Here is a 57671-nt window from a genome sequence, read left to right on the forward strand (position 1 = left end):
AGCTGCCAGTACTGTGGGGGACAGTATATCTACTGCGTGGATCTCCACCGGAACCTAATGTAGTACAAGCCCCGCCTGTGTACTAAGCTTTCTCTTCTGAATTTCGGCTAACAGGAGTGCGATGAATTCCCTGTCTAGTTGGAGCTCTTTGGCCAAATGGTAAGAATCCAGCAGCATTTCATCTGTTAATGTCGCCATAACTATCACTCCTTCCTAAAATTTTCCTGTAATTATCATATCAACAATAAAGTGACAGAACAAGCGTTCTTGTTATCCACATATTGTTGTGGAAATCCTGTGAATAAGTTGTTAGTAATCCCCCAATATCTTGGTAGACGGGTTAGGATAGTGTGGATAAAAGTTATTCACAGGACTATACATGGCTGTAAATCTTCAAAAATATTTTTTTACAGTCTTTTGCAGGCTTTATACAGCTTTCCAATACATTAACCTGACCTAGAGCTTAATAAACCTGTTTTATCCTAATTTGTATAAAGTTATTACTGGGGACGGGTATTAACTTCAAATATCCAGATACGTCCCTGTGTGTCTATTCCATAATCAAATCCGAGGATACCGATGCCTGGAAACCTTTGTTCCAGAATATCTGTGCATCTGCTTGTCAATTCACGCATCCTCCGCCGCTCCCGTCTTCCAGAGGAAGATGAACCGGATCTTGCCAAAGCCTCCCTCGCCGGAAGCTGGGTTCCCCCTTTGCACAAATTAGTCACGAACAGGCCGGGTCTGGCAAGCCTCCCAACCATGGCACGGTATTCCCAGCCTTTTGCGCCCTTGGCCACTTTCACTCTATAATCTATAGGTCTTCCCGCAATGGTTGCCAGTTGAATTCCCTGCTGTATGATATACGGACGTCTGACTTTGATCCGGCTCAGCGACCTCTCCATGGCTTCAAAGCTTCTGAACGACCGCGTATCCGCCATATGTGTAATAGAATAACCGCCGCCGCTGGATACGACCTTAATTACCCCATAACCCCCACCGCCCCGTATGGGCTTGATTACCACCATCCTGTGCTTTTGGAGCATCCGCTTCATATTAGACGCACTATACATGCTTGTCTGTGGAATATGTCTCTGAATTCGCTTGTCTGTAAGAAGCGCCTCTGTCTTAAGCCACTTATTGGCCAGCTGTCTTCCCGCCATCGACCTCTCTCCTTTCTCTGTCCGAAGGTTCGTACTTATGGTTATAACTACTCAAAACAGGACTTTTGTTCTTGTATCTATGTCCACCTGACCGCCTAATTTCAAGAAATCCGGCTGTTGTCCGCTTTCTAAGGGATTATTGCATCGTTTATACTCTTTTCAAACAAATCGTTCTGGTATATAGTAGACCCGTACCTACAGTTAATAGGGGGATTCTTCTGTTGGAGCAGTTGTTCGGAATTCTTTATTGGGTTGCTATGATTGCGATGTCTACTGTGCTCGTTGCAGTTACGATCGCGGTATTTGCCATAGGCGTGCGGTTCTTCAGGGATTCCCGAAGAGGCCTTGGCGCATCTTGTATGGCTTTCTCCATCATCACCGCCGGAATGATCTATCTAATGCTGAACAAACAATTCTTCTAATTGCAAGTCCTGTAAAACTTATAGTAAAGGAGTCAGGGAATGAACCATACATTAACCGCAGATATCGATTTCTTCGCTGCGGCGCTGTCCCAGAAGGTCATCTCCGCCTGGCAGGAAGATGAAGCTGGTGTATATTGTGAAATTGGTCGTGGTATAGTTGAGAAATATTGCTCGGATTATGTTCGTATCCGTAATATAGAAACGGGTAAGCAGTCGCATTACGCCCGCGATATAACGATGTTCAGCACTGCTGAATAGTTAATTATGAAGTCCCTCCGGCATCTCGGAGGGACTTCGTAATTAACGCTTACTCAAACTATACATCGAGATGTGATCATGCTCGTTAACACGCAAAACAGACTCCGCGCGGTGCGCGAAGCCTTGTTATTTCAGGGGCCTTATTATCAACAATAAATAAACGAGCGTTTCATTTGAAGAATCTAGCGTATGTATTGTTTACAAATTATTATCCTTTGGCAAATCAAAACTCTCAAGGCTGTCGTATAATTCTTTTTGTATAGAATATTTCCTAGCAAGTTGATACGGAACTGTGTAATCACCGATGACGTTATCCAAAACCTTTTCCAGGTCTACGTCCTTAACCTGCTCACGGCGCCACGAAATATACACTCCATCATTTTCTCCGCCGCTAACATTGTCGATATTCACGGATACTGATACTTCGTATACCTTAGGGTTATTAAATAGGATTTTAGAGTACGCAATCAGAGAGCCGCCATCTATCTTTACGAAGTCCTTAGAGTCCCAAAATGCTCCGGGATTAACTGTGATCTCTATGTACTCCCCTGTTGTGTCCGAACTTGCTGCAAACCTCCTGAAAGTTGTCTCATTTAGAGGGATAGACACAGCAGTTACCTCATTCGCAAGCGCCTTACGTACATTTTCCTCAGTCACGTCCGCTTTGGACCAATCGAATGCCGGTTCTTCTACTCCTGGTTTTGTCACTTCTTTTGCAGTAACAGAAGTTGTGGATGTAGTATCACCAGATACTGGCGCTTCCTCGCTGTCACCCTCAAAAAATTTAAATAACCCAAATATAATTAGGATGAGTATTAAAAGGAAAACACCCTTATTTTTGGATCTATTGTACCATTCCACAAATCCTCCCCCTCACCCCCTAAATATTACGATGTACCTGGTCCGCTGTCACTACAAACAAAGAAAGCGCCCTCCAACGTAATCCCTACGTAACTATATTCAAGAACCCGCTAGAGTGCTAGCGAATTCAAACGTTTCTAAAGAGTGGGCAGTTGTTGAAGTGGAACTCCAGGGACCGTCCTCAGTTGATCCGCCGAATAATCCAGATTTTCCAATATCAGGAGACAGGGCTATGTTAACTATCACCCTAGTTAACGGCATGGAAAAAGAATACGATCTCTCTTCCCAAGAAGTTTCTGATTTTATTAAGTGGTACGATGCGAAAGACTCTGGAAACGGCCCAGCAAAGTATGCTTTCATCAAAACGTGGAATAAAGGCCCGTTCGGTAAGCGCACAGAGTGCGTAATCTTCAATAAAATTCTTACGTTTGAAGTCAGCGAGTATACGTCAAGTAAATAGGACAAAAAGAAAGAGCCCGTTAGTAGGGCTCTTTTTAAGTTGCGTTTATTTCCTTAACGCTAAACAGCTTTAATAGTCATGTCGGGTTCCGTTGCGATCGCGAAAAAATAGGCAGCAGCGCATGGCAGAAGGTCATTAACTAGTCGTAAGCGACGTATGGGTGACCGGCTATAAGAAAGCGGAGTTCGGATTGCTGGCGGCTGTCCCGGCAGATAGTAATGTCAAGATACGTCACGTCGGCATTAAGGTTTATAAAGCCGCTCGAAACGTAAAGGCGCGGCATGCTGCTTGTTTTTACTTTGTAGTTACTTCGAAAAAAACAGCATAGACGCTTAAAAAAAATATTCACAAAGATTCTGTAGGTCTGCCCATATTTAAGATGAGTCTATGATTTTCTCCTGATCGCTACGAAATTTTTCAGTATTAAGCAAAAAACTGATTAGGCAAAATACTCGATCAAAATAGATCACAGTCTACACTTAGTTAAAGTGCGAAATAGTTTACACCTTACTTTCAAATGAAAACACACTAATATATTATTTTCTCTTAAACTTCAAAATAAGGTTTGTGATAGAAATAACAGCTATAACTCCCAGTAGTATATTAGTGAATTGTAAAGTACTTGTAAGGTGTTGGATACTGTCAGTTGTGTCAGGCAAGTTTAAGTTAATGCTATCTGCTATTCTACTGATATTTTGAGACATACCAGTTATATATTGAACCCACTCTTCATCTTGCATTCCCATGACACCTCCTTTAATTATAAAATTTTACCATATAAATAGTAAAATATCAATATATTTACAAAAAAAGATACATTATATACTATATTTGGAATTTAAACCAAATTACAAAAGGAGAGTGTTGTAATGAGAATCAGTAAAGTAATCCCATCTGTAATTCTTGCTTGTACTGTTCTAGCCACACCAGTAAGTAGTATTTTATCCCCAGTCGTAGCATCAGCAGCTGCGTCTGAATCGTCTTCTTCTGAAGTATCTAAGTTAAAGCTTTATGATCTATATGTAAACGTGCCATATACAGAAGATGAATATTCTTTTGTAAGAACTGAAAATTCTAAAGAAGTAAGAATTGATATTATTGATAAAGCAACTGGTAAGAAAGTTGATGCTTATGGAGAATTGATCCCTACTACTAGTAAAAACAAGTCACAATCCCAAACACAAGCTAGTGGATATTATGAAAACAGAACTGTTTATAAAGATAAGGTTCTTGATGATTTTGCTACAGTACGTATAAATCTCAATCTCAATTTATATTTCACAACAGGTAGTTCTTTTGGGCAAATAAACAAAGTCAATGGAGTGAATCTTGTTGCTGCGTCTAGCGGGCTTTATACTATAGCAGACCCTGCTATTTATGCCGATTCTGCGACTGGTAGTTATCCAACAGGCAGCATATCAGTTTCCGGATCAGGGGTGGTTGATACTACAACTTCTAGCTCTGGTGGTGTTAGTTTAGGGGTACTGGGCTATACGGTGGGTACAGATCAGCATTTTAGAAAACCTTTCGATGTAGAATGGACTTATTCACTTTATTAATTGCAATTCCCAAATTTTGTTTGGGAGTTTCGTATAAACGGATCCTATAGAAAAGAGTCCTAGTGTTTGAATGAAATGCATCCCTTAAAGTAGAACATTGGAACCCTCCTGGGTAAAACCGATGAATTTTAAGAGGTGCTTTTTTATGTCCATCAAAGGAATGAAATTTAAAACTTACACATTGGAGACAGAGTTGGAGGCTATTCGAATGAATGTGGAGATGGGGAGCATTTGCCACCTATACCCTTCCAAGGAGGAAAAGTGGACCTATCGTCAGATTACCGATAAGCTTGGGATCCAAGAAAAAGACCGTGTCAAGAAATGGATGAGAAAATACAGGCAGCAAGGAAATTACGGATTACTCGACCAACTTTGAAGAATTATGAAAGATTCCTGAGTACAGTGAATAGTCTGTGTCGGAATGGCCTTTAAACCAAACATAAGACTTTTCGTCCTTATACTCCTTAACTGGATTTATAATATTGATCCAGTTTTGAGAAAAGTCCATGTTTGGCCCCCCTTGAGTATTAGATTTTTTTGTTAACGGATTGAACTCGATAAGCTCGTCCCCTTCCAATTGGTTAAAGATCGCCTTAAGCGTACGAATCCGTATATTGATGGTAGTATCGGAAAGCCCGACGCGTTGGTTCTCTGCTGATACGTACTTATGTCCTTCATAGCGTACCTTATCTTATTTCATATACGAAATGTGATCGCGAATTATTTGCGTAGTTATCGCGGCTACTTCCTCGATATCCGGATAAAACTCGCGCAGCAAGATAATAAAATAACCGTAATGCTTCGTATAATCCTGCAGCGTCCTCTCACGAAGTCCTTCCGTCCTCTTAGCGCTAATTACAAAGTCAATCGCCTGTTCAAGTCCTATCGCCGGATATTCGCGTTCTACTCTTGTCGCTCCATTAGGTACGCGTCGTTCCCGCTTCTTCAGTGCCATACAAAAAGACCTCCATTAACGTATAGTTCGCGACTAATACGTGTGGAGGTCGTAATTAACAATCCATAAGCGGCCGTTTTGGGGTTGTTATTTTGCATCAATCGGGATTGCGGACGCTCAAATTACCGTTGTTATCCGCAACCCCGAACATCTGTTTGCGCATAAGCTTACGTGTCGGCTTACGTCAGACAAACGAACCTTAAAACGTTAATGTAAGAGCCCTTAACACTGCTCCGGTGCAGGCTGTCCCGCATCTTCACGGGTACGGAAGCTGGAGCCGCAGCCGCAGGTAGCAATCGCGTTCGGGTTGTGGATGGAGAAGCCGCCCGACATGCCGGAAGCCTCGTAATCAATTTCCAGTCCGTTCAAATACTTCAGACTGTCCTTCTCCACAACGACCTTGATGCCTCCTACTTCCATGAACACGTCAGCATCGGTTTCTTCATCGTCAAAGCCCATCCCGTAGGAGAATCCGCTGCATCCTCCCGGCTGTACCCCAAGACGAAGGAACATATTAGGCGTCTCCTGCTGTGAGAGCATTTCTTTTATTTGAGCAGCTGCTGCATCAGTGATATTAATCATTGTATGATACCTCCTTATCCTTACCTTATCTCATTATACTCCACAATATACCTCCCCTCAAGGGACGTTCTCCGGCAGTAATTACCGACTATACTTATTGCCCGAATAGAAAGTGAGGTTTATAATGGTATGGATGCACTCGTTTGTCACAATTTTGACAACAACACTTGGGCTTTATTATCAAGTAACCTGTTCTAATTTTCACAATGCTAGTTCTCCGCTGTAACTCAGCAAAGCGTCTGAACATTAGACGTTATTTTATAGCCATTAGGCATAAGGTATAACACGAGCATCACCGACCCTAGATTGGAGGATATCCCTATGTTAGTAACTGCAACCCCTCATACAGACCAGAGAATGGCTGAAATTATTGAAAAGGTGCGCCGCGGGGAGCGGTTAACCCTTGAGGATGGGGTATATTTATATGAAAGCGACGATCTGCTTACGATCGGTCAGCTTGCGAATGAGGTTAACCTCAAGAAGAACGGCAAGAAAGTATATTTTATCGAGAATATGAGCCTGTACTTCACCAATGTGTGTGAGTCCTATTGCGCCTTCTGCAACTTCCGCAAAGACCAGGGGGAAGAAGGCTCCTACACCCTGTCCGGTCCTGAAATGGTTGAGTATGTGGAACAGCATATCCACCCTGGTATCCGTGAGTTTCATATTGTAGGCGGACACAACAACCATGTTCCTTTTCAATATTATGTGGATTCACTAAAAGCTTTGAACGAGCGCTTCCCGGAGGTTGCCCTTAAAGCCTATACCGCGGCAGAAATCGACTTCTTCACCCGGATCAGCGGCCTGAGTATAACTGAAGTTCTTCAGCAGCTCCAGCAAGCCGGATTACAGTCCCTAACAGGCGGAGGCGCTGAGATTCTATCCGATCAGTACCGGGAGAAAATGAAAGTCGACAAAGCCAATGTAGACCGCTATCTGGAAGTCCACCGCACCGCTCACAAGCTGGGGATCAGAACGGGAACCACTATGCTGTACGGCTCCATTGAAAGCCATGAGGACCGTATTCGCCATATGATACAGATCCGCGATCTTCAGGATGAGACGAACGGCTTCATGGTGTTCATCCCCCTCTCCATGCAGCCGAAGAGCAAGAACGCCAGCATTATGCGCCGCAATTCAGCTTATGAAGACCTGAAGACCATTGCCATCAGCCGCTTGATGCTCGACAATATTCAGCACATCAAGGCTTACTTTATTAATATTGGCACCCAGCTGACTCAGGTGTCACTGAGCTTCGGGGCCTCTGACGTGCATGGCACCATTCTCAAGGAGAAGATCAGCCATGCTGCCGGAGCGAATACGCCTGAAGGCTTGACCCGCAAGGAGCTGATCTGGCTTGTGAAGGGTGCCGGGCGGATTCCTGTCGAGAGAGATACATTCTACAATGAAATTGAAGTTTTTGAATAACAACATAACCACAGAACCTAACGAGCTGCATAAGAAAGGATCCGATAAACATGAAACATTTTGTTATCCTGGGTGGAGGTTACGGCGGTGTCACAGTTGCCAATACGCTATTGAAGGGGAACATGCCTAGCGATATTCGCCTGACTATGATCGACCGGATGCCTTATCAGACGATGAAGACGGAATATTACGCCCTGGCGGCCGGTACAGCCTCGGATGTGGAGCTGCGCGTTCCCTTCCCCGTTCATCAGAATTTGAATATGAAGTATGGGGAAGTCGTCTCGGTTGACCTTGAGAACAAAAAAGTAATCATGGAGAACGATGATCCGGTCTATTATGACCAGCTCGTTATTGCTCTAGGATGTACAGACCGCTTCCATGGAATCCCCGGTGCCGAGGAATACGCATGCACCATTCAGTCCATGAGCGCTGTTCGTCAGACGTACCGTACACTAAATGACATTAAGCCCTATGGCCGTGTAAATATCGTTGGCGGAGGCCTGAGCGGTGTTGAGGTGGCCGCAGAACTTAGAGAGAGCCGGCCCGACCTGAACATCGCTCTGATTGACCGGGGCTCGCGTGTACTCTCGGCCTTCCCGCCGAAGATGTCAGCCTATGTTGAGAAGTGGTTCCATGGACATGATGTGGAGACCCTGTCCCATATCTCGATCTCTTCCCTTGAACCGGGAGTGATTCACACTACCGGAGATGACATTCTGTCGGATGCCACGGTCTGGACGGCGGGGATTCAGCCTGTTGAAATCGTGCAAAAGCTGAACGTTCCCAAGGATCATCAGGGGAGGGTTCTGCTTAACGAGTATTATCAGATTCCTGAGCATCCTGAAGTATATGTATGCGGGGACTGCGCGAGCCTTCCCTTTGCCCCTAGCGGACAAGCCGCTGAAGGACAAGGTGAGCAGATTGCCCACATCGCTCTTGCCCTATGGCGAGGAGAGGTTCCGCGTCTGTCGCCGATCAAGCTGAAGGGGACCCTGGGTTCTCTTGGTAAAAAGGCAGGCTTTGGCCTAATGGGCAAACGTCAGGTTATGGGGCGGGTGCCTCGGATCCTGAAGAGCGGCGTGCTTTGGATGTCCAAGCACCACCTCGGCTAATCACATATATACAAAAGGGCGACCGGACAGCCATTGCTATGGCTGCACGGTCGCCCCTTTTTGTTACACAGTTAGTCAAGATCAAGCTCAGACCAGGCATCTATTTCTTTGATTTTGACCATAATACGTTCGTACAGCTTCTCAGCACTCTCGGCTTCAACGAATTCCCCGTTCACCAGGGCAAATGGAGCCAGAAAGCATTCACCGCAGTGGGTCAGGCATCCGTATTCCAGAACATCATAATCCGGATTCTGTTCGAGTCTCTCCATGACTTCGTCTGTGCCAAAATGCATATTGTTAACACAAAATTCTATAATCGGTCTCATTCGGATCTGCCTCGCTTTACTAATGCCATTTAAATTTCAAGTCGTTTGTAATATAATATATAAGAAAGGAGTTGAGAAATATGAGCCAAAATGCACAAGATACTTTGTATGATGAAGTTCTGGAAGTGCTTGATAAGCTTCGCCCTTTCCTGCAGCGCGACGGCGGTGACGTCGAACTCGTTGACGTGGAGGATGGCATCGTCAAACTTAAGTTGGTGGGTGCTTGCGGCAGCTGCCCAAGTTCTACAATCACACTTAAAGCAGGGATCGAACGCGCTTTGTTTGAAGAAGTCGAAGGCGTTCAAGAAGTTGTACAAGTATTTTAATTTATACACGAGTTATATCCTTAAGGTGGTCAGCCCCCAGGCTGGCACTTCAGCAAGAGTCTTGGCCATCCGGCACGCCGGTGTGCCAGGACTCTTTTCTTATCTGCTGCGGATTGCCGCGCCGTATGCCGTACAGATTTAGGTCGATGGTTTGATCCAGGGGCGGATCGGATCAAGCCCTCCTGATATATCCATGATGTTACCTGTAATGAAATCCGACTCAGGCTGACACAGGAATGAGATCACACGGGAAATGTCTTCCCCGCTTCCGGGTCTTCCTCTTGGTGTCTCCCCATCCGCCTCTCCGCATACCTCGGCAATGGACTTCTCCTTATTCACGCCCCGGATATCTCCAGGACAGATCATATTGACCGTAATTCCATATGGGGCTTCCTCCACCGCAAGGGTCTTGGTGAACGATACAAGTCCTGTCTTCGCGGCAGCATAAGCTGCCCTGTGCGGCCAAGCGCGGGATTCAGCGGCATGACCGAAGCCAAAGTGGATAATTCGTCCCCAATTCTTGCCCCGCATTCCCGCGAGCACCATATGATCCAGCAGCATCGGACCAACCAGATTCCCCTCAATTAGGGATAAGATTTCTTCCCTGGTGTATTCCGCAAATAATCGGCGTTCCCGGATAAATGGACCAGCATTATTAACCAGAATATCTATTGTACCCAGCTGGCTCTCTACCTCCGTTACCAGTCTGGCTATGTCCTGTGAACTCGCTACATCCGCTTGAACTGCAATACAGCGGACACCTTTCCCTCTGATCACGCCTTGAAGCTCGTGCGCTTCAGCTTCACTGTGTACGTAATTCAGAGCGATGTGACAGCCTTGATCCGCCAAGGCAAGCGCCGTCTTTTTGCCTAATCCTTTGGCACTTCCTGTTATCAGAGCAATTTTACCTTTCACAGCGGATTCTCCTCCCAACAAGGCGTCTACCTTATCTCATTCTGACCTTCACCTCAAGTATAAAATATTTGCTCCTTCCCCACAACTTGAGGGTTCTGAATACATTTAGAGCGTACGCAGCTATATAAGATATAAGGAACTATTGAATACACGTTCAGACATCCGTGTGGATAACTCTTTAGAATACTTATATATCAGCACAAAAAAGAGCGGTTCCTAAAAAGGAGGAACCGCTCTTGGTAACGAACAACTTCACAGCTTAATATGCTGGGACAATTGCTCCTTGGTTCAATTTCACAGCTTAGAACGCTGGGACAATTGCTCCTTGGTTCAATTTTCCTGCTTAGAACGCTGGGACAATTGCCCCTTGGTTCAATTTTCCTGCTTAGAACGCAGGAACAATTGAACCTTGATACTTATCTTCAATAAACTTCTTCACTTCAGGTGTAGTGAGAGCTTTCGCCAGCTTCTGGATTGCCTCAGAATCCTTGTTGTCAGGACGGCTAACGAGAATGTTGGTGTACGGTGATTCTTTATCTTCGATAAAGAGGGCATCCTTAGTTGGAACCAGCTTAGCTTCAAGCGCATAGTTCGTGTTGATCAGAGCCAGGTCCACTTCGTCAAGAACACGCGGCAGCATAGCAGCCTCAAGCTCCTTGATCTCAATGTTCTTCGGATTGGTAACAATATCTTTCACTGTTGCATTGATTCCAACGCCATCCTTCAAGGTAATCAGGCCATTCTTCGCAAGAAGAAGAAGTGCGCGTCCACCATTAGTAGCATCGTTAGGAATCGCTACTTTTGCGCCGCTTGGAATTTCTTCAGCAGTCTTGAACTTTTTGGAGTAAGCGCCAAATGGTTCAACGTGTACGCCAATCACACTTACAAGATCAAATTTATTCTTTGTGTTCTGATCGTCAAGGTAAGGCTGGTGCTGGAAGAAGTTGGCATCCAGTTGTTTCTCGAACAGTTGAGTATTAGGAAGAACGTAATCCGTGAACTCTTTAACTTCAAGCTCCACGCCTTCTTCTTTCAATTTAGGCTTGATGTGGTTAAGAATCTCAGCATGAGGAACGGCAGTCGCTCCTACAACCAGCTTAACCGGCTCAGCAGCTGTCTTCGTCTCTGTTGGGGTAGAACCTTTGCTGCCTGTATCCGTGGATCCTTGGCTAGTCTCTTGTGGCTTGCTGCCGCAGGCTGCAAGTACCAATACAAGTGTAAGTAGCAGAAAAGCTGTTGACCATTTTTTCATTTCCAGACCTCCAATATGTTTTTTTGAATAAGGATTTATAATTCTTGTATTTATCTATATAGACTTTCCTTATTTCCTTGTAAAATGAGCCACCAGACGATCGCCAATCATCTGCAGCAGCTGAACAAGAATGATCATCAGCACGACAGCGACGATCATAACTTCCTTCTCATACCGCTGATATCCATAGCGGATTGCCAGGTCACCCAGACCGCCGCCACCAACCATTCCCGCCATCGCGGTATAAGAGACCAGCGTAACAACCGTGATGGTCATGCCGGCAATCAGGCCCGGCATAGATTCAGGCAGCAGCACCTTGCGGATAATCTGAAACGTGGATGCTCCCATGGAGGTCGCCGCTTCGATTACACCGCGGTCTACTTCACGCAGCGCCGTCTCAACAAGTCTTGCGAAGAAGGGAGCTGCCCCGATCACCAGCGGCGGAATGGTTCCCTCTACCCCGATGGATACGCCGAAAATGGCACGGGTCACCGGGATCAACGCCACGATAAGAATGACAAAAGGTACTGAACGCAGAATATTAACGACGAACGAGAGAATTCTATATATGAATCTAAGCAGCGCGGAATTGGATCGCGCCGTGATGAACAGAAGCACACCAAGCGGCAGGCCTATAATGAAAGTTAGCAAGGCAGACGCGCCCAGCATCTTGAGCGTATCTATGGTAGCTTGACCCATCTCTTCCCAGTCAAGCAATGAGAAATCAAGTCCCCACATCAGTTCATCACCTCCACATCTAGATTCCGTTCCTTCAGCAAGGTGATTGTCCGGTGAATACTTGAAGCATCGCCTTCAAAGGAGACCAGCAGCTGTCCATAAGGCATATCCTTGATGGTCGATATCGTTCCCTGAAGAATCGCGAAATTCACACCGGTCTCGCGCACAATTTGCGAGAGCAGAGAGTCATAGGTCTGGGCTCCCAGGAACGTAATCTTCACCTGTCTGGAAGAGCCGGAGTTGGTAGTGGACAGCGCCAGCTTAAGCGCATCCGCTCCCGTTGTCTCCCGGTTGATGAACTCCCGGGTTACCTGATGCTTCGGCTTCAGGAACACCTCGGTTACAGGTCCCTCTTCCACAATTCCGCCTGCATGTATAACCGCGACTTTGTCACACACACTTTGAATCACGTGCATTTCGTGTGTAATCAACATAATCGTTAGATTAAATTTGCGGTTAATATCCAGCAGCAATCTAAGAATGGAATCCGTAGTCTGCGGGTCCAGTGCGGAAGTAGCCTCATCACAGAGCAGTACATCCGGGTCACTGGCTAGCGCTCTCGCGATGCCTACCCGCTGCTTCTGTCCGCCTGACAGCTGAGCCGGGTATTTGTTCTTATGATCTTCAAGCCCGACGAGGGCAAGAAGCTCTCCTACCTTCTTCGCAATGACAGCTTTAGGCGTGTTCGTCAGCGTCAACGGAAAAGCGATATTATCATATACAGTCGCAGAGGACAAAAGATTGAAGTGCTGAAAGATCATGCCGATTTTGCGGCGATGCTTCTGAAGCTCCCCTTTACCGAGTGCCGTCAGATTAACCCCGTTCACCCACACCTCGCCTGAGGTGGGACGTTCCAGCAGGTTAATACAGCGGATCAGCGTACTCTTCCCTGCGCCCGAATGACCAATAACGCCGAAGATTTCACCCTTTTGAACCTTAAGATTCAGCTCTGAAAGTGCCGTTGTGGATCTCTTCTTCGTTCCGTATGTCTTAGTCAATTGTTTTAGTTCAATCAAAGGTTCGATCCTCCTCTATATCACACAACGAAAAGAGCCCTCAGCAGAATTGTAGGGCTCTCGTAATTGAGACTTTACCTTCTCATCTGCCAGAATCGCAAATAGAATTACGCTTCTGAAGGATTTAGCACCATGCCATTCTAGCTCAGATCATCAGGGGTTCTACCAGAACTTGATTGAACTGTGCGCAAATCGGTTGCCGGGCTTCATCGGGCCTGTCCCTCCGCCACTCTTGATAAGAAATATGAAATTTTTCAATCTTATATTGAAATTCTTTCTGAAACTGATACTCAGTATAGTGGCTTTTATAACGTTTGTCAAAGACAATTTATTCATTTTTGCATATTATTCCGATTTGATTGCTTGCTAATATAAAAGTTGGTATATTCAAAGGCCGAATGAAGCGATTCAAGCACCATTTGATAGCTCCGTGTAAGGTCTGCAAGGTACTCATCCAGGTTCTCGACTTCAAGCTTGCCCTGCATCGCCAGATGCTTATGCCACAGATCATCCTGCATCTCCGCATTCATATAATGGATCTCCATATTCCGTCTGCGCCGCAGGCGGGAGACATAATCCTTGTGTCCTTCATGGATAGACATCAGCTTATTCCCAAGGTCGCTATGCACTTTGAGACTATGGAGCTGCCGCAGCACAGTAAAATACGAATAATGCGGCTTGACCTTACCGGTATTCAACTCATACAGCTCATTAAGGAGGGTTCCGAGCTTATCCAGCAGGGAGAAGACCCGAATGAATCCGTCTTTGTAAAAATACACATAGCGGGCATAGTCCCCTTTCTCCTGGGGGCCCATGTCATTCATCAACCTCGTGTGCACCGCTCGGCGGAAGAAGGCTGCGGCATACGTGCACTGCTCCAATTCATCAATAGAGGAGATCAATCCGTAAGTCCACACCTGAAGCTTGAAATAGTCCTGCTTATGATCCTGATTCCTATCCATTGCCTTCTGGAACAGCTGGGCAGTACGTTCCATGGCTTCCAGCGTGTCCGCGAACAGTCCTTCATTCTTCCGAGGCGGTTCCCCTAGCAGGCTGCGCAGCATAGGCCCTCCCCCTTTCTACTCCAGTATTATGCAAAATAACTCTTCCAGCGCTGATCCACCAGCTTCACAATATCCTCGCGAGGGAACAGCTCATCCGGATAGCCTGGCTTCATCCGGGCATCAATTACGATAGGCAGACTGTAGGCTAGGTGATGCTGACGGATCTCCGCATGCGCATAGATATCCGAAGCGGGATTGAACCGGGTGAAGACCGTCCAGGTGAACGCATTGGAGCTCTTCGCCACTTCCTCCGCATGATCGACCAGGACAACTAACGGCCAAGCCGTTCCCTTCTCTCTGAGACGGGCCAGGAGTCTCTCCGGAAGCTCCGGCTCCTGTTCATATGCAGCACCGGATACGACAAGACATCCATCGTGGAATACGGCGATTTCATCGATTTCGGCGATTTCGCCTTCTGTGTATTCCCGGGGCAGCTCGCGAACAGGATCACCCACACCGATCAGAATCGCTTTGCTTCCGTGATTCAGCTTAAGCCCTGTATAATCCAGCGTATCATTGGAGGTTTTGTTAAATATAAATAAGTCCGTCTGCGGATTAAAGCGTTCCAGGATCGTCTTAAGGGTGATCTTGATGTCTGCCAGATCCACAGGCACATTCGTAAGCATTAAGAATTTGGTCAGGGACAGCTGACCTTCACCGAGAATCCGGAAGCCGGCAACCAGGGCTTCCCGTGAATAGCTCTCCCGGACGACTGCGGAGGCCAAGGCATGGAAGCCGCTCTCGGAATAAGTCCATAGGGACCGGACACTTGGCATAACTACCGGAAATGCCGGAGAGAGCAGCTTTTGCAGAAAATCACCAATATAGTAATCTTCCTGACGCGGCTTGCCCACGATCGTTGCCGGATAGATCGCATCCTTACGGTGCCACATATGGCTGACCTTAAGCACCGGGAATTCATGCTGAAGAGAGTAGTAACCGAAATGGTCACCGAACGGGCCTTCAAGACGCCGCTCATGCGGAGGGACGAAGCCTTGAATCGCGAATTCGGCTTCTGCTGGAATCCGGTGGCCGCCCATAGGATTCACGGCCATAGGCAGCTTCTCCCCAAGAATGAAGGAGGTCACCAGCAGCTCCGAGATATGCTCTGGCACGGGCGCAATAGCACCGGCGATCAGGGCCGGAGGACCACCGAGGAACACAGATACCGGAAGTGCCTCTCCGCGTTTCTCAGCCTCATGATAATGGAATCCTCCTCCTTTCTGAATCTGCCAGTGGACCCCGGTTGTCTGGTCATCATACAGCTGAATCCGGTACATGCCTAAGTTATTCTCCTTGGTCTGAGCAGGATTCTCGGTATACACCAGCGGCAGGGTCACGAACGGACCTCCGTCCTCCTGCCAGCTTGTCACTTTAGGCAGATCCGCAAGCGGCCGATCCGTCCGGCATACCTGCAGAATCGGTGCCTCTCCCTTGGGCACCGACTTCATTCCCACCTTTAACACTTCCCGAATCAGTCCGCGCTCATTCCACAGCGCTTTGGGAGTTGGTGGCAGCAAAGTGTTCATCGCCCCCACCAGACGGTTCGCCAGCTCCTCCGGTCTTGGACCGAAGGCCATCTCCACACGGCGCGGCGTACCGAACAGATTGGTTACGACCGGGAAGGGGGTACCTTTGACATTGGTGAACAGCAGGGCCGGACCTCCCTCTTCGATAACCCGGCGGTGAATCTCGGCAAGCTCCAGATAAGGATCAACCGGCGCATCGATAACAGCGAGCTGCTTGTCCTTGCGAAGAGCCTCAATCCACTGTCTTAAGTTCCTGTAACCCATAGACCATTCCTCCTCTAATATTTAAAGCGATTCCCCTGCTCCTAAACTTAGTTCAAGCTCCGCAGCAGGTGCGGAGCTTGAGTTGTCATGCATATTGCTATTCGGCTATCCTCTATGCCTTCGTTCTGCTGAGCAGCCAGGTCTTGATGCTCATATAACTAAGCACGCCGAACAAGCAGGCCAGAACGAAGATGTGTGCTAAGGAAGCGAAGACATACGTACGCGGGTTATTAAGATTCAGTACGAGAAAAGCACCTGTGAAAATCTGAATAATGACAAGCACCGTTGCGGCAACTCCCAAGGATCTGATCTCCTTGTTGCCCGGATGCTTCCGATAGGCAAAGTGACCAAGAATCCCGATGACAATGAACAGGGTCATCGCTCCCAGACGGTGAATGAAAGCAATAGCGACACCCCCGGTAAGCTCGGGAATCACTTCCCCGTTACATAGTGGCCAGCCGCTGCAGCCTCCAGCTGAATCCGTATGACTGACATAGGCCCCTAGATACACAACGATATACGTGTAACATGTGGCGAACCACACCAGGTTGCGAAAGGTCTTGCTTACCGGGCGGGATGGAAGCTTCGGCAGGTTGGCTTCTTCCCGTTCCTGTTCCCGCATGCCAAGGGCAAGCATCAATGAGCTGGCAAAGGCGATCAGCGAGAAGCCGAAATGAAGAGCCATAACGGCAGAAGATTGAGAGAACACGACGGCAAATGCCCCCATGATGGCTTGGACCACCACAAAGATCAAGGCAAACAAGGCGTAGAGCTTGAGGTCACGCCGTTCCTTACGGTAGAGCATGAAGGCAACGAAGGCCGCGAGGGCAAGAAGCCCCGCCGCCCCGCTAACTGCCCGGTGCGACCATTCGATAATCGAAGATAAGGTATGCGCGGGTACGAACTTCCCGTGACACAGCGGCCATTCACGGCCGCATCCAAGGCCCGCGTCCAGCTTGGTTACTGCGGTTCCGCCCAGCGTAGCCATCAGCATCACAAAGCTGGAGGCGTAACTGAGCCATTTTAGACGTTTGGTATTCAAAATTTCCTCACCTGCTATATTAATTTTGATGTAGACATTTCGGAACTGCTCTTTCATTATAACCGATGAGTATGTACATATCATAAGTCACTTGTGACAAAATGTTCAAATCATAAGGACGGCGCCACCCTAATAAGGATGACGCCTGTGACATTGATTACTGCGATTAGTTCTCTTTGCGTTCCGCTGTGTCGTGAAGTGTGCGATAGACATCCAGGGCTTTGTTCAGGAAATCCTCAATTTCTTCGCGGGATTTACGCGCTTTGTTGACGAATCTGACCAGCTCGCGTCCATCGGTATAGGCAACGAAGCTCGGAATGCCCAGAATGTTCTGCTCCTGACTCACGTCTCCAACCTTGTCCACATCCACCTGAAGGAATGTGATCCGATCCCCGTACTTCTCCTCAACCTCAGGCATGAACGGATCGATGAATCTGCAATCTCCGCACCAATCGGCTTTGAAGACGGCTACAACCAGATTACTGGACTGCGTCTCAACGGTGAACGCACCAGGTGATGTCACTTCTTTCATGAGCTTCATTCCTTTCTATAGTTATCTCTCTTAGTCAATCAAACTGAAGAGTGGAAGTCAAACTTTTAGGACATAATTGGACTAAAATCTTCTTTTTGATGAAAGAGAGGAATCACGATGAGCGAGCCCCTTAATCAGGATGGCGCGAAGTCACCAGGCCTGGGTGCCGTACTCAAAGAAATGCTGTCCACTTTCCCTTCGATGGTAAGTGAGGTGGTGAAGAGCAAGACAGCGGGTATTGCCGCCTCATCACGTCTTCGCGAAGAACGGGTGAGCCTGGATTGGAATGAGGCTTCCGCACGGACCGTCTATAGCGAAATTGAGGACCTGCTCCGCCGAAGCAGTCAAGGCAGAAATATGGACGAGCACCTTGCCGCATCCCATTTCCCCGATGGACTGACCTCAGCCGATCAAGACATCATCCAGGAGATAGAGAATGCGGTCAGCCGCGGCAATATCAGCAATTTGACCCGGACTGAGGCCTATCTGAAATGTTATGAGGCTTATCCCGAGCTGCACTGGTCCTTCCTGGCTCATATGGTATCCCGTAATGCGGGGTGGAATATGAGTGATCTGCGGGGCGGGCAAATGTATCCTCTGCTCAGCGAGGCAAGCAAGGAGATCACGTACCGCTTCCTCGAAAGGTGCAACGCGCTTATTTTCCAGGACGCCTATCCGCAGCTTCTTCTGTATATGAAGAGCCGGGAGATCGGCTCAAGCCTCTTTTATCTGCTGCCCCATTTCCACGTATCCCGGTTCATGCAGCCTTTCTGGGAACGCTTCTGGCTCGAGAGGGGCAGCGCGCTGCTTGCCGTGGGGCTGATTATTAATGAACAGAATTATATTGAGAAAAGGGTTGTCCAGAATCCGTACTTTCAGAATCGGGTAACGGATAAAGTCAATTTCCACCTCCACAGCTGGGCCGGTCTCAACCAGATTGTCTTCCCTCTGCTTGATGAGGACCCGCTGACTGCATTCGGGGAGGCAATATCCGCCCCCGATCCGCTATGCCCGGATGAATCTATCCCGCGGCTTGCCGGCCGGATTCTTGGTGATTTCTCCAGCCTGAATGCACGCATCACATTTGGCAAAAGCCTGTACGCCCTGCTGTTCGGCCTCACCTCCCTGCGCAAGGGTGCCGAGACGTTCGCCTCGCGGATTCCCCATACCGGTTCAAGGTCGGATTATTGGCCGGGACTCTTCACGACGCACAAAGAAGAAGCCCTGACCACCGGGTTAGAGGGATCAGAGCTTCTGGAGCAGGGGAATCTTCCACCCGGCAAGCGCCTGTATGCGCCGCAGTTGCTTGATGCCTGGGGAGATACCAGTTATGAGCCGATCTCCCGTGAAGACTGGATGCAGGATCACAGCGCGCTGGATGGGCTTAGCAAGCCGCAGCAGCCTTTTTTATGTGATATCAGCTTTGAGCATCGGCTTGGGATTATCAAGACGGCCTTCGCCCATGATGCCGCGGGTACCTTGCATTAGTTAGCCGATGTACCCGTACTCCGCTGAAGCCGCATCAGCGGCCGAAGTACCTTTTGCAATACTCGCGGGTAGCTGTCCAGCTCATCTCTGCGAACAACACGCAGGAGTACCAGCATAACAGGGTACAGAGCCAGAACGGCTGCACCGACCAGACAGCAGGCCAGGAAGAACCCGATTCTTGGTGGCATGAATGAAGTGGTCAGATCACCCACATAATTCAGTCCGTAGCCGACTCCGAACAGAATAACCACGGTTAGCAGAAAGCCTGTCCAGCGCCCCCGCATAATATTGAATGAGACCATTTGTTTCATAGAGCGAAGATTAAGCAGGGTAATAATCAGGAAGCAGATCCCGGTAGCACCGATAATCCCGTAGATCCCGAATACCGCAGCCAGCGCGAAGCTCGCGATCAGCTTAACCAGAATCCCGACAAAGACATGCCCCATCGACAAATTGACTTTGCCCATGCCAATAAGAATCGAGCTTGTGATGGACATGGTAATCTGGAAGATAGTTCCCAAGGTCAGCAGACCAATAATCCCGCTGCCATCCAGGCTGCTGAAGAGCATGCCATTCAAGGAATAAGCCGCCGAGCACAGAATGATCACAATCGGCATGCCGGTTAGGATAGAGACGCGCATAGCCAGGGTGATCTGGCGCTCAAGGTGCGGACGGTCCCCCCGGGCAAAAGCCGCTGCAATTACCGGCAGAAGCGAAGCGCTGAGCGCTATGGACAGGATCGGCGGGATTCCGGCGATACTCTGGGCCCGGCTTCCAAGGATACCTAATGTATGCGTGGCAGCCAGGTTGCCCATCTGATCAATCAAAAGCGGCTTGACCAGAGTGGAGTCAATGAAGTTAATGGCGGGCACAGCCAGCGATGAGAGAACGATAGGGATGGAGAGCTTGAAGATATCCCGGTAGATCCGCATCAGCGGGATCTGCTCATCTCCTGCAGACAGATCCTCCAGCTGCAGCTTCCGGTCCTCTCTTCGCAGCTTGATGGAATACCAGAGCATAATTCCGAACGCGGAAATGCTTCCGAGCACCCCGCCGAAGGACGCTCCCGCGGCTACCCACTCATCAGAGTAGCTGGCATGGAGAAGGAAGAAGGCAAGTCCAATCCCGGTAATTACCCGAAGCACCTGCTCCATGATCTGGGATATCCCGTTTGCGGTCATTTTGCCCCTACCCTGGAAATAACCCCGCATCATCGCAATGGTCGGGAACAGCAGAAGCGCCGGAGCTATTGCCCGAATCGCAGGTGTTGCTTCAGGCTGCTCCGTCCAGTTCGCATAGACGGGTGCAAGCACGTACAGTAATATCGTTATGACGATTCCGATAAATACCGAGAAGATCAGGGCTGCCTTATAGACCCTGTTCGCCTCGCCCGGGCGCTTCAGCGCATAGCGTTCCGAGACCATTTTGCTAAGTGTGCTTGGTATACCTGCTGTCGCGACGGTCAGAAGCATCAGATATACGTTGTTCGCCACGGTATAAGACGCGTTGCCGACCGCTCCGAAGATGTGCTCAAGCGGTACCCGCTGCACCAGGCCGAGAAGCCTTGCCACCAAGGCGGCGGCAGCCAGGATCAGCGTACCTTTGATAAAAGATTCTTTCTTAGACAAACCCTTTTCCCTTCTTTCTCATAATCCAAGTTGATGCATTTCCCTAGAAAATCCAGATGAAGAACAGGATAATCATCACAATCTCAAGAATAATCTTGACGACCATGCTGCTGAACAGCCCCACGACAGAGCCAACTCCGACCTTAAGTGATTTCTGGAAAGAGGAGCCCGAGAGCATCTCTCCCGCCACCGCTCCCACAAACGGTCCAATAATCAGTCCGAACGCGGGAATTACAAAAGGCCCTATAATCGCACCTATGGTACTCAGCCATACGGACGCTTTGCTTCCGCCGAATCGCTTGACTCCCCATGCGCCAACCGCATAATCCGCAGCCAGCAGGACAACAACGATAACCGTCTGAATTGTCCAGAAGCCCCAGCCGAAATGCTCGAAGGTGAAGAACCACCCATACACCAGAAAAGCGGCGTAGACTGCTATAACACCAGGCAGGACAGGAACCACTGCTCCCGCCAGCCCGACAATGAACAGACCAATAATCAGAACCCAGCCTAGAATGTCCATCCGGGGATCACTCCTCTGTCAGAATAAATTTCTGGATGACCTCAGCAATCCCATCATCATTGTTGGATGCCGTAACATAGTCCGCATTCTCCTGGACGGCGATCTGCGCATTCCCCATGGCAACACCAAGGCCTGCGGCCTGGATAGCCGCCAGGTCATTCAAGCTGTCACCCACCGCAATCACCTGGGACATATCAAGTCCAAGTAGCTCGCATACAACCTTGAGTCCTGTAGCCTTGTTCACGCCCTGTGGATTAATCTCGTAATTGTACGGGGATGAGTTCGTAATCTCAAGCCCCTCCATCTCTTGAAGTCTCATGAGAATCTTATGGCGCAGCTCCGCATCTTCGGTATGATATCCGAACTTGATCCACTGGTTCGTCTCCAGCAGAGCAGGGTCCCAATTCTTCTCGTTATATGTACCCTCAACAGCGTACGCCCAGAACCAGACGCCATATTCTACAGCGATAGCATGCATCCGGGCGATCAGCTCTTTATCAAACAGCTCTCTGCGGTACAGTTCGTGAGGTGTCTTCCAGACCTCACTCCCGTTAACCGTCACCATTGGCGTCTTCAGCCCAAGCTGGTCCCCGAAAGGCACCGCCTCGTCGAAGGACCGTCCTGTAGATAGACAGACATGAACGCCCGCAGCCGCCGCTTTGCCGATCCATTCCGCTGTTCTTGGTGATATCTCATGATTGTCAGTCAGTAAAGTTCCATCCATATCAAGGGCAAGCAGTTGGTATCTCATCCGTTCATCCTCCATCTTTAATCTGATTCTCTGTATTTACTTACACACATATCTTAGTCATTCTACCACAGGTCCAACTGACCAACAAAGAACTCCACCCACAGACAAATAACCGCGCTTCGGCCTTGATGGCTGAAACTCGGTTATTCGGGAGCTTCGACTATGGTGCCTGGATTCCAGTTCATCCTGCGAGCACAATGATCGCCAGAACACCCAGTGTCATTTTGGCTCGCTGCATCGGGCTCTTCTTCACTTTAATCTCCATGGGTCATCCTCCTTAGTTTATTAATATGTTGAAGGTTAGTAGTATTATTTGCATTCAGCAAATAATGTTTCCTTAATGCAATTCTATGCGAATTAGCGGTGAATAGCAAGTGGAATTCTCCCCATGCCTCGTGATCCCTGAGCCCAATTCTGCGGATATCGATACCATTAACGTAGGCAGGTAAAATACAAAAAAAACGAACCCGGCAGACTATCAAAGTCTTGCCAGGATCGCTTCATATTCCCATCTTATCTGGTGGTTCCGGTCGTTTGGCCGTCTGCATCCGCGGCCTTCTCTTCATTCTTCTTCAACGTCTTCTTAGGAACACCGTCCAGACCATATTCCATGTCATAAGCGTCAAATATCTTGCGGGCAATCGGCGCCGCGCTCTGCGCTCCGAATCCACCCTCAGGAACCACTACCGCTACCGCAAGCTTCGGATTGTTACGCGGTGCGAAGGCGATAAACACCCCGTTATCCACAAGCTTTCCTCCAACACTTTGTGTCGAGGTCCCTGTCTTACGGGCGAAGTCATACGGGAAGTCCTTAAACACGCTGACTTCGGTTGCCATTCCTTTCAGGATTTCATTCCAGTGGGAATTCTTGAATTTCACTTCGTTAAGAACTTTGGGCTCGAATTTCTTCACAATGTTCCCGTCAGCATCCTTGATCATATTGACCAGATGCGGCTCCATTCTCTTCCCGCGGGTAGCCAGCATCGTCGTATACTGGGCGAGCTGCATCGCAGTGTACTTCCCCTGCTGTCCAAAGGAAGAGAAGACAAGACGAGATAACGCGGTCTCTTTCTCGTTCGTATACTCCCGTAACCCGAGATATTCGTTAGGCAGATCCACACCTGTGGATACGCCGAGACCGAACTGCTTCATGTATTCGTCCCACTTATCGATCCCTTTCTCCCCATACTTCTTATAAAGCCTCTCCCCAATCATTTCTACCATAAATGTATTGGAAGAGTGGCGGATCGCATCGGCCGGACTGTTCAAATAACCATATACGTGACCCTGAGAGTTCTGAATTCTTGAGGAGTCATTCTTCCCGAAATAAGCATAACCCTTGTCATAGTAAGGGGTGCTAGTTGTGAATAAGCCCTCCTTCAGGCCGACCAGGACAGACAGCGGCTTGATCGTTGATCCGAGCAGGACAACCGACTCGGGATGTTGCCCCTCCTTTTGGCCTGAACCAAAGGAACGAATCGTCCCGTTCTGATACACATTCTTGATCTTGTCATAGTTGTCACTGGAGATCCCACCGGTGCGCCATACATTAGGATCATAATCCGGCATACTTGCCATGGCGACCACATTGCCTGTGTCCACTTCCATGGCTACCGCGAACCCTGTTTTTGCATACTTGTGATATCTCCCGCTGACCGGATGCGTGTGCAGCCAGCTCAGCTGCTCCATAATCGCCTTCTGGGCAGTCAGCTGTACATCGCTATCGATATTCAGGTAGATGTCATGGCCTTTCTCGGGGGGAGTCACTTCCGCAATTCCACTGGCCATGTTCCGCGGGTCAACCGAGACGCTCTTGAACCCGTTTCTTCCGCGCAGTTCATCCTGATACTGATATTCCAGACCGTCGAAGCCGACATCCTCCGTATCCGTGTACTGCAGTGCCGGATCATCCGCCAGGCCGGTCTTCTGCTTATAGAAATCCAAGCTGGTGGATGCCCCTTTGAATTTCTTGATGTAACCTACAGCCTGAACAGCAAGTCCCTTCACACCGTCATTCGGGTTAGTATAGTAATTGCGGATACTCTCCTCGACCACGTCGATGCCGGGATATTCAGCTTTGTGTTCCATGAAATAAGCGATTTCCTTATTAGAGAGCCCGACCTTCAGTCGCCGGGGGGTGAACCCGCCGCTTAGACGCGACTTGAGATCCATCGCTTCGACAACCTGGTCAACCGTCAGCTTCTCGCCGCCCGGGTCCCCCAGCTCATTGAACCTCTCAACCAGCCTCTCGGCCAGTACCCTTGCGTTCGCTTCATTCTTCCCTGTATATTCCTTCGTGAGTGTCATGTAGAGCGACTGGACGGGCGTGGAGTATGCTAATTTAATATTCTTCCGGTCATAGATCGTACCACGGGTCGGCGGAAGCGGAATATCCTTGACCGCAAGATTGCCTCCCTGCTTGATCAGACTCGGTCCTTCAACAAATTGTAGAATGGCAAGACGAACAATGATCACGGTGAAAATGGCAAATGCGCTGAAAAAGAACAGATTAAGCCGGATATTAAAATGACGCTGCTGCTCCGCTTCCTTCTCCCTCGGATCATCCTGATAATTGTTTTTCATTGGTTCCTCCTACTTCATTCGCAAAGCTTGGTATATTCTGTATTTTATCATATCGGTCCCCAGCCAAGCGAACTTTAAGGAACTCTGCCCTCCTAGATAGCTTGCTCAGCGATATGTGTCTCGTTAAACGCCTTGGGGTTGAACCAGTCTCCGCTTTGTGCCCAGGTTGGGTCAAGCGGGACCCATTTCCCGGATTCACTCAGGTATACTTCATTCCATGCATGGGGGCCATACCCGCCCTGGCCGTTGTAACCAAGTCCCGTAATCACCTTTACCTTAAGCCCTTGTGAACGGGCCATCACCGCATACAGACGCGCATAATCAATACAGACTCCAAGCCGGGTATCGAATGTCATCTGCGGGGTCTGCTCATGCCAAATTTGCTTTTCTTCATAATCCTTCACTTTGTTGTAGTCATAGTTAACACGCGTTCCTACCCACGAATAGAGCTTGCGGGCCTTCTCCTCATCGGTTGAAGCCCCTTTGACCACAACAGCGGCAGCTTCGGTAATATTGTCCGGCACCTGTGCGTCAATAACCTCATACCTGCGCTGCATAATCCCGTTAAGCTCTTCTTCCACGCTGCGTGTAAATACAGGAAGCTTGTCTTTGATCAGACTTCCGGATATGGGCTCAATGATGGTATGCGCACCTTCGCGATAGACTGGTGAAGCTTCGACATAGCGGCTGAATTGGCTGTTCGGATACAGCGTCACAATAATGAACAGGGCCGCAATTACAACGATGCAGCGCGCCCCGCCAATCACAGCACCGATGCCAGCGCCCGTAAGTCTGCTTACTGCCGAAGAAGGTCTGTCCCTCTCCCTGCCGCCCCACCTGCTGAATACAGCCGATCTGCCGAAGATCAGCGCAGCAAGCAGACCAAGAAGGGAACGGATAATCCAGTATCCGATAATGAAGACCACGGCGAAGCGCATTAACGGGAACTCATGGATGGCTGTAATGAGCGTATAGTAGATCTGCTCCCATTTGCTCAAATCCCGTGCTGGCAGAGCAACCGCAGACAACCACTTCTGAACAAGCGGAGACAGCCACATGGCAAAAGGAATGGACAAAGCGATGCCCGCCAGAGACAGAACCCCCCCGCTTATCAGGGAGAACAGCCGTCCTGCGGATCTGGAACCGCCTCGAAAAAGTCCCTGCAGAACAGAGACCGTCATAATCAGAATTAACAGCAGATTGACAAAATTATAATTTTGAACATTTTGAACCCAGCCTTGCACGTTCAGCAAACCCCTCTCTTGATCGCTCGGACTCAAAACGGGTTGTTATTTCGAGTTCCCTTTAGCTGCTTGAATGAAAGCATTCAGCGCGTCGCTCCGGCTCCATTCGCCGAGAGATACATCCCGGAATGTAACTTTAACCTTATCACTATCAGCCGTCCCGGTGACTTCAAGATTAGGTGACTTGATCACAAAGGTCCCGTCCGGATTCTGAGTGAACTTGGCCTCCTTAGCCTCGCTGGTCATCATCTTGATCGCTTCACTTTTCACCGCATCGGTCGTTTGTGTAGTAAGAGTAGATGCTACTTGCCCCAGGTCTTTCAAGGAAATTCCACTGTATATGACCAAGAAGGCTACGATAACCAGGATCAGCCCCCATTTCACCACCGTCTTCACTAAGTTAACAATCAGCAGTAGAGCTGCCAAGGCAATTACAAACACCAGCCAATTTTGCTTGAAAAAATCAATCCAAACTTGCACGTCCATCCTGTTTATACACTCCTAATTAGGTCAATTTGTGGAGCCTGACCGGCAAAACGCCAAGTTGCTCTATATATTATACATGATGGCCACATCCGATGTCAGCCTAACCTCCAAGGAGGCTTTATCCAGTGAATTTATGGGAATATGGTGAAAAAACAGCATAAGTTCGTCCTTCCGAACGTAAAAGTATATGGATTGAGTGAACTCAAGCTGTCCAAGATGAATCATTGAATTACATACTAGTCAGCCGCATGAAATGTTCTTACGACCGCTGCGCTTCTCCAGAATCTTTCCACACTTTGCCTATAAGTAATTTTTAGATCAACTTATACATGCTTTCGAAGTAGTTTCACTTCACAAAACTTAAGCTCATGCTTTCGAAGTAGTTTTGCTACACAAAACTTAAGCCGATGCTTTCGAAGTGAGTTTTACTTCGTAAAACTTAAGCCCATGCTTTCGAAGTAGTTTTACTTCGTAAAACTTTAAGGAGGGACGGTATGAAGATCGCATTTTGGCTGTATTTCTTTATGTTCATCGCTTTTTTTGACCTGCATGCCCAGTATCCGATCCTTACACCGTTCGCTCTGTCTCTAGGCGCTGCCCCCACCTTTATCGGGTGGATGATGGGGATCTACTCGATTACTCATCTGCCGGGAAATCTGCTGGCTGGCCGAGGTGTGGACAGACATGGCAGCCGCCGCTATCTCATCTTCAGTCTGATCTCTGCAGGAATCATCCTGCTTATTCAGGCCCAAGTCACGGCTCCCTGGCAGCTGCTTGTGCTTCGTTCGCTCAGCGGCTTCGTGCTTGCCTTTCTTGCTCCAGCATGCCTGGCGCTTCTCGCCTCCCTCTCCGATGACCGGATCAAGCAGGGCAAGCTGATGGCCGGCCATGGCGTCATGCACACACTTGCCTCGGTGGTATCCCCGGCAGCAGGAGCATTCCTGGTTGCTAAGGCAGGCTTTGGATTAACCTTCCAATCCCTCGGCTGGCTTCTGATTGGAACCGGGATTATTGCTTTCTTCATAGTCCACGATCGTCAAGGAAGCAGCCCGGAATTGGCCCATCCCGTGATACATGCTTCCAGCAAAGAGTACTCCGGCTTTCGAGTGATTCCCATGAGATTCTATATGCTGCCGCTCTTTGTTGCCTGTGCCCAAGGAATCCTGTTCTTTGAGCTCCCTCTGCAGGCAGGCGGTCTATCGGGAATTCTGGATACCGGGATCTACTTTTCTCTGCTCAGTCTGGGGGCATTAGTGACCCTATGTATGCTTTTTCTGCACAAATACTCTCCCTACGTAAGAGCGACTGCAGGCGTACTTGGCATGGCGCTGGCGTTCTATTCCATGGCTTCTGCCTGGAATGTGCCTCTGGCCGTTTCTCTATTCTTTCTCGGCATGTCCAAGGGCGTTCTCTACCCGGCTATGGCTTCTCTCTTCATCGAGCTGAGCGGCGGCAAGAGACTTGGCACTGTCTTTTCCCTGCAGTCCATCTCCATGTCGCTTGGCGCCTTTCTTGGTCCGGTTGTGGCAGGACAGATCCGTCATGTCTTCTCTCCTTACTTCCTGGCCTTTCTCCTGCTCATGATTCTACTCATAACGGTTCCCCCGCTCCGTACCCGATCTGATTCAGCAAGCGGGACCAGCAAGACACCGACCACTGTCGTATAACCTAGAAAAAATCTGTGTATTTAGGCTACCGCACAAGACCATGCAAGGCTATGATCATATTCTGTTTATGTACTAACCACCACTTGGAGGCAGGTGAATATATCATGAGTCACGTAGGTCAATGCGGTCCTGGAGCAGGAGTTGGATTATTCTGGACATCTACAGGCACCATCCTTGTTCTGTACATCCTGCTTGTCATCATCCTTCGCACTCCATTCTTCTAAGATCATATCAACAAGAATATGCCAACATGACAAAAAGAGGCTTGCCGCTTAGGGCAGGCCTCTCTTTGGGCTTTGCATGGATATCGAAGTTAGGTTTACACTATAGAGGAAGCCAAGCATGTGAGGTGAGCCATCATTCCTGTATACATCATTGTTGAAGGCAAGAACGACCGCAGCAAGCTGCGCCGGGTGCTGAACGAGGAAGTCGAGATTCTATGCACCTTCGGAACCCTGAACACCCAGAAGCTTGAATCGCTCCGCAAGAAGGTCAAGGACGAAGAGATCTATCTTTTTATGGATAACGACCCTTCCGGCAAAAGAATCCGGGGCATCCTTAGAGACACCTTCCCGGATGCCGGGCACATCTATACCCGCCGGGGCTATGCCGGCGTGGAAGGCACGCCAGACGAATATATCATTCAGCAATTAGAAAAAGCCGGGCTGGAGGAATTCATTCTGTATCCTCCACCCGGCTTCTAGCGGACAAGTCGACTGACTTGTCCCTTTGTTATTCTTTGGCCAACCGTTTTGCTTCTTCTGCGATTTCCTTGGCGGTCACGTCACTCTTATAGTACTTGCGGTAGTTCCCTTCCCGGTCCACTAGCGCAATCAGGTCTGAGTGCGCAAAGTTGCCGTCCCGGTCTTTGTTAACGATGAACTGGAACGTATCCATCGCGAATTTGGCCGTCTTCTTCTCATCTCCGCGCAGGAAGTACCAGCCGCTGTAATCAGCGCCGAACTTATCCCCGAATTTCCTGATCGCTTCACGCGTGTCTCTCACCGGATCGAAGGAGATGGATACGAAGCTGATATCCTTGCCGAACAAGCCGTCTTTCTTGAGCTCATTCTGTATTTGAGACATCTTGAAGGTGGAAATAGGACATACGTCTGGACAATTGGTGAAGAAGAAATAAAATAGCCGAACCTTGCCATTGGTATCCTGCAGGGTAACCGTCTTCCCGTCCACATTCTCCATCGAGAAATCCTGAACAGGTCGAATGACGGGAATTTTGGGCTTGCTGTATGTATCCACCAGTAGATAACCAGCCAGAATCACGCATATGGCAAGCAGAATCCAGGTCCATTTGTACTTTATAAGCATCGTCAAAGCCAAACCTCCTTGTATAATCATCTTAAAAAAAGAATCCCATGCTGCCATGGGATTCTTCATTTCTTCGGTGACCGGCTTAATGATGAACAGTATCGAGAATCATCACAAGCAGGGTGATCATTAAATAACTGATGGAGAAGAGAAATACCTTCTTCGCCCAAGTATCTGTATCTGTCTTCTTACTGAACCCCATTAGAGCCATGAACAGCCAGATTACCGCTACGGCCTCGCCAATGATCAGGAACCATATGCCTGTGTAGCCATATGCATACATGAGCGGCGGAATCGGCAGCAGCAGCACCAGGTAAGGAATCATCTGGAATTTCGTTCTTCTAATTCCTTTAACCACGGGAAGCAGCGGGAAGCCGGCTGCCCGGTACTCTTCAACTCTGCGGATGCCAAGGGCCCAGAAATGCGGGGGCTGCCACAGGAACAGCAAAGCGAACAACAGGATCGCTCCAAGGTCAAGCTTGCCCGTAACGGCCACATAACCAATTACTGGAACGGCCGCACCAGAAATCGCACCCACTGAAGTACTCCACGTTGAAGTACGTTTCAGCCACATCGTGTAGATTCCTGCATAGACGACGAAGCCCACGATTCCACACAGTCCGGCGAGCAGCCCGGAGAAGGTGAACAGGACGCCGAATCCGGCAATGCCCAGGATAATTGAATACCACAGCACAACGGAAGGGGCAAGCTTTCCAATAGGAAGTGCACGGCCTTTCGTCCGTTCCATCTTGCTGTCAAGCTCGCGGTCATAGTAATTGTTGAATACGCAAGCTGAAGCCATAATCAGAACTGTACCAAGAAGTGTCATTAGAAGCTTTCCGTATTGTAAATCCCAACCGGATGCGAGCCAAAATCCTGCAAATGCGGCAATCAGGTTGGAGCGAAGGATTCCGGGCTTGGTCAGCGCTACAAAATCTCTCCATGTGGCAGTGTCGCCGGTCGGTGATGGTCTCATAGCTATAGCTGGGGAATCCGTAGGAGCAGTGTAACTATATTGTTTACCCACGCGGATTGTTCCTCCTTATTTGATCATAGCGGGACGAATTGTCGTCCTCTGCTATAAACTTTATCATATCAAAATGCTTAAGTGTTTGACAATTACCGGACAATCCGAGTCATTGTATGACAATTCGGTGACACAGATGGAGACATAGCTGAAGCCGGACACAGGGTCCGGCTTCAGCTCCATACGATTTATCTTAACTTGCCAACAATCTAGGACTCAGTCGACATGTGCACACGCGGAAATAATCACGTATGCTATTCAGGCATGCCTAGGCTTTGGGCAGAAAGCCCATTCTCTTTTGCACCTCGGCAAGGGTTTTGGCAGCGATCTCCTCCGCCCGCTCCGCGCCCTGACGCAGGATGCTGGTTATTTCCCCGGATTCCCGGATCTGGCGGTAACGCTCCTGAATCGGTTCAAGCTTGGCGACAATGACTTCGGCGAGATCCTTCTTGAACGGACCATACATCTGTCCTTCATAGCGCTTCTCCACCTCTTCAAGCGATAAGCCGGAACACTGGCTGTAAATACTGATCAGATTGCTGACCTCGGGCTTATTAGCCGGGTCAAACTTAACTTCGCGGCCCGAGTCCGTTGTTGCCCGGCTGATTTTCTTGCGGATCTCGGCCGGGGTATCCAGCAGCGCGATATAGCTGCCCGCATTCGGATTGCTTTTGCTCATTTTATTCGAGGCATCGTCTAACGACATCACCCGCGCTCCCACTTTGGGGATATACGGCTCCGGAACCGTGAAGAAATCGCCGTATCTGTGGTTGAATCGGCCCGCCAGATCACGCGTCAGCTCCAAATGCTGCTTCTGATCTTCACCTACCGGTATCAGATCAGCATTATATAAAAGAATATCCGCCGCCATCAGAGAAGGGTATACGAAGAGTCCGGCGCCTACGGAATCTTTGCCAGTGGACTTATCCTTGAACTGGGTCATACGCTCCAGCTCGCCCATGGAAGTTAGTGTTGTCAGAAGCCATCCGAGCTGGGCGTGCTGAGGAACATGGGACTGCATATACACATTTGCTTTATTTGGATCAATGCCCGCCGCGATGAACAATGCGGCTACGGACTCAGACTGCTCACGCAGGGCTGCCGGCTCCTGTGGCACCGTGATCGCATGGAGGTCGACCACCATGAAATTACAATCATATTCGTGCTGCAGCTGTACAAAATTCTGCATAGCGCCAATGTAATTACCCAAAGTGAGCTTGCCGCTTGGCTGAATGCCCGAGAGAACCTTTTTCTTCATTTCTAAATCCCCCTTATCATCTATACTGGTTACGCACACGCTACATATGCCGGACTCCAGAAAACACAAAAAAGCCCACATCCGAAAGGGACGTGAGACCGTGGTGCCACCCTAATTCGCTGCAGACTCTAATTGAACAGTCTTCAGCCTTAGTTATCCTGTAACGGGGAATACCGTACGAACATACTGGGACCCGCCTCCTTACCCGGCGCACTCCGTTCCTTTCGTCACTCCGGGGTCCATTCCTCATGAAGCCGCTTCACCGGTTCTCATCATCCACCGGCTTTCTGCAGAGAAGCCATCTCCAGAATACTTATCCCCATCAACGCGTTGCATAACTTTCAAGTTTATGTTTCCATATTAAATGGGCAAAAGCAAATCTGTCAAATCGGATTTTCCGTCCTTCAGCAAAAGTGTTATGATAGGTCTAGCTTTGAATTTTTGATTATAGTGGGAAAAGGAGCAACGATATGAAAAAAGTGACCAAAGGGCAATGGAACGGCTACGATACTTATATACTGCATAGCCGCGAACTTGAAGTCACACTGTTGCCACGGCTCGGGAATAATGTTATCGGCCTTACCGATAAAGTGCAGCAGCGTGAAGTGCTGCGGCGGCCCGAGGAGAACGAACTAGATTTTTATCTGCAGAAACCTTACCACTTCGGCATTCCTCTTCTCATTCCACCCGGAAGAATCCGTAGAGGACACTTCGAATATGCCGGACAACATTATCAATTTGATCGTAATACTGCGAATGACAACCATATTCACGGACTGCACCGCACCCAGTGCTGGCAGGTCAGTGATATTGAAGAAGATGAAGAAGGCTGTGCGATTACAACTGAATTCCTAACCTCCGATGATCCAGAGTGGATCAAGCAGTATCCGGTACCCCTCAAGCTTGAGATGACTTTGAGACTGCAAGGCTCCTCGTTATCCCAAAACTTCAAGATTACACAACTGGGCGATAAGCCAGCTCCCTTCGGCCTGGGACTGCATACTTGGTTCCTGCTTGATGGCCGTCCTGAGGATTGGACCCTACGTCTTCCGGTAACTGAGACCTATCTGCTTGATGAAGAGAATGTATCCACCGGTGACATGGCTCCTTTAGGCGAATTCGATCGTCTGAATACAGGCCTGAATCTGAAAGGTATAAACTTTGATACGATGTTCAGCATCGGCGGCAAGCCGGCGGAAGCGCTGCTGCAACGTGAGGACGGTTATGCCCTTCGCTATTCGGCTGATCCTGAATTCTTCAAGCATTGGGTCCTCTATACCAAGGGCGAAGCCGATCAATTCTTCTGCATTGAGCCCTATACATGGCTTCCCAATGCCCCTAACTTGAATCTTCCTAATGAAATCACAGGGCTCATTGATCTTCAGCCTGGACAGCAGCTTAATCTTCAGGTTAATTTGGATATCGTATACCCTTCCTAAGAGACTGACTCCGAGACGGTACCGCCAGACTGCGGCTCCGTCTTTTTTTATGATCTCCTCTTTTTGAAATCCCTCATTCCTCTAATATTTACCACCTCTTATACTTTGATGTCGTGTGCATATTTTAGAAGTCTGAAACCATACTAACATCACTAAGGTCAAAGGAGGTGACAAACATGGCAGGTTCAAATAACCGTGGCGGAAGCCGTCGCAGTAACAACCTTATCGTTCCTCAAGCAAATCAAGCGCTGCAACAATTGAAATTCGAGGCAGCTCAAGAGCTTGGAGTAACTATCCCTCAAGATGGTTACCTTGGTGATAACACTTCCCGTGAGAATGGTTCCCTTGGGGGCTATATCACAAAACGTCTGGTGCAATTGGCAGAACAGCAATTATCGGGTCGTTCTAACCTATAATTTGCGTTCTATCCTTACTTTGATATAAGACAGGCGGTCTGCTCTATGCAGGCCGCCTGATCTTGTTGTATGATCCCGATACTTACTTAATTATTATTAGATAGCTGCTTGGTCATGCCTCTGTAATTCTGCTTGCGCCGATTAGGCATTAAGCCTGACCGACCGGAAGGTTAAGTTCTAGTTAGGTGTATTTGAATGAAGGTATCTTCGAACTAGGATTGCTCTTGGTATGTATGTGTTGTCTCTTTCCTTGGGTAACGAATCATCAGGTTGGCCATGTTGTAATTGGATTCAAGCGTGGCGTCCACGATAACCATTTCCTTGCGAAGCGCGAATTCAAAACTGATCTCGCCGTGCGTCCAGCTGCGTTTGAAATTGAGTGATTCAATCGCCATTTTTCTAAATAAAGCTTGTTGTACTCCAGTAAGTCCTTGCATCTCGCCTGATAAATATCCATTTCTCCCACTAATCGGATTCTGCCGGATACCGAATTTGCCGATAACATTGTTCCGGATCTGTACAAACACCGTCCCCGAGGTTAGTCCTGTCAGCTCCCCCTCAAGTTCTCTAAATACCAAATCTAACTGTCTTGCTAATGAAAATTGATCTGTCTTCACTTTATCCACCCTTTCTCCCCCTTATAACTCCTTACATCACCCCAATATAGGGCTTATGTCTCATTATATTCCATTCTTATAGACCCATCAACAATATCCAGAAAAGTTGGGTAATTATACCTATGCATATATAATTTTCAATTTATTCATCTCTTAACATTCGCCATTAGTCCTTAATATACGACAAAAAACCGCCCCAACAGACAGACATAATCTGACGCTGGAGCGGTGGATAACCATCTATATAAGTTATATGACTCTAAAATCTATTCTGTCATTTCCAGGAACATCTCCACATCGGCAACAGCCAGGGATACAGCCTCCTGCCAGAAATCCGGCTGAGTCAAATCCACATTCAGATGCTTCCTGGCCAGATCCTCGGCCGTCATCCGGCCGGTATCGCGCAGCAGCGCATCGTATTTCTCTGCGAAGGCCTCGCCTTCACGCTGTGCGCGGGCAAATATCCCTGTACTGAACAAATACCCAAAGGTATACGGGAAATTGTAGAAAGGCACATCCGTAATATAGAAGTGGAGCTTGGAAGCCCAGAAATGCGGATGGTAAGAAGCCAGTGCTCCCTGATAGGCTTCTTGTTGAGCTTCCACCATGAGTGCGGAGATCTCCTCCGCATTCAGCAGGCCATCCTTCCGCTTCTCATAGAAGCGGGTCTCGAACAGGAAGCGTGCATGAATGTTCATGAAGAAGGCGACACTACGCTGGATTTTGTCTTCGAGCAGTATAATCTTCTCTTCTTTGCCAGCCGCCTTCTTCACCTGAGCATCCGACAGAATCATCTCAGCAAAGGTGGAAGCTGTCTCAGCCACGTTCATGGCATAGTTCTGATTGAAGGGAGGCAGATCATTCATAACATGCTGATGATAGGCATGACCCAGCTCGTGAGCGAGTGTGGACACATTGGAAGCCGTGCCGCTGTATGTCATGAAGATTCTTGTCTGCTTGCTTTCGGTTAAAGAAGTGCAAAAGCCGCCTGGACGTTTGCCGTTCCGGTCCTCGGCTTCAATCCAGCTCTTATTGAACGCGTCTACGGTGAACCCGGCGAGTCTCGGACTGAAGTTCCTGAACTCCCGCACGATCTCCTCAGCCGCATCCTGATAATCAATCTTGGTATCCACCTTGCCCAAGGGAGCTTCCACATCTGCCCAACCAAGGCGTTCTACACCTAGCAGCTTGGCTTTGCGTTCCAGATACTTTACGAATACCGGCTTGTTCTGTGTAATTACGTTCCACATTGTATCCAGCGTGGCCTTGGACATCCGGTTAATACTGAGTGGTTCTTGGAGAACCTGATCCCAGCCGCGGTTCTCATACAGCTTCAATCGGAAGCCGGCGAGGCGGTTAAGGGTATCCGCACAGTAATCACTTACCTCTTCCCACGCCATCTCCCATTTCCCGAATACCTCTTCACGGACATCGCGGCTGCGATGGTGCAGCTTGTTGTGTGCCTGGCCTGCGGACAGAGCAACCTCTTCCCCATTCTCCTCGCGGAATGGAATACTTACCTTGCTGACTATCGTATCGTAATGCTCTCCCCAGCCATGGTACCCGTCTACGGCCAGATCCAGTATCAGACTCTCCTGCTCTGGAGGCAGCTTCTCACGGCTTCGCTCGCGGCTCTCATTCAGTGAGAAGGCAATCGGCGCAATCTCGGGCCGCTCCATCCACTGTGTGAACACCTCATCCCCGGTTGCCCGGAGAATACCTTCGAATACAGCGGCAAGACCCTCCACAGCAGCCCTGAGTGAGGTAACCTTGCCAGAGAGCTGCACTGCCTTCTTATCGGCTGTATCCTGGGCGGTCAGGCAGCCTACATAGCTTCCCGCTTCCTTGATCCGGGAATAGGCGCTCTGCAGCGATTCAATGAAGCTGTCCAGCGATGCGGTATCCTGAACCGTCCTGGGTACTTCCAGTCCCTTCACTTGCTGCTTAAGCTTCTCTACATCCTGTTCCAGCTTGCTTAGAAAAGCTCTGAACTCTGGTGAGGAGGATCCACCCGGGAACAAGGATTCCAGATCCCAGGTCAAGGAGAGAGGTTGTTTGAGTTGTGTCATACTATCCATGCTATCCACCCTTTCTAACGTGTTGATTGAATAGAGGCCAAAAGTGTATAACTATTATATTAGCCCATGGGCACACAAGGAGGAGCCAAATGAAACCATTACAAATCTCAGCCGAAACCGCGGTTAAATTAGCCGAGAAGCTCGGAGTCCCTTTGGAGAACCTTATGCATATGCCGCAGCATATTTTACTGCAAAAAATTGGTGAGCTTGCAAAAGAAGATGCGGGTTCAGGCGACAAGCCGAAATCATGATTCCTTTCGAGAAGGCACTTCCCTACGATATACTAATGGGAGACATCTATGTGCAGGAATGCCCTTTCTGCGGCAGCGAGCATGTGCTCCTACCCATGAAGCCGAATGAAATCCAGAGCGTCCGTGAAGGCAAGAAGAAGCTTCTTGTCTTCCCATGCTGTCATACCCGGCTTACGATTCTGGACAGCGATTCAGATTATCTTCTAACCAATAAGATTGTTCGCAAATGATGGCTTCCATACCTACGGACGGGCAGGTGAATCACTGCATGAATGCAGCGGTCCTCCTGCCCGTCTTAAGCTGTAGAATTTAAGTCTGCATTTCCTCGGGAATCTCCATCTTCGCCGCCAGCATATCCTCTCTGAGCACTGCCCATTGTTCCCTGGAAGCCCGGATCATCGCCGCATCCATAATCTTCTTATCATTAATTACGCGGGAGAACCAGCGCACAGCCTCAGAATACTGGCCCAGACGTCTGTTCAATTCCCCGATCAGATACATTAATCTGGCATCATTCGCCCCCGCTCCCTCGAGCTCATACACACGAACATAAGATTCCAGGCTGAAGCGTAAGAAACGCGCCTCCTGCTCCTTCAACTCCTTGTACCGGTAGAGCCAGGCGATATGATGCAGCAGACTGGAAATAATACGTTCCTTCTCATGGATGGCCTGAGCACAGAGCAGCGCAAGCTTGTAGGTCTCAAGCGCCGTATCCCAATCTCTTGGACCGCCGAAGTCACGAAGCGCAATCCGGCTGCCAATCTGCTTCTGGAAGTCAGCCCGCTGAGTCTCCTTCAGCCGCTCGTCAAAATTCTCGGAGAATGCAAAACCGCAGGATGGACACACACGGACTACATAAAAGTCAGGATTGTCCTTGGCATAATAACGGCAGAAATCCGTATCGGTCTTCACAGCTCTCTTGAAGCTTGGTCTAACCCTTGATGTTGTAAATTCATGTTCGCATTGAATACAGGTTACCTTAATTGTATAGAGCGGCTCTAATTCCAATGTGCCATTCTCCCTTTCGTTTATCCATTTAACTGTAGTAAGAAGCCGTTGATATCCGGAGACGAAGGAGGTTGCTCCCGCTCCTGCGGTGCCAAGTTCCCCTTTCGCCTACGTCTCACATGCATGTTATTGCCAACCGGTGTCTTAATCAGACGTGTTCACAAAGTGATGGGCAGGTCCCGACAGACGCTGGAGTATAAAAGCCTGAAGCGGGTCCTCCACCCCGATCTCATGCAGTGCCGAAGCCATACAGGAGAGCCAGGCCTCCGCCCGCTCTTCAGTTATTGGAAAGGGTAGATGCCTTGCGCGCATCATGGGATGCCCGTATTGATCGGAATACAGTGGCGGTCCGCCGAAGAACTGGGATAGGAACATGAACTGCTTGTCCATAACAGGAGTGATATCCTCCGGGAACAAAGGGCCCAGACTCGGATGAGCCTGTACTTTGGGATAGAATGCCTCAACCAGCTTACGGAGGGTCTCCTCTCCGCCAAGATTCTCATATATAGACAGACTTGGATTGAAATTCATCGAATATTCGCCAACTTCCTCTAAAGTCTTAAGAGCATGAACAAAGAACAAAAGTCTGATGTTCACTCCCTAATCGTACTGTACCATTATACCAAAAAAAGGTCCCCGGTGGTCGCCCACCTTATACACAAAAAAAGACGCTAATGAGCATTAGCGTCCTGTGGCAATCAAGTTATTAATAGCTTCGCCAATCCTCTTCACCGGAATGGACAAGAGAGGCGCGTATAACATACACAAAGGCGCATACGAGAACACCGGCGACAAAACTCATATCCATCACTCCATCCATATGAATTGATTCGGGCCGAAAGGTCGGGCGCATCTTGTATTTGTATTTTATCATAACCTTGCGAAAAAAACAGCCCAATCTGTAATCGCTTTCTCGTGTTTTTTGTACTGTTTGTCCATAGAAATTCATATGTCTATTCTATAAGCTGAGGCATGATCTAGGGGGCCATACGTGCATGATGTTGAAAAAATGGGGTGTTCTGCTCCTGTTAATAGGCTTAACCTTGCTGTTCGGGCTAATGCTCACCTACCCGGACTCTTCCTGGAAAGCGGCGGTCCGCGGACTCGCCATCTGGTGGGACGTGCTGTTCCCGTCCCTCTTCCCCTTCTTCGTCATCTCGGAGATGATGCTTGGTTTCGGTATCGTGCATTTCCTGGGCATGCTCCTTGATCCCCTAATGAAGCCTCTGTTCCGCATTCCGGGCAGCGGCGGATTCGTGGCGGCCATGAGCCTGGCCTCCGGTTATCCGGTGAGTGCCAAGCTAACCTCCAAGCTTCGGGAGCAGCAGCTGATCACCCGGGAGGAAGGGGAACGGCTGGTCGCCTTCACAACTACGTCAGATCCGATCTTCCTCATCGGCGCTGTCTCGGTTGGCTTCTTCCATAACCCGCAGCTCGCAGGCACACTCGCCGCCGCTCACTATGGGAGCTCGCTGCTTGTAGGTCTGCTCATGCGCTTCCATGAGCCTGGGGCTGCCCCGACTCCCACCGCGCCTGGAACTCGAGCCGGATTCAGTCTCCGGCCGGCTCTGAAAGCCATGCATGAAGCGCGGATGGGAGATGACCGTTCCTTCGGCGAGCAGCTTAGACAGGCCGTGATCTCGGCGCTGCAGCTCATGACAGTCGTAGGAGGCCTGGTCGTGGTCTTCTCCGTACTGCTCGAGGTGCTTAGCGCATCCGGACTTATGACGCAGCTGTATGAGCTGATCCGGCAGGTCCTCTCTCTTCTTCATCTACCCTCTGCGCTTGCCGAGCCTCTTGTTGGAGGCGGATTTGAGGTGACGCTAGGTGCTAAAGCCTCAGCCGCGGTTCCCGCTTCCGTTCCGCTGGCCTTCAAGGCTGCAGCTGCGGCCTTCATCCTGTCTTGGGCGGGCTTGTCCGTCCATGCTCAAATTGCGAGCATCTTGAGCGGAACGGGGATGCGTTACTTTCCGTTCCTGCTGTCAAGAATCATACACGCGGTGCTTGCCGCGCTCTTGGTACTAATCTTGTGGCCGCTTACCGGTCCCGATACGGAGGTATTCCTAAGCTTCGGTGATCCTCTCCTATCGAAGCCCGGGTGGAGCGGGCTGCCTTCCGCTGGTCTTCTTATGCTGCAAGTCTTGTCTCTACTGCTTATTTTGTCCTTTTTCATTCATCTCATTCAGCGGCTGTGGAACAAGCCAAAGGCCTCAAAATGGAAATGAAACATTGTTTTCTGTCCTATAATTGATTATGATCGGTACAAGACATAAGGCAAAGGAGCTTTCATCTTGAGATATTACGTTCTTGACCGCGGAGATCAATTATCTGTCGAGTTAAGTGAGCAATTTCATAAGCTGGCGGCCGAAAATGGATTTAAAATGGATGCCGAATCCCCGGAGATTGTTATTTCTATCGGTGGAGACGGAACGATGCTGCACGCCTTTCATTCTTTTATTGACCGGATTCCCTCAATTGCATTTGTCGGGATTCACACGGGCCATCTCGGCTTTTATGCCGACTGGAAGGCTAACGAAATTCCTGAACTGATTCAGCTCATGGTAGGCCACAAGACTCCTGAACAGCCAAGACCCCGAATTGTCAACTACCCTCTGATCGATATCCAGGTGCAGAAGAAGTCGGGGACTTCGTCATATATTTGCGTTAATGAGTTCACTCTCAAGGGAGTCGATGGGACAGTCGTCGCACAGGTTGATATTAACGATCAGCAGTTCGAGATGTTCCGCGGCGATGGAATATGTGTATCTACGCCGGCTGGAAGCACGGCCTATAACAAGAGTCTAGGCGGAGCGATCATTCACCCCTCTATCGAGGGGATGCAGATTACAGAGATCGCCTCCATCAATAACAGGGTATTCCGGACTGCCGGTTCGCCGCTGGTGCTGCCCAAGCATCATCACTGTGACATCTATTCCCGGAAGGATCAGCGGCTGATGCTGACCATTGATCATATCAACCACCCTGTCGATGATCTGATCTCGGTGCGCTGCCAGGTTGCCAAGCAGAAAGTAAGCTTTATCCGGTATCGACCATTTCCTTTCTGGAACCGGGTGCGCAATGCCTTTATGGGTTAAGACGGTATAGGCTGCATATGTTACGCCAATGATCACGGATCATTGGCTTTTTTGCTGTTCATAAGCTGTATCAGACGGACTGGCAAATTACGTGTAATGAGGCTATATGTAAGCATGTTCTTACTTCCCGTTAAGGGGTCAATCTTGCGATCAGCTTGTATCAGTCTCTTCCAGTTAAGTATGGAAATTTATACAAAAATAATCGTAGACTTTAATGCCCAGCAGTGGTATAAACGATCTATCTGTTCAAAATTGACCGTAAGGAGTGCTCCACTCGTGAAACGTATTACTTCCGCACTAAGTGTACTTGCTCTATCTCTGGCCCTATCTCTGCCGGCCAACGCTGCACCCAAGACTATACAGGTCTATATCGACGGCAGCCCAATTAGCTTTACTGCTGGAGCCCCATACACCCGGCAAGGCACGACTCTTGTTCCGTTCCGCGCTCTCTTCGAGAAGCTGGGACTTCAGGTGGATTGGAATGCGAAGACTCAGACGGTGACAGGCAAGAAGAAAGACCTTGCAATCGGGCTGACAATCGGCAGCAACCGGGCCACAGTTAACGGCATCGTCAAGAAGCTCTCCCTTTCCCCGGTCACTGTGAAAGGAACTACCTACATTCCCCTCCGGTTCATTGGTGAAGCATCGGGTGCCGATGTGGAGTGGGACAGTGACTCGAATTCCATTTACATTTATACGGCCGCATCTAAGGCCCTCGATGAACAGCAGATTCGTGGACTGCTTGATCAGAGCATTGAATACTTTAACAGTAAAGACTTGGCTAAAGTATTAACACTCACCTCTTTTGATTCTCCGCTTAGAGATGAGGAAGAGTCCATGAAGGAGCACGCCGAGACCTACCTCAAGACCAGCAAGATCGTGGATTTCGATATCATTAATGTAGATTCCAGAATGGGTGAAGCCGTTGTTCAGACAACCGAAGAATCCACCCGGACCGGAGGCTTCTATACCCCGGATAGCCGAGCTGATTATATATACACCTTGGTAAAGGAGGAGGGAGCGTGGAAGATTTACAGTGTTGAGTCTCAGTATGTGGAATACTTCATATCCGATGAAGCCTTGACAGGAACCACCAACATCCCGTCTGCTGACGAGACCAGCTTGAAGCAGCTCATTGATACTTATTTCAACTCTCTCAATGACAAGAATGTGGATGTTCTATTCTCTACACTTGATCCAAGTATCGCAACAGACGAATTTAGGGACTCCTTCATCTCTTACTTCAAAGATAACGAATACAAAACTTCCTTATCCAACTTCAAAGTTATCTATTATACAACCAATCAAGCTGCCGTCTATTTAGAAGAGAAGATCGCTTATACAATTGACAATGAAACTTATGAAGATACCTACAAAGACGTCTTTGTTGTAGACAAGTCCCAGTCGGGCAAATGGCTAATATCAGCTACCTATTCTTTGGATGAATAATGAGTAAAGGAAGACAATTCATATGACTAAATTCTCAATCCGCAAGGCACTTATCAGCGCAACGCTTACACTCTCTCTGCTCCTGCTTCCAGGTGCTGCATTTGCCGCCGACAGCCAGCAGACAGCTTCCACCGCCGGATCTTCGGATGCTGCCCAGGCTTCCGATTCCCAGCTTATACAGGAAGTGCTCGACTATATCAGCAAGTACAACGTATCGGGTGTGAAGAAGGAGGAACTCATCCGCGCGGCAATTGAAGGCATGATCTATCAGCTGGATGATCCCTACACTTCTTATTTCACCGCGGACGAGCTCAATCAGTTCCAGAATTCCATCAACCAGGATTATGTGGGGATTGGAATCACTCTGTACTTTGAGAACAGCAAGCTGAAGGTGGACAGTGTCATATCCGGATCACCCGCAGATAAGAGCGGCATCCAGGCCGGGGATATCATTACGAAGATCAACGGAGTTCCTGTAACAGGGCCCGAGACGGCAGCGGAGCTGGCTGGCGAAGAGAACACCAAGGTTACAGTCACGGTGCAGCGCAGCGGCATCACCAAGCTTTTCACTGTGACCAGGGCGGAGATATACCTCCCTACCGTTAATGCGGCCATTAGTGACAGCGGAATCGGTTATATTCAATTGACCAGCTTCGCCGAGAATGCGGATGAGGACTTTGCCGATGCCCTTAGCAACCTGAAGGCCTCCGGTATGAAGTCGCTCGTTCTGGATCTTCGTGACAATGGAGGCGGTTATATTGATACCGCCAGCAACATTGCGAAGCATTTTATAGACAAAGGAATCCTGATGTACACCCAGGACCAGAGTGGGCTATTAGTACCCCAAGTCATCACGGGTGGAGTCAAGCTCGGCGTTCCCGTAGTCATTCTTACGAATGAGAATAGCGCCAGCGCTTCCGAGATTTTGACGGGTGCGCTTCGGGATAACCACGTTGCCACCACAGTGGGCACTACAACTTATGGCAAAGCCCGCATTCAGAACGTAATCTCTCTGTCTAACGGAGATGCGCTCAAGCTGACTACAGAAAAGTATTTGACCCCATCCAGGGAGGACTTTAACGAAATCGGACTGAAGCCTGACTTTGAAGTGAAGAACCGTACGGCCCAGCTGCTCACCGCCTTCTCTCTCGCAGGCATGAAGAAGATCAGAGTCAGCGGGGACAGCCGTTCACTTCAAGTTGACGGAGAGTCATTTGACGGGACACTGGATACGATTAAGAAAGGGAACTCCATCTATGTTCCGGCACGTGTGCTTACATCTCTGGTGCTGGGAGAAGTGGATTGGAATGCCAAGGACAAGAAGATTATCGTTACGGACGGTGCTGGGCGGCGGAGTGGCTTCACTGTGGTCTCGAACCAGGTTATTTTCCACAAGGAAGAGAGTTATATTGAAATCCATGCCTTTGTGAAGAAATACCCTTCGCTAAAATGGAGCTATAGCCAGAACAAGCTGACGCTCAGCACACCCTAAGGCGTCCAATAACAAAACGGTTCCCGATTATTCGGGAACCGTTTTGTTATTGGGTGTATTCTTGCCGATGGATTCTGATTCCTGCACGGATTCTCCCACCACAGTCTGACTCTTGGGTAGAGGCTCAACGGATTGGGGTTGAGATTGGGATTGGGATTGAGCTTGAGCAGGCTGTTCAATCTGATCCTTAACGCGGCTCTGAGCCTGTCCGGATTTGGGAGCGGTTCTCTTCGCCTCAGGTCCATCTGCTGGCTTGTCCTTCGACTGTTCTCTAGGTTCCGAGGGATCCTGGATTGCCGCCTGCGGTTCACGGGGAGCCTCCTTCACTCTTTGGAGCACAAAGTAAGGACAACCAAAATTACAATATTCATTAATGTAGTCCATAATCCCGGAGATGGAGGAGTCCTTGTTCACTTTGGGATGATTATCCCGGTAGAACCCCTTCAGACGAAGCTGATTATAGCCCCAGTCTCCGATAATATAGTCATACCGTTCAAGCACATCGCTGTATCTTTGCTTAAATGCCTCAGGGTCCCAGCCATTTCTGTTCTCCTGAATTACTTCGTAACTTTTGCCATTCACCTGGATCAAAAGAACGTTCCTCCTCTACTTCCCTTAAGCTGTCGTATGAATGCCTTCCTTATTGCTTTTGGCCGACTTGACCTGCTCATGGGCATGGTACGAGCTGCGGACAAGAGGTCCGGATTCCACATGGCTGAAGCCCCGCTTCAATCCTTCTTCCTTGAGCTTCACGAATTCCTCAGGACGATAGTATTTCTCTACATCCAGATGCTTCGGAGAAGGCTGCAGGTATTGACCGATGGTGAGGATGTCGACATTCACCTCACGCAGATCATCCATAGCCTGGAGAATCTCATCCCATTCCTCACCAACGCCAAGCATAATGCTTGATTTCGTCGGGATCTCAGGCTGCATCTCCTTCGCCTTCTTGAGCAATTCCAGTGATCGGCGGTACTTGGCCTTAGCCCGGACGCGGTCAGACATCCGCTCAACCGTCTCGATATTATGGTTCAGAATGTCAGGCTTCGCATCCATGACGATCTTCAAGGAATCCGTATCACCCAGGAAGTCCGGGATCAGAACCTCGACACTGCAGAGCGGCAGACGACGGCGTATCGCGTGAATGGAGCCGGCAAAAATCTGCGCTCCCCCATCCTTGAGATCATCGCGGGCCACACTGGTAATTACGCAGTGCTTCAGATTCATGTTCTCGGCGGCTTCTGCCACGCGTTCCGGCTCTTGGAGATCAAGCTCTGTAGGCATTCCTGTATTCACCGCGCAGAAACGGCAGGCACGTGTGCAAATGTCCCCTAGAATCATAAAGGTGGCTGTCCGGTTGGCCCAGCATTCATATATATTTGGACAGCGCGCTTCCTCGCACACCGTATGTAGTGTCTTGGAACGCATCATTTTCTTAATGTCCTGATAGTTCTCTCCGGTAGTCAGTTTAATCCGAATCCAATCCGGTTTTGGCTCTTTCACTTGTTTAGACAAGGGGCTGACCTTCCTTCTTTTATAGTTCAATCTGTTAACTGCCCATTATTATACCATGAATGAAATTGAAATACTTCTCAGAATAAAATAACTTGACTTATTCCATATTAAAGGAATCAGACTTACAGCCTGAATTCATTACCCCTCAGGCAGCAGGAGGAGGACATACTGCGTGCATAACCGAAGTTCATTTACGAGCCGGACCCGATCCATTCTTATTGGCATGCTGGTGCTTACCCTGATCTTGGGTACCCCGGGTTCATTTGCAGAAGCAGCAGAAGCTCCGGCCCCTATGGCACAAGACAAACCGCAAAACCCATACCTGGCCCGGCGCCATCTCTACGAGGAAATGGGCAGTCTCTTGCACATCCCCTGGTATCGGCTCGCGGCCGTAGACCAGTATGAACGAACTCTGATTCCCAGCTCCAAAACGGGCAAGCCCGAGGAGAGATTAACCGGTCTGACCATTCCCCCTCCTGTATGGTCAGGCTGGACTAACCCCGATCCCGAAGACAAGAATCCCGTGTCGATTGCCCTGTTCGGCGGAATGGGGAGGGATGCCACAGGAGATGGAATTGCAGATCCCAAGAATGACAGGGATGCGCTGTTCACAATGGGCCGTTATATCACAAGCTATGGGTATGATGAGGATGATTTCCGTATTGCTCTATGGAAATACTATCAGAACGACCGGGCTGTTCAGCGAATTAGTCAATTTGCCCGCATATATGAAGCATTTGACCGCCTCGATCTGTTCGAGAACGCATTCCCGCTGCCGATCTCCAGCGGATACAGCTACAAGGATACTTGGGGGAACTCCAGACATTGGGGAGGCTTCCGGATTCACGAAGGCAACGACTTGTTCGCTCCATATGGAGTCCCTGTTCGAAGCGTCTGCTATGGCATAGTGGAGATTAAGGGCTGGAATCCATTTGGCGGCTGGCGCGTGGGGATCCGCGATCTGAATAACAGGTATCACTACTACGCTCACTTGAGCGGATTCGCCAAGGACATCCATGTAGGTGATTTAATGAAGCCGGGTCAGGTTATTGGCTGGGTCGGAAGCAGCGGGTACGGGCCTCCGGGAACCCAAGGCAAATTCCCCCCGCATCTTCATTTCGGGATATACCGTGACAACGGGAGAAGCGAGTGGGCATTCGATCCCTATCCGCTGTTGAAGCGATGGGAGAATGCCGAAAGAGCCCGTCTTCGCCGTAAATAAGCAGGCGCCCTCCATTTAGGAGGGCGCTTCTTCCGGCTGGGGCTCTGGGACTCTGAGGCTCTGGGTGTTTTGGGTGTTTTGGGTGTTTTGGGTGTTTTGGGTGCTTTGGGTGCTTTGGGTGCTTTGGGTGCTTTGGGTGCTTTGGGTGCTCTTGGTGCTCTGGGTGTTTTGGGTGCTCTGGGCGCTCTGGGTGCTCTGGGAGCTGTGGGTGCTTTGGGAGCTCTTGGTGCTTGGGAGCTCGGCGTCCCGCCGGTTAGGCACCGGGTACCCCGATTCAGCCCATTTACCCCGAAGGATGCGCCGGAAGAGTAATATTCGGAGCATTCGGACTGTTCTCGCCAACCGGGTTGCCGTTATTATCATAATAATAAGTCGGTACATCTCCAACCACCAGCAGATAAGAGACCGGAATCTCGGTCTCCACAGACTGGGGAACCATATCAAAAGGAACCACGACAGACACCTCCGTCTTCACCCGCAAGTACACCTCCACGAGAATCATATTAATTCCCGCATTCTGCCGCCGGGTATTCAGATCAACCTTTACATCACTCTTTGGTTCTATCCGGAACGGAATTTCGGGACCGAAGGAAGCCAGAATCGGACTTCCCAGCGCTTGACCGAGGGGAATAGTCTCGGACAGCTTCGAGATCCGTTCCAGGGTGGACTGAACCGTATGAATGGTGTCCGAGGTGATCTTCATATGGGCTGAATAGTTCAGAACGAAGCCTTTTATTTTACCGGTATCATCGGTCTTCCATTCAATTAAGTTATCGAACTGCTTCTCGTCCTTCACTTGGGCCGTAATCGCCTCATTAATCGACTCTGTAGCGATCTGCTTCACCCTGACCTTGGCCAGATTGCTGATCGGTTCCCTCATCTGACGCTCGACATACAGGAAGAATTGCCCAAGGCACACACCCACGATGATCACCCAGATCAGCCAGACCTTCCGCCTGCCGATCCTCTTCCTCCGCCGACGGCTGTGCCATCTTCGTCTTCTCCACACGGACAAGCCCCCCTACTGCGGTCAATCTTTCTCTGTCACACACCCAATTTTTCTCTGATATACAGCTTGAAATGAATCCTCGTTATCAGAGGTTCGTTCCATAAAGATTATGCGGGACAGCTCTGAAAAAGAAGAACAAGGCTTCCGACTCGGCAAGTACCGAACCAGGGCAAGCCTCCCTTGAGGCAGTGTCATAATTGATCCAAAACCCACAAAATTAGTCGAAATTCCAGGCTTAAAAGCGCGATAAAACTCGAATTGTCAATATAATCCTCCTTTTCTATCAATTTATTACCTTGTTTATCCAGACAAATCTCTTTAGACTATGGGTGTAAACGTTTGCACTTTGGAGCTATCACACGTGTGAGTCTCCCGTCCCTTTTGTCTTGTGGGATTTGTTGTCCGCCAGTCGTGTCACATCTGTAGAATTTGGTTCAAACCAAGGTTCAAATTAAGAGGAGGATGATCTATTTGCACGTTACAAAAGCATTAATGAAACGAGGTTATTTATTTACTTTAATCTTCACGTTAATTTTTTCGAGTTTCCTTACTCCCTTCACGAACACAGCGAGAGCTGAAGTAGCGAATGACTTCCAAGCTTATGTCATGGCTCCGCTGACCAAGATTAATGACTGGAACGCGTTCAAGAACCAACTCAAAACTCTTAAAGACAGCGGAGTCTACGCTCTAACTACCGATGTATGGTGGGGAGATGTAGAAGCTGCAGGCGACAATCAGTTCGACTGGAGCTACTACAAAAAGTATGCGGATGCAGTAAGCGCATCGGGCCTCAAATGGGTTCCTATCCTATCCACTCATACTTGTGGCGGAAATCCCGGAGATGATTGCAATATTCCGATTCCATCATGGCTATGGGGCAAGGGATCTGCTGATGAGATGAAATATAAGAGTGAGACCGGCTATGTCAACAACGAAGCCCTCTCACCTTTCTGGAGCGGCATCAACAAGCAGTACAACGAGCTGTACGCTTCTTTTGCCTCTAATTTCTCAAGCTACAAAGGTCTGATTGCCAAGATCTATCTTAGTGGCGGCGCATCCGGCGAACTTCGCTATCCGTCCTACTATCAGGCAGCAGGCTGGAGCTACCCGTCACGTGGTAAATTCCAAGTCTACACAGAAACTGCCAAGAATGCCTTCAGAACTGCAATGGTCAGCAAATACGGTTCATTAAGCGGAGTTAACCAGGCTTGGGGCCTTCAGCTGACAAGCGAAAGCCAAATCAATCCTCCTAGCGATGGAGACGCTTTCTATTCAACCGGCGGTTATAACACGACTTATGGTAAGGACTTCCTTGGCTGGTACCAAGGCGTTCTAGAGAATCACCTTGGTGTAATCGCACAAGCTGCACACAGCAATTTCGATTCCGTATTCGGTGTTCGCATCGGTGCGAAGATCTCCGGTATTCATTGGCAAATGACTAATCCTTCTGCTCCACATAGCGCCGAGCATGCCGCAGGTTACTATGATTACAGCAGAATTATTCAGAAATTCAAGGATAACGATCTTGATCTAACCTTTACCGCTCTGGAAATGCATGATGATGGCAGAGCACCAGCTTATTCGACACCATCCACGCTTGTGGACACCATCTCTTCCATAGCCAATGCCAAAGGCGTTCGCCTGAACGGAGAGAATGCGCTTCCGACAAGTGACTTCCAGAAGATCGAACAACAGATTACTAGATGGAATTATAACGGCTTCACACTGCTGCGTTTCGCCAACCTTGTGAACCCGGACGGTTCTCCTACCGGCAACCTTGAGGGTTACAAGAAGTATGTAATCAGCCATGCCAAGCCTATCGTGAACCCTGATGGGAACAAAGTAACGATCTATTACAAAAAAGGCTTCAATACTCCTTACCTGCACTACCGCCCAGCTGGCGGAGCATGGACTACAGCACCGGGTAAAGCTATTACGGATGCTGCAGCTCCTTACACAGGATATGGAAAAATCACAGTTGATATTGGATCAGCTACTCAATTAGAAGCTGCTTTTAATAATGGCAGCGGAACTTGGGACAGTAACAACTCGAAGAACTACATCTTCAATACAGGCACTTTTACTTTCACACCGGGCGCGGATGGAGCTCCTGGCACCATTGCAGCCGGAGAACCGGTTGTGAAACCAGATGATACCGAGTCCAATGTCACTATCTACTACAAAAAAGGCTTCACCAATCCTTACATCCACTACCGCCAGGAAGGTGGAACGTGGACTACGGCTCCAGGTACAGCAATGGCCAATGCCGAAGCTGCATACCCTGGATATGCCAAGATTACTTTGCCACTAGGATCGGCAAGCCGCATCGAAGCTGCTTTCAACAATGGCAGCGGAACTTGGGACAGCAACAACATGAAGAACTACTTCTTCAGCAAGGGAACCTTCACTTTCACACCTGGCGCTGACGGAGCCCCTGGCACCATTGCAGCTGGAGAACCGGTTGTGAAACCAGATGATACTGAGTCGAATGTTACCATTTACTACAAAAAAGGCTTTACTAATCCGTATATCCACTACCGCCAGGAAGGCGGAACGTGGACTACGGCTCCGGGTACCGCAATGGGCAACGCCGAAGCGGCTTACCCTGGATACGCCAAGATCACCCTGCCTCTTGGGTCAGCAAGCCGCATCGAAGCCGCGTTCAACAACGGCAGCGGAACTTGGGACAGCAACAACATGAAGAACTATTTCTTCAGTAAAGGGACTTTCACTTACACGCCAGGCGCTAATGGAGCTACAGGTACCATTGCAGCCGGAGCACCGGAAATTGTCGGTGATGACGGTTCAACCGCTACCATCTATTACAAAAAGGGCTTCAATACGCCTTACATTCACTATCGTGCTGAAGGAGGAACCTGGACTACATCTCCAGGTTCCGCTATGGCCGATGCCGAAGCTACTTACCCGGGTTATGCCAAGATCACCATTCCTCTTGGAACAGCAAGCCGCGTTGAAGCTGCATTCAACAACGGCAGCGGAACTTGGGACAGCAACAATATGAAGAACTACTTCTTCAGCAAAGGAACTTCTACTTACACGCCAGGCGCTAACGGAGCTGCCGGCACAATCACATCTGGGGTGCCTTCCAAGGACCCAGGCAATACTGGAGCAACAGATTGGAGCAAACAAAGCATTTACTTCATCATGACTGACCGCTTCAGCAATGGAGACACCTCGAATGACAACGCATATGGCATTGCCTCCAACAAGAGCGACCCTAAGAAATGGCATGGCGGAGACTTCCAAGGAATTATTAATCAGCTGGATTACATCAAGAACATGGGTTTCACCGCTATCTGGATTACACCAGTAACAGCACAAAAAAGTGAGTATGCTTATCACGGCTACCACACTTACGACTTCTACTCTGTAGATGGTCACCTGGGTACAATGGAGAAGCTGAAAGAGCTTGTGGACACAGCGCACAGCAAGCAGATTTCGGTTATGCTCGATGTGGTTCCGAATCACACGGGTGACTTCCAGCCGTATAACGGAACAGCCAAAGCTCCATTCAACAATCCGGACTGGTACCACCACAACGGAGAGATCACTAAGTCGGATTACGAGAAGAACGACCAATGGAAGATTGAGAATGGAGATGTAGCAGGTCTGGACGATCTGAATCATGAGAATCCAGCAGTTGTCAATGAACTGAAGAACTGGGTAAAATGGATTCTTGCCGAAACGAAGATCGATGGTCTGCGTGTGGATACGGCTAAACATATGCCAAAATGGTTCCTCAAAGAATTTGATGCTGCAGCCAACACATTTACAATGGGTGAAATATTCGAAGGCAGTTCAAGCAAGGTTGGAGACTACTCCAACTATCTTGATGCGGTAATCGACTTCCCGATGTATTACACGATTAGAGACGTGTTCGGGCAAGACCAATCTACAACCAAGATCAAGGACCGTTACACTGAAGATGGCAACTACCGTGATGCCAAGCTTAACGGGATCTTCCTGGACAATCATGACGTGAAGCGGTTCCTGAATGAAGCTTCCGGCAATCCTAGCAACCGTTCAGACAAATGGCCACAACTGAAAGCCGCACTTGGCTTCGTATTAACTTCACGCGGTATTCCAATCGTCTACCAAGGTACTGAGCTAGGTTACAGCGGTGGAGACGATCCAGCTAACCGTGAAGATGTTGCGCCTAACGCGAATCATGAGCTGTACAAATACATTGCCAAGCTTAACGCCGTGCGCAACAGCCACCCGGCTCTGCAAAATGGTTCCCAAAAAGAAAAGCTCGCTGACGGCGCATTCTACAGCTACCAGCGCTCCAAAGACGGAGACGAGGTTGTTGTCATCATCAACAACTCCTGGAACACAGCAACTCGCACCGTATCAGGCATTGAGAACCTTGCCAATGGAACCAGCCTGAAGAATCAACTGGGTACGGATTCCGTACAGGTCAACAACGGTTCGGTTAACATTACGTTGGGACCAAAAGAAGTAAAAATTCTTGCGAAGGCTAGCTAATTAGGAGAGGTTCCTCCCCTCCTTCTAGCGGAATAACCAGAGATGCAATATAGGATTTAAGCTATTTCTAGCATCAGCCCCCATCCAGTTTCGGATGGGGGCTGATGTATTTTTATATAAGCTTGTACAAAGATAAACTTGACGTAGGGACTAGAAATATCTATGATGGGACAACCGTAGTACCCTGAGCAGGCTATGCCCATAACGTATGGGTTAGCGGTTTCAATAACTTCCCTATCCGTGACGATTCGCCCGTCTACAGTATTTGGCCCCACTTAGTGCAGCCCGGTCAATAATTTCCCGAAATGGCAAGAATGCGTCTGAGCATAGCATACTTTCCGGAGTCCGAGTAAATATTCTCTTTCCTCAACAAGAATAAGCCTCTGAGGGACTTCCTCGTAGCACTCCTCCCAAGCTTGTTGGGGACAGTAAGACGTGGCAAAGCCACTTATCTATAACGTTATTTCTCACCGTAGGTGAGATCTGCGAGTGAAATTTCATGGTGAGTGTAGCTGGATGCTACCTTAAACACCAGTTCTCTACCTTCGAAGCAGCGAGCCTCGTACAGTGTATACGGTAATGCTGCCTGCTCCCACACCAAGTGTCTGCCGATCCTTAGCAAAACATACCGAATTGGACTGTGTATATTTTAATGTGATTGCTGCAATTAACAGATCTCTCTTTGCGGCGTCTGGAAGGTCTCTGTTCTCAGTTACGATATGGTCTAAAGTCTTCTCGGTAATGGCCATATTGTTTCTATCCTGAACCAGGTGAACCCCGAATAAAGTCCTCTCCTCTACTAGACCAGGCTCGTAATCGAGATCGATATCAATAATAAGGTATTTGCCGTTTTTCTTGGTCATGAGAATTTCTAGGGCAGCATCATCATAGGCAGGTGCCACTATCATATCGGAAATTTCTCTCTTCAGTAATTTAGCAGTAGAAAGATCCACTAGATCACTTAGTGCCGCACAGGCCCCGAAGGAGGAGATGCGATCGTTTCCCCTTGCCCTCGCATAGGCGACAGCCAGAGGTGACAGCTCCATACCGGCGACCCCAAAAGCCTTAGCCAGTTCAGCTCAGCGGGCTATACACAGCCGCTCTAGCAGGACTTACGTGCTTGAAAGAGGCTGCTGCAGGTTCCCCTATGGCTAATCTGAGCTCTCTTACAAGCTGATAAGCGTTAAGTGCATCGAGTAAGTTAATTTAGCTTGGCTCCATTAAGAATCCTGTAAGGTAGCTTACCAGGCGATGTGACTTTTGCATTGCCTTGATTCGGATTAATCCCATACCGCATTTTGATTTCTTCCATTTGTCCTTCACCCTATCATAGCAAATAAAAAAAGTGTTTGATTAGATCAAACACTTTGCCCAGGCGAACGGCTTATATATCCATGTGCTCCCCCGTGGTCGTCCACGTTTACTCGCCAGTAGCACACGGTAACAGTCTTGTTTACAAGATTTATTTTACCAAATATCCCTATGGGATCAAGGTATCCTATACGATGACCAGACTGTTGGACAATCTCAGGCCTGGTTCATTTTTGGTTTTCTTTTCAGATACCAGATAAGGATGAGAATCAGAACAAGAAGCACAAAGCCAAGCAGCAAATACTTATGAATGGCTTCTGTAACAGCCAACCAATGCTTGCTCAGGTATTTTCCCAGCGTGATAAAAGTGAACGCCCATAGTATCGCTCCGGGTGCAGCATATGAGAGGAATGTACGGTAACGCCATCCGCTGATCCCGGTAAAATACGCCGTGAGATGACGAACACCAGGTATGAAATAGCCCAGCGTGAGCGCAAACTTGCCAAATTTCTTGAACCAGCGCCGGGTATGATCAAGCTTCTCCTTCGTAATCCGAATCTTACGGCCATGCTTCTCAAGCAGCGGATACCCAAACTTCCGCCCAATGAAGTAACTAACGCTCATTCCCGCAAAGCTGCCCACCACCGCGACCAGCAGGGTCAGGATATAAGACAGCCTCCCCTAGGAGATCAGGTATCCCGAATAGGTCATCAGGACTTCGTCCGGTATGGGCAGCCCGACAATCCCAAGGGCCAAGGCTCCAAAGATACCGATATAACCATAATGTGCAATGAGATAAAAGATTTTGTCTTGGAGCATCTGGATGGACTCCTTCTTGATGCCATCAACTTGGCATGTTGGTTAGGTGTGAAAGTGAGGGAGAGAAATGGGTTTACTCCTCTTCTTTATTTTAACCAATTCTTTGTTGGAGTTTTCGGGGTGCTTGTTCGAGGTCCCAAGAAGTGAAGGAATTGTTTTTGAAACTCGTTGAGAATTCAGTACAAGTCCGTAAAATCATTGGAAATACGCTCTCTCGATTCCAAATCTTTTCATCATGTCGCAATCTCCCCATAATTTTTGGAACTAATTGGTAGGTGGCTAGTCTTTAAAACATGACCTTCCCGTTGTGAACAGTTCAGTTACGTTCAGACATTATAAAGTCCCACCTTCTCTCCAATTAGTTGCGATGACTTTTTAATAGATTGCCTTCTCAATGTCTATATCGAGGTATGGTATTGTTCAGTTGCGTTGGATTGTGAAAAATAGAAGAAAAACAAACATAACAAAAAACAGGTCAATCATAGTGGTATTTGACCATAATCGACCTGTTTAATGTTTCGGCATAGCGTTATTTAGATTATAAAAGTAAACCATTAACGTGCGTACAGCGATTTCGAGAAATCTTTATACGGTATTACATGGGGTTGATGTGTTATTAGTTGATGCTGGATTCATTCGGCACTAGGTCCCCCCTGAAAAGGAGCCCAACAACAACGACCACAGGAATATATTCTAAGTAGTACTGTCGTACCCGCCTTTTCTAGGCAATACATCTTCAAAGTCACACGCAGCAACAGCCTTATAGCCACTGTTCCATAGATTAGTAAGCAGTCCCGAGATGCATAATATATAAGCACTTGATTCTGTTTCTTCACTAGGTTCAATCTCAAGATAGTATCTCGAATATAAAAAACCGTCAGGTCTTTGTGTTCGTTTCGTTTCGTTAAAGTCATCATTTTTCAACAAATCAATACTACATTGCTTGTTTGAAACACTCCATCTTTCTAATGTTCCATCTACACTCTCCGAGACACAAGAGACGACTTCTTCCCTGCTACAGTCTGTATCAATGAATATTTTGCAAAATAAATCAATATTATTAAGAAGCATATTATCACCTCAATTTTATTTTAGTCGAATATATGGACCATTGTCGAAAGACCCTCCAGACTTAATTATTGAAATATCCACATCAATTCCAAGTTCCTGTTGTAGTTGTTTTCTAAAACTACTAAGTCCTGCCTCACCAGCTTGAATTTTTCCAGTTTTAATTGCATGAAGCATAGTTTTCTCTTTAGCTGAGCCCCGATTTGGCGTCCCAAACCGCTGTTTAACTAACTCATCAAATTTTTCAGGAGATACCCTGACAGCAAAGTCAATATCAGAATCGACACGTGCTGTTCCGTTTGCCCTACTTCCTTGAACTAGAATATCATTGCTAATTGAGCCAAGTTTTTGTCTTATTTTCGAGGATATGCTTTTAAATTGTTTTGATGTAAGTCCTTGAGGAATTGTAAGTTTTCCGGCACTCTTAGGTTTACCTCCTGCTCCAGCACTTGTCTCTAAAGCTCCCGAATAAACAAACTTACCAGAAGTGCCTGATACTTTGGTACCTACCGGAAAATATTCTCCTAATGAATAGTTTGAAGCCTGTCTTACTGCATCATTAATTGTTAAATCAAATCTAGCGAAATGGAAGTTACTGTACAATGAACTTATTGTATTTGAAGCAGATTTATAATTTACATGAAGAAGCTTAAGATCATTTTCCGATACTTTTCCATTGTTCAAATTCATAAAATCATAGAGTGCCAATCCCTGAGGTATTGAGGTTATTTGTCCTGCCTTAGCTGCTTGTGAGAGAAATATCTTTTCCTTATTACCAAAGTTGTAGTTCACAGCAACATGTGTAATCAATTCAGCACGATGCTTACTATCTACGAACTCCATCTGAGTTGATACCTCGAGATCAGTTCTTCCAAGTGTGGTTGTCTTACCATCCTTTGATACAGTTAAATTATTTTTTTTAAGAACATCATTCCATGTATTTTTATTAAAATCTCCTTTTCCCGCCAAAGAAACAGCTGTATTAATTATATTCTCTACATTTGCATACATCAACGGGGTAACATCCACTCTTTTTGCTGCTGCACTTCTTCTTAAATCTTCCGCTGATTTTTCAATAGACCGTCTATCTTTATCTGTTGTTGCCTTAAAGTATGCACTCGTTAAGGCAATTAGTTGGGCCTGAACCGTAACATTTGTAATGTTCTTATCTGACTCTTTCCAGTGCCCTGTTGGATCACTGTACATAATAGGCTCATTACTAACATATGAATATAGATTAAGCGACAGTGGATCATTAGCTTCCCCAAGATACGTATCCTCACTTATAAACCTGGCGATACTTGGATCATAATACCTTGCGTTCAGGTAATAAAGCTTGCTCTCTTCATCATATTGATAGCCTGCGTATCTTACGGAATTCTTCACATTTCCTGTGGTCTGCGCGATATTTCCGAAAGCATCGTAATAATAAGAAGCTTTAACTTCTCCCGAATCATTAACCAAGGCCGTAACATCAGCATGTCCGTTATACAAATACGAGTATTTCTCGTCTCCGACTTTTCGGGTAAGCAGATTCGTACCATACAAATTGAACGCAGTTTGTTTGCCCGATTCGTCCGTCTCTAGAACAACCTTATCTGACTCATAGACGTACTGGCTGGTCACACCATTTGAGATTTTCTTCGTTCTTAATCCATCGCCGTTGTACTCGTAGGTCACTGTTCCCTCGCCTGTACTCGATTTGGATAATTGGTTCCACACGTCATACTCATAGGCAGCGGTACCTGATACGATATTGTCTATCCGTGGATTCTCGTTTTTTTGCCCATAGACGAATATTCCGAAGGTCGGATCTGTTGGCTTCTGTGGATCAATCTTCTTGATGATCTCAGTGCTCTTGTTAATCAAGTTCCCGTTATTATCATACTTATAATTAACGAGCTGCGTACTTCCTTGAGAAGTCAATTCCCTCGTCGCCGTTAAACGGTTCTGATTATTGTACTCATACTGGGTTGTCTTGACGGAAGATGAATCTTTCACCTTCTCTTCAATCCGGTTCCCTGCTGCATCAAAGCTATATGTGGTTTGTTTCCCGCCCGGCTCAAGAACGGTCTGTAACCGGCTCAGGGCATCATAAGTATAGGTGGTCTTCCCTTTATTTACACCATTAATCAATTCTTCCTTGGAGAGCTGGTTTCCCGCCGCATCATAGGCGTAAGTATAAGAATCCATCAAGGCCGTTCCCTTAAAGTTCTTTAACGTACTTACATGATTCGTTAGCGTATAGGTATACTCTTCCTTAATACCGCTAGAATACACCACCGACTTACGTGATCCATCGTTATAGTACGTGTACGAAATAGCAGGATCGTTATTTGCCTTGACCTCAACCAGTCGGTTCGTCTTGTCGTACACTTTGCGGGTAACATTACCTTTGACATCGGTGGTTACTTCAGCTCGGAAGCCTTGGGTTAATCCCATAGTGTCATCATATTGATACGTATTTGTCCCAAGCTTCGGTACCGACTTGGTTATTGTCCGGTTTAGCTCGTCATAGGTTCGAATCGTTGTTCCCGTCTTATCAGATACCGTCAAAGGGTTGTCATTGTTGTCATAGGTGTACGAGACTT

At 48.4% G+C, this 57671-nt stretch carries 59 protein-coding genes, 2 riboswitches and 1 other annotated feature (1 of these 62 only partly in view); of the genes, 23 read left to right on the plus strand and 36 right to left on the minus strand.

The window, feature by feature from the left end; genetic code table 11:
- Positions 1-54 precede the first annotated feature (54 nt).
- Complete coding sequence (sda, locus tag LDO05_RS14625) at positions 55-198, minus strand: sporulation histidine kinase inhibitor Sda (protein WP_251376104.1); 144 nt, start codon at positions 196-198, stop codon at positions 55-57.
- Positions 199-500: 302 nt separating this feature from the next.
- Positions 501-1163 carry a YheC/YheD family protein gene (locus tag LDO05_RS14630; RefSeq protein WP_251376105.1) on the minus strand — a complete coding sequence of 221 codons (663 nt, stop codon included), beginning with the start codon at positions 1161-1163 and terminating at the stop codon, positions 501-503.
- A 221-nt stretch (positions 1164-1384) separates the two neighbouring features.
- On the opposite strand from LDO05_RS14630, the gene LDO05_RS14635 reads away from it, so the two are divergent.
- Both LDO05_RS14635 and LDO05_RS14640 read left to right on the plus strand, forming a co-directional pair.
- On the plus strand, positions 1385-1585 hold the full coding sequence (locus LDO05_RS14635) for a hypothetical protein (RefSeq protein WP_251376106.1): 201 nt from the start codon (positions 1385-1387) through the stop codon (positions 1583-1585).
- Between the two features lie 39 nt (positions 1586-1624).
- Positions 1625-1843: a hypothetical protein gene (locus LDO05_RS14640; RefSeq protein ID WP_251376107.1), complete on the plus strand. Its 219-nt coding sequence runs from the start codon at positions 1625-1627 to the stop codon at positions 1841-1843.
- 198 nt (positions 1844-2041) lie between these two features.
- Here LDO05_RS14640 and LDO05_RS14645 read toward each other — a convergent pair whose 3' ends face one another.
- Entirely contained in the window at positions 2042-2704 is a 663-nt protein-coding gene (locus LDO05_RS14645) for a hypothetical protein (RefSeq protein WP_251376108.1), read from the minus strand.
- Between the two features lie 232 nt (positions 2705-2936).
- On the opposite strand from LDO05_RS14645, the gene LDO05_RS14650 reads away from it, so the two are divergent.
- On the plus strand, positions 2937-3164 hold the full coding sequence (locus tag LDO05_RS14650) for a galactose oxidase (protein WP_251376109.1): 228 nt from the start codon (positions 2937-2939) through the stop codon (positions 3162-3164).
- A gap of 536 nt (positions 3165-3700) precedes the next feature.
- Here LDO05_RS14650 and LDO05_RS14655 read toward each other — a convergent pair.
- Complete coding sequence (locus LDO05_RS14655; RefSeq protein ID WP_251376110.1) at positions 3701-3904, minus strand: hypothetical protein; 204 nt, start codon at positions 3902-3904, stop codon at positions 3701-3703.
- Between the two features lie 129 nt (positions 3905-4033).
- Here LDO05_RS14655 and LDO05_RS14660 point away from each other — a divergent pair, with 129 nt between their 5' ends.
- Positions 4034-4723, plus strand: a complete 690-nt coding sequence (locus LDO05_RS14660) for a hypothetical protein (RefSeq protein WP_251376111.1) — start codon at positions 4034-4036, stop codon at positions 4721-4723.
- A gap of 160 nt (positions 4724-4883) precedes the next feature.
- Positions 4884-5099 (plus strand): helix-turn-helix domain-containing protein, encoded by a 216-nt coding sequence (locus LDO05_RS14665; protein WP_251376112.1) that lies wholly within the window; start codon positions 4884-4886, stop codon positions 5097-5099.
- A 315-nt stretch (positions 5100-5414) separates the two neighbouring features.
- Here the strand turns inward: LDO05_RS14665 and LDO05_RS14670 are convergent, their stop codons facing one another.
- Together LDO05_RS14670 and LDO05_RS14675 are read right to left on the minus strand one after the other, a co-directional pair.
- On the minus strand, positions 5415-5678 hold the full coding sequence (locus tag LDO05_RS14670; RefSeq protein WP_251376113.1) for a hypothetical protein: 264 nt from the start codon (positions 5676-5678) through the stop codon (positions 5415-5417).
- A 222-nt stretch (positions 5679-5900) separates the two neighbouring features.
- Positions 5901-6260 (minus strand): HesB/IscA family protein, encoded by a 360-nt coding sequence (locus LDO05_RS14675; protein WP_251376114.1) that lies wholly within the window; start codon positions 6258-6260, stop codon positions 5901-5903.
- Between the two features lie 321 nt (positions 6261-6581).
- Between LDO05_RS14675 and mqnE the strand changes: the two genes are divergently transcribed.
- Both mqnE and LDO05_RS14685 read left to right on the plus strand, forming a co-directional pair.
- Positions 6582-7688 carry an aminofutalosine synthase MqnE gene (mqnE, locus tag LDO05_RS14680; protein WP_251376115.1) on the plus strand — a complete coding sequence of 369 codons (1107 nt, stop codon included), beginning with the start codon at positions 6582-6584 and terminating at the stop codon, positions 7686-7688.
- A gap of 50 nt (positions 7689-7738) precedes the next feature.
- Positions 7739-8800: an NAD(P)/FAD-dependent oxidoreductase gene (locus LDO05_RS14685; RefSeq protein WP_251376116.1), complete on the plus strand. Its 1062-nt coding sequence runs from the start codon at positions 7739-7741 to the stop codon at positions 8798-8800.
- A 71-nt stretch (positions 8801-8871) separates the two neighbouring features.
- Here the strand turns inward: LDO05_RS14685 and LDO05_RS14690 are convergent, their stop codons facing one another.
- Complete coding sequence (locus LDO05_RS14690) at positions 8872-9126, minus strand: YuzB family protein (RefSeq protein ID WP_251376117.1); 255 nt, start codon at positions 9124-9126, stop codon at positions 8872-8874.
- Positions 9127-9206: 80 nt separating this feature from the next.
- Here LDO05_RS14690 and LDO05_RS14695 point away from each other — a divergent pair, with 80 nt between their 5' ends.
- Positions 9207-9452 carry a NifU family protein gene (locus tag LDO05_RS14695; protein ID WP_068620113.1) on the plus strand — a complete coding sequence of 82 codons (246 nt, stop codon included), beginning with the start codon at positions 9207-9209 and terminating at the stop codon, positions 9450-9452.
- Positions 9453-9590: 138 nt separating this feature from the next.
- On the opposite strand, the gene LDO05_RS14700 is transcribed toward LDO05_RS14695, so the two are convergent.
- The 8 genes from LDO05_RS14700 to LDO05_RS14735 form a co-directional block, all read right to left on the minus strand.
- Entirely contained in the window at positions 9591-10367 is a 777-nt protein-coding gene (locus tag LDO05_RS14700; RefSeq protein ID WP_251376118.1) for an SDR family oxidoreductase, read from the minus strand.
- Positions 10368-10752: 385 nt separating this feature from the next.
- Complete coding sequence (locus tag LDO05_RS14705; protein WP_251376119.1) at positions 10753-11619, minus strand: MetQ/NlpA family ABC transporter substrate-binding protein; 867 nt, start codon at positions 11617-11619, stop codon at positions 10753-10755.
- 69 nt (positions 11620-11688) lie between these two features.
- On the minus strand, positions 11689-12357 hold the full coding sequence (locus tag LDO05_RS14710) for a methionine ABC transporter permease (RefSeq protein WP_251376120.1): 669 nt from the start codon (positions 12355-12357) through the stop codon (positions 11689-11691).
- Positions 12357-13373 carry a methionine ABC transporter ATP-binding protein gene (locus LDO05_RS14715; RefSeq protein ID WP_251376121.1) on the minus strand — a complete coding sequence of 339 codons (1017 nt, stop codon included), beginning with the start codon at positions 13371-13373 and terminating at the stop codon, positions 12357-12359. Before LDO05_RS14715 ends, LDO05_RS14710 begins: the two co-directional genes overlap by 1 nt.
- Positions 13374-13452: 79 nt before the next feature.
- A riboswitch (SAM riboswitch) is annotated at positions 13453-13615 on the minus strand.
- A 90-nt stretch (positions 13616-13705) separates the two neighbouring features.
- Entirely contained in the window at positions 13706-14437 is a 732-nt protein-coding gene (locus tag LDO05_RS14720) for a Cthe_2314 family HEPN domain-containing protein (protein ID WP_251376122.1), read from the minus strand.
- Positions 14438-14463: 26 nt separating this feature from the next.
- Complete coding sequence (locus LDO05_RS14725; RefSeq protein WP_251376123.1) at positions 14464-16230, minus strand: UbiD family decarboxylase; 1767 nt, start codon at positions 16228-16230, stop codon at positions 14464-14466.
- 112 nt (positions 16231-16342) lie between these two features.
- Positions 16343-17272 (minus strand): COX15/CtaA family protein, encoded by a 930-nt coding sequence (locus LDO05_RS14730; protein WP_251376124.1) that lies wholly within the window; start codon positions 17270-17272, stop codon positions 16343-16345.
- A gap of 166 nt (positions 17273-17438) precedes the next feature.
- A complete protein-coding gene (locus LDO05_RS14735) occupies positions 17439-17804 on the minus strand; it encodes a thioredoxin family protein (protein ID WP_251376125.1) in 366 nt (121 codons plus the stop codon).
- A 117-nt stretch (positions 17805-17921) separates the two neighbouring features.
- Here LDO05_RS14735 and LDO05_RS14740 point away from each other — a divergent pair, with 117 nt between their 5' ends.
- On the plus strand, positions 17922-19292 hold the full coding sequence (locus tag LDO05_RS14740; protein ID WP_251376126.1) for a DUF2515 family protein: 1371 nt from the start codon (positions 17922-17924) through the stop codon (positions 19290-19292).
- Here LDO05_RS14740 and LDO05_RS14745 read toward each other — a convergent pair.
- From LDO05_RS14745 to LDO05_RS14770, 6 genes are all read right to left on the minus strand, one after another.
- A complete protein-coding gene (locus LDO05_RS14745) occupies positions 19289-20920 on the minus strand; it encodes a putative polysaccharide biosynthesis protein (protein WP_251376127.1) in 1632 nt (543 codons plus the stop codon). The two genes, LDO05_RS14740 and LDO05_RS14745, sit on opposite strands and share 4 nt — an antisense overlap.
- A 43-nt stretch (positions 20921-20963) precedes the next feature.
- Complete coding sequence (locus tag LDO05_RS14750) at positions 20964-21443, minus strand: DUF456 domain-containing protein (protein ID WP_251376128.1); 480 nt, start codon at positions 21441-21443, stop codon at positions 20964-20966.
- A 7-nt stretch (positions 21444-21450) separates the two neighbouring features.
- Positions 21451-22209 carry a Cof-type HAD-IIB family hydrolase gene (locus LDO05_RS14755; RefSeq protein ID WP_251376129.1) on the minus strand — a complete coding sequence of 253 codons (759 nt, stop codon included), beginning with the start codon at positions 22207-22209 and terminating at the stop codon, positions 21451-21453.
- A gap of 498 nt (positions 22210-22707) precedes the next feature.
- Positions 22708-24777, minus strand: a complete 2070-nt coding sequence (locus LDO05_RS14760; protein ID WP_251376130.1) for a peptidoglycan D,D-transpeptidase FtsI family protein — start codon at positions 24775-24777, stop codon at positions 22708-22710.
- Positions 24778-24869: 92 nt separating this feature from the next.
- The gene (locus LDO05_RS14765; RefSeq protein WP_251378740.1) at positions 24870-25958 is read right to left on the minus strand and encodes a transglutaminase domain-containing protein; all 1089 of its coding nucleotides are present in this window, start codon (positions 25956-25958) and stop codon (positions 24870-24872) included.
- 108 nt (positions 25959-26066) lie between these two features.
- The gene (locus LDO05_RS14770) at positions 26067-26507 is read right to left on the minus strand and encodes a hypothetical protein (protein ID WP_251376131.1); all 441 of its coding nucleotides are present in this window, start codon (positions 26505-26507) and stop codon (positions 26067-26069) included.
- A 494-nt stretch (positions 26508-27001) separates the two neighbouring features.
- Between LDO05_RS14770 and LDO05_RS14775 the strand changes: the two genes are divergently transcribed.
- The 3 genes from LDO05_RS14775 to LDO05_RS14785 all read left to right on the plus strand — a co-directional run bounded on the left by LDO05_RS14775 (position 27002) and on the right by LDO05_RS14785 (position 28878).
- Positions 27002-28174, plus strand: a complete 1173-nt coding sequence (locus tag LDO05_RS14775; RefSeq protein WP_251376132.1) for an MFS transporter — start codon at positions 27002-27004, stop codon at positions 28172-28174.
- 104 nt (positions 28175-28278) lie between these two features.
- Positions 28279-28398 carry a sporulation protein YjcZ gene (locus tag LDO05_RS14780; RefSeq protein ID WP_251376133.1) on the plus strand — a complete coding sequence of 40 codons (120 nt, stop codon included), beginning with the start codon at positions 28279-28281 and terminating at the stop codon, positions 28396-28398.
- A gap of 135 nt (positions 28399-28533) precedes the next feature.
- On the plus strand, positions 28534-28878 hold the full coding sequence (locus tag LDO05_RS14785; RefSeq protein WP_251378741.1) for a toprim domain-containing protein: 345 nt from the start codon (positions 28534-28536) through the stop codon (positions 28876-28878).
- A gap of 28 nt (positions 28879-28906) precedes the next feature.
- Here LDO05_RS14785 and LDO05_RS14790 read toward each other — a convergent pair whose 3' ends face one another.
- The 3 genes from LDO05_RS14790 to trpS all read right to left on the minus strand — a co-directional run bounded on the left by LDO05_RS14790 (position 28907) and on the right by trpS (position 31785).
- Positions 28907-29506 carry an SCO family protein gene (locus tag LDO05_RS14790; protein WP_481856996.1) on the minus strand — a complete coding sequence of 200 codons (600 nt, stop codon included), beginning with the start codon at positions 29504-29506 and terminating at the stop codon, positions 28907-28909.
- Positions 29507-29585: 79 nt separating this feature from the next.
- Positions 29586-30476 carry a heme o synthase gene (cyoE, locus tag LDO05_RS14795; protein WP_251378743.1) on the minus strand — a complete coding sequence of 297 codons (891 nt, stop codon included), beginning with the start codon at positions 30474-30476 and terminating at the stop codon, positions 29586-29588.
- Positions 30477-30795: 319 nt separating this feature from the next.
- Positions 30796-31785, minus strand: coding sequence for a tryptophan--tRNA ligase (trpS, locus tag LDO05_RS14800; RefSeq protein ID WP_251376134.1), 990 nt, complete (start codon positions 31783-31785; stop codon positions 30796-30798).
- A gap of 83 nt (positions 31786-31868) precedes the next feature.
- Positions 31869-32120 (minus strand) — a binding site (T-box leader).
- Positions 32121-32255: 135 nt separating this feature from the next.
- Between trpS and LDO05_RS14805 the strand changes: the two genes are divergently transcribed.
- Complete coding sequence (locus LDO05_RS14805; RefSeq protein WP_251376135.1) at positions 32256-33224, plus strand: aldose 1-epimerase; 969 nt, start codon at positions 32256-32258, stop codon at positions 33222-33224.
- A 176-nt stretch (positions 33225-33400) separates the two neighbouring features.
- Entirely contained in the window at positions 33401-33640 is a 240-nt protein-coding gene (locus LDO05_RS14810) for an alpha/beta-type small acid-soluble spore protein (protein WP_127200107.1), read from the plus strand.
- A gap of 212 nt (positions 33641-33852) precedes the next feature.
- Here LDO05_RS14810 and LDO05_RS14815 read toward each other — a convergent pair whose 3' ends face one another.
- Both LDO05_RS14815 and LDO05_RS14820 read right to left on the minus strand, forming a co-directional pair.
- The gene (locus LDO05_RS14815) at positions 33853-34257 is read right to left on the minus strand and encodes an O-methyltransferase (RefSeq protein WP_251378744.1); all 405 of its coding nucleotides are present in this window, start codon (positions 34255-34257) and stop codon (positions 33853-33855) included.
- Positions 34258-34523: 266 nt separating this feature from the next.
- Positions 34524-36326: a M3 family oligoendopeptidase gene (locus LDO05_RS14820; RefSeq protein ID WP_251378745.1), complete on the minus strand. Its 1803-nt coding sequence runs from the start codon at positions 36324-36326 to the stop codon at positions 34524-34526.
- A gap of 98 nt (positions 36327-36424) precedes the next feature.
- On the opposite strand from LDO05_RS14820, the gene LDO05_RS14825 reads away from it, so the two are divergent.
- Both LDO05_RS14825 and LDO05_RS14830 read left to right on the plus strand, forming a co-directional pair.
- Complete coding sequence (locus tag LDO05_RS14825) at positions 36425-36586, plus strand: YycC family protein (protein ID WP_251376136.1); 162 nt, start codon at positions 36425-36427, stop codon at positions 36584-36586.
- Positions 36583-36816, plus strand: coding sequence for a hypothetical protein (locus tag LDO05_RS14830; RefSeq protein WP_251376137.1), 234 nt, complete (start codon positions 36583-36585; stop codon positions 36814-36816). The genes LDO05_RS14825 and LDO05_RS14830 overlap by 4 nt, the downstream gene beginning before the upstream one ends.
- A 79-nt stretch (positions 36817-36895) precedes the next feature.
- Here the strand turns inward: LDO05_RS14830 and LDO05_RS14835 are convergent, their stop codons facing one another.
- The 3 genes from LDO05_RS14835 to LDO05_RS14845 form a co-directional block, all read right to left on the minus strand.
- Positions 36896-37594 (minus strand): DUF2225 domain-containing protein, encoded by a 699-nt coding sequence (locus LDO05_RS14835; protein WP_251376138.1) that lies wholly within the window; start codon positions 37592-37594, stop codon positions 36896-36898.
- A 144-nt stretch (positions 37595-37738) separates the two neighbouring features.
- A complete protein-coding gene (locus LDO05_RS14840) occupies positions 37739-38125 on the minus strand; it encodes a globin domain-containing protein (RefSeq protein ID WP_251378746.1) in 387 nt (128 codons plus the stop codon).
- Between the two features lie 175 nt (positions 38126-38300).
- The gene (locus LDO05_RS14845) at positions 38301-38468 is read right to left on the minus strand and encodes a hypothetical protein (RefSeq protein WP_251376139.1); all 168 of its coding nucleotides are present in this window, start codon (positions 38466-38468) and stop codon (positions 38301-38303) included.
- Positions 38469-38589: 121 nt separating this feature from the next.
- Here LDO05_RS14845 and ylbJ point away from each other — a divergent pair, with 121 nt between their 5' ends.
- The 4 genes from ylbJ (at position 38590) to LDO05_RS14865 (ending at position 43630) form a co-directional block, all read left to right on the plus strand.
- Entirely contained in the window at positions 38590-39819 is a 1230-nt protein-coding gene (ylbJ, locus tag LDO05_RS14850; protein ID WP_251376140.1) for a sporulation integral membrane protein YlbJ, read from the plus strand.
- A 66-nt stretch (positions 39820-39885) separates the two neighbouring features.
- Positions 39886-40689, plus strand: coding sequence for an NAD kinase (locus tag LDO05_RS14855; protein ID WP_251376141.1), 804 nt, complete (start codon positions 39886-39888; stop codon positions 40687-40689).
- Positions 40690-40965: 276 nt separating this feature from the next.
- Positions 40966-42138 (plus strand): copper amine oxidase N-terminal domain-containing protein, encoded by a 1173-nt coding sequence (locus tag LDO05_RS14860; RefSeq protein WP_251376142.1) that lies wholly within the window; start codon positions 40966-40968, stop codon positions 42136-42138.
- A gap of 22 nt (positions 42139-42160) precedes the next feature.
- Positions 42161-43630, plus strand: coding sequence for a S41 family peptidase (locus tag LDO05_RS14865; RefSeq protein WP_251376143.1), 1470 nt, complete (start codon positions 42161-42163; stop codon positions 43628-43630).
- A gap of 27 nt (positions 43631-43657) precedes the next feature.
- Here LDO05_RS14865 and LDO05_RS14870 read toward each other — a convergent pair whose 3' ends face one another.
- Positions 43658-44221, minus strand: coding sequence for a YutD family protein (locus LDO05_RS14870; RefSeq protein ID WP_251376144.1), 564 nt, complete (start codon positions 44219-44221; stop codon positions 43658-43660).
- 24 nt (positions 44222-44245) lie between these two features.
- The gene (gene lipA / locus LDO05_RS14875; protein ID WP_251376145.1) at positions 44246-45145 is read right to left on the minus strand and encodes a lipoyl synthase; all 900 of its coding nucleotides are present in this window, start codon (positions 45143-45145) and stop codon (positions 44246-44248) included.
- Between the two features lie 223 nt (positions 45146-45368).
- On the opposite strand from lipA, the gene LDO05_RS14880 reads away from it, so the two are divergent.
- Entirely contained in the window at positions 45369-46367 is a 999-nt protein-coding gene (locus tag LDO05_RS14880) for a M23 family metallopeptidase (RefSeq protein ID WP_251378747.1), read from the plus strand.
- A gap of 87 nt (positions 46368-46454) precedes the next feature.
- Positions 46455-46679: a hypothetical protein gene (locus tag LDO05_RS14885; RefSeq protein WP_251376146.1), complete on the plus strand. Its 225-nt coding sequence runs from the start codon at positions 46455-46457 to the stop codon at positions 46677-46679.
- Here LDO05_RS14885 and yunB read toward each other — a convergent pair.
- Positions 46651-47376: a sporulation protein YunB gene (gene yunB / locus LDO05_RS14890; protein WP_251376147.1), complete on the minus strand. Its 726-nt coding sequence runs from the start codon at positions 47374-47376 to the stop codon at positions 46651-46653. The two genes, LDO05_RS14885 and yunB, sit on opposite strands and share 29 nt — an antisense overlap.
- 471 nt (positions 47377-47847) lie before the next feature.
- Between yunB and LDO05_RS14895 the strand changes: the two genes are divergently transcribed.
- Positions 47848-51882, plus strand: coding sequence for a family 14 glycosylhydrolase (locus LDO05_RS14895; protein WP_251376148.1), 4035 nt, complete (start codon positions 47848-47850; stop codon positions 51880-51882).
- A 539-nt stretch (positions 51883-52421) separates the two neighbouring features.
- Here LDO05_RS14895 and LDO05_RS14900 read toward each other — a convergent pair.
- From LDO05_RS14900 to LDO05_RS14915, 4 genes are all read right to left on the minus strand, one after another.
- Positions 52422-52928: a hypothetical protein gene (locus LDO05_RS14900; RefSeq protein WP_251376149.1), complete on the minus strand. Its 507-nt coding sequence runs from the start codon at positions 52926-52928 to the stop codon at positions 52422-52424.
- 316 nt (positions 52929-53244) lie between these two features.
- Positions 53245-53327: riboswitch (ZMP/ZTP riboswitch) on the minus strand.
- Positions 53328-53409: 82 nt separating this feature from the next.
- Complete coding sequence (locus LDO05_RS14905; RefSeq protein ID WP_346657650.1) at positions 53410-53868, minus strand: DedA family protein; 459 nt, start codon at positions 53866-53868, stop codon at positions 53410-53412.
- Between the two features lie 6 nt (positions 53869-53874).
- Entirely contained in the window at positions 53875-54012 is a 138-nt protein-coding gene (locus LDO05_RS14910) for a hypothetical protein (RefSeq protein WP_251376151.1), read from the minus strand.
- A gap of 1086 nt (positions 54013-55098) precedes the next feature.
- On the minus strand, positions 55099-57671 hold the end of the coding sequence (locus tag LDO05_RS14915; protein ID WP_251376152.1) for a S8 family serine peptidase. Its footprint extends 5809 nt past the window's final position; only the last 2573 of its 8382 coding nucleotides appear in the window; its start codon lies beyond the right edge, outside the window; its stop codon occupies positions 55099-55101.

The sequence above is a fragment of the Paenibacillus sp. YPG26 genome, from assembly GCF_023704175.1.
Classification (GTDB): Bacteria; Bacillota; Bacilli; order Paenibacillales; family Paenibacillaceae; genus Fontibacillus.

Excerpts from the sequence above, each read along its gene's own strand:
- LDO05_RS14805 (WP_251376135.1), top strand. The coding sequence starts at position 32,256 with ATGAAAAAAGTGACCAAAGGGCAATGGAACGGCTACGATACTTATATA.
- LDO05_RS14780 (WP_251376133.1), top strand. The coding sequence starts at position 28,279 with ATGAGTCACGTAGGTCAATGCGGTCCTGGAGCAGGAGTTGGATTATTC.
- LDO05_RS14910 (WP_251376151.1), bottom strand. The coding sequence starts at position 54,012 with ATGCTCCAAGACAAAATCTTTTATCTCATTGCACATTATGGTTATATC.
- LDO05_RS14825 (WP_251376136.1), top strand. The coding sequence starts at position 36,425 with ATGAAACCATTACAAATCTCAGCCGAAACCGCGGTTAAATTAGCCGAG.
- LDO05_RS14655 (WP_251376110.1), bottom strand. The coding sequence starts at position 3,904 with ATGCAAGATGAAGAGTGGGTTCAATATATAACTGGTATGTCTCAAAAT.
- LDO05_RS14820 (WP_251378745.1), bottom strand. The coding sequence starts at position 36,326 with ATGACACAACTCAAACAACCTCTCTCCTTGACCTGGGATCTGGAATCC.
- LDO05_RS14830 (WP_251376137.1), top strand. The coding sequence starts at position 36,583 with ATGATTCCTTTCGAGAAGGCACTTCCCTACGATATACTAATGGGAGAC.
- LDO05_RS14760 (WP_251376130.1), bottom strand. The coding sequence starts at position 24,777 with ATGAAAAACAATTATCAGGATGATCCGAGGGAGAAGGAAGCGGAGCAG.
- LDO05_RS14685 (WP_251376116.1), top strand. The coding sequence starts at position 7,739 with ATGAAACATTTTGTTATCCTGGGTGGAGGTTACGGCGGTGTCACAGTT.
- LDO05_RS14675 (WP_251376114.1), bottom strand. The coding sequence starts at position 6,260 with ATGATTAATATCACTGATGCAGCAGCTGCTCAAATAAAAGAAATGCTC.
- LDO05_RS14810 (WP_127200107.1), top strand. The coding sequence starts at position 33,401 with ATGGCAGGTTCAAATAACCGTGGCGGAAGCCGTCGCAGTAACAACCTT.
- LDO05_RS14665 (WP_251376112.1), top strand. The coding sequence starts at position 4,884 with ATGAAATTTAAAACTTACACATTGGAGACAGAGTTGGAGGCTATTCGA.
- LDO05_RS14725 (WP_251376123.1), bottom strand. The coding sequence starts at position 16,230 with ATGGGTTACAGGAACTTAAGACAGTGGATTGAGGCTCTTCGCAAGGAC.
- LDO05_RS14900 (WP_251376149.1), bottom strand. The coding sequence starts at position 52,928 with ATGGAGCTGTCACCTCTGGCTGTCGCCTATGCGAGGGCAAGGGGAAAC.
- LDO05_RS14630 (WP_251376105.1), bottom strand. The coding sequence starts at position 1,163 with ATGGCGGGAAGACAGCTGGCCAATAAGTGGCTTAAGACAGAGGCGCTT.
- LDO05_RS14710 (WP_251376120.1), bottom strand. The coding sequence starts at position 12,357 with ATGTGGGGACTTGATTTCTCATTGCTTGACTGGGAAGAGATGGGTCAA.
- LDO05_RS14775 (WP_251376132.1), top strand. The coding sequence starts at position 27,002 with ATGAAGATCGCATTTTGGCTGTATTTCTTTATGTTCATCGCTTTTTTT.
- LDO05_RS14735 (WP_251376125.1), bottom strand. The coding sequence starts at position 17,804 with ATGAAAGAAGTGACATCACCTGGTGCGTTCACCGTTGAGACGCAGTCC.
- LDO05_RS14740 (WP_251376126.1), top strand. The coding sequence starts at position 17,922 with ATGAGCGAGCCCCTTAATCAGGATGGCGCGAAGTCACCAGGCCTGGGT.
- LDO05_RS14690 (WP_251376117.1), bottom strand. The coding sequence starts at position 9,126 with ATGAGACCGATTATAGAATTTTGTGTTAACAATATGCATTTTGGCACA.
- LDO05_RS14720 (WP_251376122.1), bottom strand. The coding sequence starts at position 14,437 with ATGCTGCGCAGCCTGCTAGGGGAACCGCCTCGGAAGAATGAAGGACTG.
- LDO05_RS14755 (WP_251376129.1), bottom strand. The coding sequence starts at position 22,209 with ATGGAGGATGAACGGATGAGATACCAACTGCTTGCCCTTGATATGGAT.
- trpS (WP_251376134.1), bottom strand. The coding sequence starts at position 31,785 with ATGAAGAAAAAGGTTCTCTCGGGCATTCAGCCAAGCGGCAAGCTCACT.
- LDO05_RS14845 (WP_251376139.1), bottom strand. The coding sequence starts at position 38,468 with ATGATAAAATACAAATACAAGATGCGCCCGACCTTTCGGCCCGAATCA.
- LDO05_RS14650 (WP_251376109.1), top strand. The coding sequence starts at position 2,937 with ATGTTAACTATCACCCTAGTTAACGGCATGGAAAAAGAATACGATCTC.
- sda (WP_251376104.1), bottom strand. The coding sequence starts at position 198 with ATGGCGACATTAACAGATGAAATGCTGCTGGATTCTTACCATTTGGCC.
- LDO05_RS14670 (WP_251376113.1), bottom strand. The coding sequence starts at position 5,678 with ATGGCACTGAAGAAGCGGGAACGACGCGTACCTAATGGAGCGACAAGA.
- cyoE (WP_251378743.1), bottom strand. The coding sequence starts at position 30,476 with ATGAGACCATCACCGACCGGCGACACTGCCACATGGAGAGATTTTGTA.
- LDO05_RS14865 (WP_251376143.1), top strand. The coding sequence starts at position 42,161 with ATGACTAAATTCTCAATCCGCAAGGCACTTATCAGCGCAACGCTTACA.
- ylbJ (WP_251376140.1), top strand. The coding sequence starts at position 38,590 with ATGATGTTGAAAAAATGGGGTGTTCTGCTCCTGTTAATAGGCTTAACC.
- LDO05_RS14640 (WP_251376107.1), top strand. The coding sequence starts at position 1,625 with ATGAACCATACATTAACCGCAGATATCGATTTCTTCGCTGCGGCGCTG.
- LDO05_RS14705 (WP_251376119.1), bottom strand. The coding sequence starts at position 11,619 with ATGAAAAAATGGTCAACAGCTTTTCTGCTACTTACACTTGTATTGGTA.
- LDO05_RS14840 (WP_251378746.1), bottom strand. The coding sequence starts at position 38,125 with ATGAATTTCAATCCAAGTCTGTCTATATATGAGAATCTTGGCGGAGAG.
- LDO05_RS14770 (WP_251376131.1), bottom strand. The coding sequence starts at position 26,507 with ATGGACGTGCAAGTTTGGATTGATTTTTTCAAGCAAAATTGGCTGGTG.
- LDO05_RS14765 (WP_251378740.1), bottom strand. The coding sequence starts at position 25,958 with ATGACGGTCTCTGTTCTGCAGGGACTTTTTCGAGGCGGTTCCAGATCC.
- mqnE (WP_251376115.1), top strand. The coding sequence starts at position 6,582 with ATGTTAGTAACTGCAACCCCTCATACAGACCAGAGAATGGCTGAAATT.
- LDO05_RS14880 (WP_251378747.1), top strand. The coding sequence starts at position 45,369 with ATGCTGGTGCTTACCCTGATCTTGGGTACCCCGGGTTCATTTGCAGAA.
- LDO05_RS14750 (WP_251376128.1), bottom strand. The coding sequence starts at position 21,443 with ATGGACATTCTAGGCTGGGTTCTGATTATTGGTCTGTTCATTGTCGGG.
- LDO05_RS14660 (WP_251376111.1), top strand. The coding sequence starts at position 4,034 with ATGAGAATCAGTAAAGTAATCCCATCTGTAATTCTTGCTTGTACTGTT.
- LDO05_RS14695 (WP_068620113.1), top strand. The coding sequence starts at position 9,207 with ATGAGCCAAAATGCACAAGATACTTTGTATGATGAAGTTCTGGAAGTG.